The 57,671-nt window shown below is 34.6% G+C and carries 56 protein-coding genes and 1 other annotated feature (2 of these 57 running past the window's edge); of the genes, 47 read left to right on the top strand and 9 right to left on the bottom strand.

The annotated features are described in order from the left end of the window. The 21 genes from ACLTBU_RS02020 to ACLTBU_RS01920 all read left to right on the top strand — a co-directional run. A protein-coding gene (locus ACLTBU_RS02020) for a hypothetical protein (RefSeq protein ID WP_412217239.1) crosses the window boundary here: on the top strand, window positions 1-1,645 show its final stretch. 1,892 nt of this gene lie to the left of the window's left edge; 1,645 of the gene's 3,537 nt are visible here — the last part of the coding sequence; its start codon lies off the left edge, out of view; it ends in the stop codon at window positions 1,643-1,645. Further along, window positions 1,638-2,714 (top strand): hypothetical protein, encoded by a 1,077-nt coding sequence (locus tag ACLTBU_RS02015; RefSeq protein WP_412217238.1) that lies wholly within the window; start codon window positions 1,638-1,640, stop codon window positions 2,712-2,714. Before ACLTBU_RS02020 ends, ACLTBU_RS02015 begins: the two co-directional genes overlap by 8 nt. Further along, window positions 2,711-2,899 carry a hypothetical protein gene (locus ACLTBU_RS02010; protein ID WP_249333771.1) on the top strand — a complete coding sequence of 63 codons (189 nt, stop codon included), beginning with the start codon at window positions 2,711-2,713 and terminating at the stop codon, window positions 2,897-2,899. Before ACLTBU_RS02015 ends, ACLTBU_RS02010 begins: the two co-directional genes overlap by 4 nt. A gap of 19 nt (window positions 2,900-2,918) precedes the next feature. Then, window positions 2,919-5,390: a BppU family phage baseplate upper protein gene (locus tag ACLTBU_RS02005; RefSeq protein ID WP_412217236.1), complete on the top strand. Its 2,472-nt coding sequence runs from the start codon at window positions 2,919-2,921 to the stop codon at window positions 5,388-5,390. Further along, complete coding sequence (locus tag ACLTBU_RS02000) at window positions 5,390-5,623, top strand: hypothetical protein (protein ID WP_412217235.1); 234 nt, start codon at window positions 5,390-5,392, stop codon at window positions 5,621-5,623. The genes ACLTBU_RS02005 and ACLTBU_RS02000 overlap by 1 nt, the downstream gene beginning before the upstream one ends. Window positions 5,624-5,718: 95 nt before the next feature. Beyond that, window positions 5,719-6,006, top strand: a complete 288-nt coding sequence (locus ACLTBU_RS01995; RefSeq protein ID WP_412217234.1) for a hypothetical protein — start codon at window positions 5,719-5,721, stop codon at window positions 6,004-6,006. Beyond that, window positions 5,996-6,259, top strand: a complete 264-nt coding sequence (locus ACLTBU_RS01990) for a hypothetical protein (RefSeq protein WP_412217233.1) — start codon at window positions 5,996-5,998, stop codon at window positions 6,257-6,259. The genes ACLTBU_RS01995 and ACLTBU_RS01990 overlap by 11 nt, the downstream gene beginning before the upstream one ends. Then, window positions 6,253-6,669, top strand: coding sequence for a hypothetical protein (locus ACLTBU_RS01985; RefSeq protein WP_412217232.1), 417 nt, complete (start codon window positions 6,253-6,255; stop codon window positions 6,667-6,669). Before ACLTBU_RS01990 ends, ACLTBU_RS01985 begins: the two co-directional genes overlap by 7 nt. 1 nt (window position 6,670) lies before the next feature. Next, window positions 6,671-7,375 carry a M15 family metallopeptidase gene (locus ACLTBU_RS01980; RefSeq protein WP_412217230.1) on the top strand — a complete coding sequence of 235 codons (705 nt, stop codon included), beginning with the start codon at window positions 6,671-6,673 and terminating at the stop codon, window positions 7,373-7,375. Between the two features lie 233 nt (window positions 7,376-7,608). Continuing rightward, on the top strand, window positions 7,609-8,298 hold the full coding sequence (locus tag ACLTBU_RS01975; protein WP_412217229.1) for a DUF3800 domain-containing protein: 690 nt from the start codon (window positions 7,609-7,611) through the stop codon (window positions 8,296-8,298). 1,154 nt (window positions 8,299-9,452) lie between these two features. Then, window positions 9,453-9,917 (top strand): N-acetyltransferase family protein, encoded by a 465-nt coding sequence (locus tag ACLTBU_RS01970; protein WP_412217228.1) that lies wholly within the window; start codon window positions 9,453-9,455, stop codon window positions 9,915-9,917. A gap of 358 nt (window positions 9,918-10,275) precedes the next feature. Next, window positions 10,276-10,497, top strand: coding sequence for a hypothetical protein (locus ACLTBU_RS01965; protein WP_412217227.1), 222 nt, complete (start codon window positions 10,276-10,278; stop codon window positions 10,495-10,497). A 10-nt stretch (window positions 10,498-10,507) separates the two neighbouring features. Beyond that, window positions 10,508-11,014 carry a hypothetical protein gene (locus ACLTBU_RS01960; RefSeq protein WP_412217225.1) on the top strand — a complete coding sequence of 169 codons (507 nt, stop codon included), beginning with the start codon at window positions 10,508-10,510 and terminating at the stop codon, window positions 11,012-11,014. A gap of 803 nt (window positions 11,015-11,817) precedes the next feature. Further along, on the top strand, window positions 11,818-12,444 hold the full coding sequence (locus ACLTBU_RS01955; RefSeq protein WP_177669347.1) for a stage V sporulation protein AA: 627 nt from the start codon (window positions 11,818-11,820) through the stop codon (window positions 12,442-12,444). After that, window positions 12,441-12,866, top strand: a complete 426-nt coding sequence (locus ACLTBU_RS01950) for a stage V sporulation protein AB (protein WP_177669349.1) — start codon at window positions 12,441-12,443, stop codon at window positions 12,864-12,866. The genes ACLTBU_RS01955 and ACLTBU_RS01950 overlap by 4 nt, the downstream gene beginning before the upstream one ends. A 21-nt stretch (window positions 12,867-12,887) precedes the next feature. After that, on the top strand, window positions 12,888-13,331 hold the full coding sequence (spoVAC, locus tag ACLTBU_RS01945; protein WP_177669351.1) for a stage V sporulation protein AC: 444 nt from the start codon (window positions 12,888-12,890) through the stop codon (window positions 13,329-13,331). A gap of 10 nt (window positions 13,332-13,341) precedes the next feature. Next, window positions 13,342-14,349, top strand: coding sequence for a stage V sporulation protein AD (spoVAD, locus tag ACLTBU_RS01940; protein ID WP_177669353.1), 1,008 nt, complete (start codon window positions 13,342-13,344; stop codon window positions 14,347-14,349). Between the two features lie 26 nt (window positions 14,350-14,375). Then, window positions 14,376-14,729: a stage V sporulation protein AE gene (gene spoVAE, locus ACLTBU_RS01935; RefSeq protein ID WP_177669985.1), complete on the top strand. Its 354-nt coding sequence runs from the start codon at window positions 14,376-14,378 to the stop codon at window positions 14,727-14,729. 125 nt (window positions 14,730-14,854) lie between these two features. After that, window positions 14,855-16,498 (top strand): GGDEF domain-containing protein, encoded by a 1,644-nt coding sequence (locus ACLTBU_RS01930; RefSeq protein WP_412217224.1) that lies wholly within the window; start codon window positions 14,855-14,857, stop codon window positions 16,496-16,498. A gap of 1 nt (window position 16,499) precedes the next feature. Next, window positions 16,500-16,985 (top strand): Lrp/AsnC family transcriptional regulator, encoded by a 486-nt coding sequence (locus ACLTBU_RS01925; RefSeq protein ID WP_177669357.1) that lies wholly within the window; start codon window positions 16,500-16,502, stop codon window positions 16,983-16,985. 2 nt (window positions 16,986-16,987) lie between these two features. Further along, window positions 16,988-18,151 (top strand): pyridoxal phosphate-dependent aminotransferase, encoded by a 1,164-nt coding sequence (locus ACLTBU_RS01920; protein ID WP_412217344.1) that lies wholly within the window; start codon window positions 16,988-16,990, stop codon window positions 18,149-18,151. Window positions 18,152-18,205: 54 nt separating this feature from the next. Here the strand turns inward: ACLTBU_RS01920 and ACLTBU_RS01915 are convergent, their stop codons facing one another. Beyond that, complete coding sequence (locus ACLTBU_RS01915) at window positions 18,206-18,625, bottom strand: Fur family transcriptional regulator (protein WP_177669361.1); 420 nt, start codon at window positions 18,623-18,625, stop codon at window positions 18,206-18,208. A gap of 133 nt (window positions 18,626-18,758) precedes the next feature. Here ACLTBU_RS01915 and ACLTBU_RS01910 point away from each other — a divergent pair, with 133 nt between their 5' ends. Next, window positions 18,759-19,079 carry a hypothetical protein gene (locus ACLTBU_RS01910; protein WP_320649701.1) on the top strand — a complete coding sequence of 107 codons (321 nt, stop codon included), beginning with the start codon at window positions 18,759-18,761 and terminating at the stop codon, window positions 19,077-19,079. 7 nt (window positions 19,080-19,086) lie between these two features. Here ACLTBU_RS01910 and ACLTBU_RS01905 read toward each other — a convergent pair whose 3' ends face one another. After that, window positions 19,087-19,647, bottom strand: a complete 561-nt coding sequence (locus ACLTBU_RS01905) for a hypothetical protein (protein ID WP_249331306.1) — start codon at window positions 19,645-19,647, stop codon at window positions 19,087-19,089. Window positions 19,648-19,807: 160 nt separating this feature from the next. Between ACLTBU_RS01905 and ACLTBU_RS01900 the strand changes: the two genes are divergently transcribed. Then, window positions 19,808-21,130 carry a DUF4340 domain-containing protein gene (locus ACLTBU_RS01900; protein WP_412217222.1) on the top strand — a complete coding sequence of 441 codons (1,323 nt, stop codon included), beginning with the start codon at window positions 19,808-19,810 and terminating at the stop codon, window positions 21,128-21,130. 46 nt (window positions 21,131-21,176) lie between these two features. Here ACLTBU_RS01900 and ACLTBU_RS01895 read toward each other — a convergent pair whose 3' ends face one another. After that, window positions 21,177-22,262, bottom strand: a complete 1,086-nt coding sequence (locus ACLTBU_RS01895; RefSeq protein WP_177669369.1) for an ATPase — start codon at window positions 22,260-22,262, stop codon at window positions 21,177-21,179. Window positions 22,263-22,338: 76 nt separating this feature from the next. Here ACLTBU_RS01895 and ACLTBU_RS01890 point away from each other — a divergent pair, with 76 nt between their 5' ends. From ACLTBU_RS01890 to ACLTBU_RS01880, 3 genes are read left to right on the top strand one after another with little or no spacing between them, the layout of a single operon-like run. After that, window positions 22,339-22,611, top strand: a complete 273-nt coding sequence (locus ACLTBU_RS01890; protein ID WP_177669370.1) for a GIY-YIG nuclease family protein — start codon at window positions 22,339-22,341, stop codon at window positions 22,609-22,611. Next, window positions 22,583-23,440: a YitT family protein gene (locus ACLTBU_RS01885; RefSeq protein ID WP_177669372.1), complete on the top strand. Its 858-nt coding sequence runs from the start codon at window positions 22,583-22,585 to the stop codon at window positions 23,438-23,440. The genes ACLTBU_RS01890 and ACLTBU_RS01885 overlap by 29 nt, the downstream gene beginning before the upstream one ends. A 20-nt stretch (window positions 23,441-23,460) precedes the next feature. After that, entirely contained in the window at window positions 23,461-24,150 is a 690-nt protein-coding gene (locus ACLTBU_RS01880) for a uracil-DNA glycosylase (RefSeq protein ID WP_412217220.1), read from the top strand. Here the strand turns inward: ACLTBU_RS01880 and ACLTBU_RS01875 are convergent. Continuing rightward, window positions 24,147-24,755 carry a TetR/AcrR family transcriptional regulator gene (locus tag ACLTBU_RS01875; RefSeq protein WP_249331312.1) on the bottom strand — a complete coding sequence of 203 codons (609 nt, stop codon included), beginning with the start codon at window positions 24,753-24,755 and terminating at the stop codon, window positions 24,147-24,149. The two genes, ACLTBU_RS01880 and ACLTBU_RS01875, sit on opposite strands and share 4 nt — an antisense overlap. 77 nt (window positions 24,756-24,832) lie before the next feature. Here ACLTBU_RS01875 and ACLTBU_RS01870 point away from each other — a divergent pair, with 77 nt between their 5' ends. From ACLTBU_RS01870 to ACLTBU_RS01860, 3 genes are all read left to right on the top strand, one after another. Then, on the top strand, window positions 24,833-25,576 hold the full coding sequence (locus ACLTBU_RS01870; RefSeq protein ID WP_177669378.1) for a GntR family transcriptional regulator: 744 nt from the start codon (window positions 24,833-24,835) through the stop codon (window positions 25,574-25,576). A 39-nt stretch (window positions 25,577-25,615) separates the two neighbouring features. Beyond that, window positions 25,616-25,842 (top strand) — a binding site (T-box leader). A 63-nt stretch (window positions 25,843-25,905) separates the two neighbouring features. Then, the gene (asnA, locus tag ACLTBU_RS01865; RefSeq protein WP_177669380.1) at window positions 25,906-26,913 is read left to right on the top strand and encodes an aspartate--ammonia ligase; all 1,008 of its coding nucleotides are present in this window, start codon (window positions 25,906-25,908) and stop codon (window positions 26,911-26,913) included. 69 nt (window positions 26,914-26,982) lie between these two features. Then, complete coding sequence (locus tag ACLTBU_RS01860) at window positions 26,983-27,411, top strand: DMT family transporter (protein WP_249331315.1); 429 nt, start codon at window positions 26,983-26,985, stop codon at window positions 27,409-27,411. 24 nt (window positions 27,412-27,435) lie between these two features. On the opposite strand, the gene nrdG is transcribed toward ACLTBU_RS01860, so the two are convergent. Beyond that, complete coding sequence (gene nrdG, locus ACLTBU_RS01855; RefSeq protein ID WP_177669381.1) at window positions 27,436-27,927, bottom strand: anaerobic ribonucleoside-triphosphate reductase activating protein; 492 nt, start codon at window positions 27,925-27,927, stop codon at window positions 27,436-27,438. Next, complete coding sequence (gene nrdD / locus ACLTBU_RS01850; RefSeq protein ID WP_412217218.1) at window positions 27,924-30,038, bottom strand: anaerobic ribonucleoside-triphosphate reductase; 2,115 nt, start codon at window positions 30,036-30,038, stop codon at window positions 27,924-27,926. The genes nrdG and nrdD overlap by 4 nt, the downstream gene beginning before the upstream one ends. 245 nt (window positions 30,039-30,283) lie before the next feature. On the opposite strand from nrdD, the gene ACLTBU_RS01845 reads away from it, so the two are divergent. From ACLTBU_RS01845 to ACLTBU_RS01810, 8 genes are all read left to right on the top strand, one after another. Beyond that, a complete protein-coding gene (locus ACLTBU_RS01845) occupies window positions 30,284-30,988 on the top strand; it encodes a 3'-5' exonuclease (RefSeq protein ID WP_177669385.1) in 705 nt (234 codons plus the stop codon). Between the two features lie 11 nt (window positions 30,989-30,999). Continuing rightward, on the top strand, window positions 31,000-31,854 hold the full coding sequence (locus ACLTBU_RS01840; protein ID WP_177669387.1) for an alpha/beta hydrolase: 855 nt from the start codon (window positions 31,000-31,002) through the stop codon (window positions 31,852-31,854). Window positions 31,855-31,952: 98 nt separating this feature from the next. Next, window positions 31,953-33,617: a S8 family serine peptidase gene (locus tag ACLTBU_RS01835; protein ID WP_177669389.1), complete on the top strand. Its 1,665-nt coding sequence runs from the start codon at window positions 31,953-31,955 to the stop codon at window positions 33,615-33,617. 10 nt (window positions 33,618-33,627) lie between these two features. Further along, entirely contained in the window at window positions 33,628-35,412 is a 1,785-nt protein-coding gene (locus tag ACLTBU_RS01830; protein ID WP_412217215.1) for a S8 family serine peptidase, read from the top strand. A gap of 10 nt (window positions 35,413-35,422) precedes the next feature. After that, window positions 35,423-37,159 carry a S8 family peptidase gene (locus ACLTBU_RS01825; RefSeq protein WP_412217214.1) on the top strand — a complete coding sequence of 579 codons (1,737 nt, stop codon included), beginning with the start codon at window positions 35,423-35,425 and terminating at the stop codon, window positions 37,157-37,159. A 217-nt stretch (window positions 37,160-37,376) separates the two neighbouring features. Further along, window positions 37,377-38,057, top strand: coding sequence for an ABC transporter ATP-binding protein (locus tag ACLTBU_RS01820; RefSeq protein ID WP_177669988.1), 681 nt, complete (start codon window positions 37,377-37,379; stop codon window positions 38,055-38,057). Then, window positions 38,041-40,383, top strand: coding sequence for a COG1361 S-layer family protein (locus ACLTBU_RS01815; protein ID WP_412217212.1), 2,343 nt, complete (start codon window positions 38,041-38,043; stop codon window positions 40,381-40,383). Before ACLTBU_RS01820 ends, ACLTBU_RS01815 begins: the two co-directional genes overlap by 17 nt. Next, entirely contained in the window at window positions 40,373-41,722 is a 1,350-nt protein-coding gene (locus tag ACLTBU_RS01810) for an ABC transporter permease (RefSeq protein WP_412217211.1), read from the top strand. The genes ACLTBU_RS01815 and ACLTBU_RS01810 overlap by 11 nt, the downstream gene beginning before the upstream one ends. Before the next feature lie 95 nt (window positions 41,723-41,817). Here ACLTBU_RS01810 and ACLTBU_RS01805 read toward each other — a convergent pair whose 3' ends face one another. The 3 genes from ACLTBU_RS01805 to ACLTBU_RS01795 all read right to left on the bottom strand — a co-directional run bounded on the left by ACLTBU_RS01805 (window position 41,818) and on the right by ACLTBU_RS01795 (window position 45,911). Continuing rightward, entirely contained in the window at window positions 41,818-42,795 is a 978-nt protein-coding gene (locus ACLTBU_RS01805) for a nucleoid-associated protein (protein WP_177669399.1), read from the bottom strand. A gap of 843 nt (window positions 42,796-43,638) precedes the next feature. Further along, window positions 43,639-44,943 (bottom strand): peptidoglycan-binding protein, encoded by a 1,305-nt coding sequence (locus ACLTBU_RS01800; RefSeq protein WP_412217209.1) that lies wholly within the window; start codon window positions 44,941-44,943, stop codon window positions 43,639-43,641. 101 nt (window positions 44,944-45,044) lie between these two features. After that, entirely contained in the window at window positions 45,045-45,911 is an 867-nt protein-coding gene (locus ACLTBU_RS01795; protein ID WP_412217208.1) for an aldose 1-epimerase family protein, read from the bottom strand. Window positions 45,912-46,029: 118 nt separating this feature from the next. Between ACLTBU_RS01795 and ACLTBU_RS01790 the strand changes: the two genes are divergently transcribed. From ACLTBU_RS01790 to ACLTBU_RS01745, 10 genes are all read left to right on the top strand, one after another. Continuing rightward, entirely contained in the window at window positions 46,030-48,828 is a 2,799-nt protein-coding gene (locus ACLTBU_RS01790) for an insulinase family protein (RefSeq protein ID WP_412217207.1), read from the top strand. A 106-nt stretch (window positions 48,829-48,934) separates the two neighbouring features. Then, the gene (locus tag ACLTBU_RS01785) at window positions 48,935-49,939 is read left to right on the top strand and encodes a metal ABC transporter substrate-binding protein (RefSeq protein WP_177669406.1); all 1,005 of its coding nucleotides are present in this window, start codon (window positions 48,935-48,937) and stop codon (window positions 49,937-49,939) included. Further along, window positions 49,936-50,673, top strand: coding sequence for a metal ABC transporter ATP-binding protein (locus ACLTBU_RS01780; protein ID WP_320650639.1), 738 nt, complete (start codon window positions 49,936-49,938; stop codon window positions 50,671-50,673). The genes ACLTBU_RS01785 and ACLTBU_RS01780 overlap by 4 nt, the downstream gene beginning before the upstream one ends. Then, window positions 50,670-51,512 carry a metal ABC transporter permease gene (locus ACLTBU_RS01775; protein ID WP_337529787.1) on the top strand — a complete coding sequence of 281 codons (843 nt, stop codon included), beginning with the start codon at window positions 50,670-50,672 and terminating at the stop codon, window positions 51,510-51,512. The genes ACLTBU_RS01780 and ACLTBU_RS01775 overlap by 4 nt, the downstream gene beginning before the upstream one ends. A gap of 94 nt (window positions 51,513-51,606) precedes the next feature. Beyond that, window positions 51,607-52,299: an iron-sulfur cluster assembly scaffold protein gene (locus ACLTBU_RS01770; RefSeq protein WP_177669412.1), complete on the top strand. Its 693-nt coding sequence runs from the start codon at window positions 51,607-51,609 to the stop codon at window positions 52,297-52,299. 17 nt (window positions 52,300-52,316) lie between these two features. Further along, entirely contained in the window at window positions 52,317-53,318 is a 1,002-nt protein-coding gene (locus tag ACLTBU_RS01765) for a GGGtGRT protein (protein ID WP_177669413.1), read from the top strand. Window positions 53,319-53,620: 302 nt separating this feature from the next. Beyond that, entirely contained in the window at window positions 53,621-54,814 is a 1,194-nt protein-coding gene (locus ACLTBU_RS01760; protein ID WP_412217204.1) for a type II secretion system F family protein, read from the top strand. Between the two features lie 53 nt (window positions 54,815-54,867). Further along, entirely contained in the window at window positions 54,868-56,559 is a 1,692-nt protein-coding gene (locus tag ACLTBU_RS01755) for a GspE/PulE family protein (RefSeq protein WP_412217202.1), read from the top strand. Between the two features lie 102 nt (window positions 56,560-56,661). Further along, the gene (locus ACLTBU_RS01750) at window positions 56,662-57,123 is read left to right on the top strand and encodes a type II secretion system protein (protein ID WP_412217201.1); all 462 of its coding nucleotides are present in this window, start codon (window positions 56,662-56,664) and stop codon (window positions 57,121-57,123) included. Between the two features lie 8 nt (window positions 57,124-57,131). Next, window positions 57,132-57,671, top strand: partial view of a prepilin peptidase gene (locus tag ACLTBU_RS01745; protein ID WP_412217199.1) — the 5' portion only. 126 nt of this gene lie beyond the right edge of the window; only the first 540 of its 666 coding nucleotides appear in the window; its start codon is at window positions 57,132-57,134; its stop codon lies off the right edge, out of view.

Here is a 57,671-nt window from a genome sequence, read left to right as displayed (position 1 = left end):
TAAGGTAAGTTGGCAATCTAGCAATCAACAGCAATTTAAAGTAGAAGTTCTAAAATCTAATCAAGTGGTAAAAACATACACAGGAACTACAGCGACTAGCTATACTATTCCTGCAGAGCAACTGACCGAAGGACAGCAAGTTATTAAAGTTACGGTTGCCTATTCTAATAGATATGTTAACAGCGCAAGTAAAACAGTAACCTTAAAAAATATAGTAGCAACCTTAGATAATATTAATTTGAGTGGTAGCAATATAGACTTGGCTTTATCTCTTTCATGGAGTTCTACCAATCAGCAAAAATATGAGGTTGAAATTTATAAAGGTGATACCAAAGTAAAAAATTACAGCGGAACTACAGCTATAAGCGTATCTATCCCTAACAACTCACTCACTACTGGTCTTCACAGATTTAGAGTAAGAGTAGCATTTAAAGATAGATGGACCAACTGGGAAGAAATCACCTCAACGCTCACCGAAACATTACCAAGTATTGGGGTACTTGAACCCGACGGTGTTATTACTGAACGTGATAACCCTACTCGAGTATGGTGGACATCTCAAAATCAAAGTAAATGGAAGCTGGTTATAGACGAAAGTACAACTTATACAGGTACGACTGAAAAAGAAAAAATCTTAATAGCAGGTGCACTTCAAACAGGTAAGCATAGTATGGTACTTACTGTAACATACCGTACGAGCTCAGGCGTAGAAAAACATGTAACAAAAAAAGCTGAATGGATCGTACAAGGTAGACCACCTATCCCAACTATTACAAGTAGTAGTACTTTTACGACAAGTAGACCTACTATCACATGGGACACACAAGACCAACAAAGCTATATCCTTGAACTACTAAAAGGTAGTGAGATTATCCATAGTACAGATTGGAATAATGGGTTGTATGTAAGTCACAAAATTAATGACTACTTGGCTAATGGTAGCTACACTGTAAGAGTTAAGGTAATGAATCAATACAGCTTAGAGAGTGAGTGGGGCACGAAACAAATCACTATCAATGCTACAGAAAACACGGTTATCAAGCTATCAAGTATAAGCGTACAAAATACCGTAGAATTAAGATGGGATAACCCAAACAATAAATTTACGAAGTTTTATATTATACGAAACAATGAGGTTATCGCAAAGACTACTAACACATACTATACTGATTACACACCTCACAAAGATTGCATTTATGTTATCAGAGGTATAAATGCATCGGATGTCTACAAAGACAGTAATAGAAGCTATGAGTATGTAGAAATTAATAGGTCCGTATTAGCTACTGTAGATAAGTTAGACGACCAACTCAACTGTGCTTTCTTCACATCAAGTGATAGGTTCAATGCTAACTTAGGGTTAGAATGTACACTTATTGAAGTTAGTGGTAGACCTTATCCTATAGCAGTATTCGGCGAACATCAAAGTAAAAATATCAGTCTAAACTTGCTACAATGCGATAGCTTGGATAAACTGATTGAAATGTTCCACCGCAGGGAAGTATTTTGCTATAGAGATCATTCAGAAAAAGTATTTTTCGTCATACCATCTCTGCCATACAATCGTAACAGTATCTTGAGCGACCATGAGGGTACTATTAGTGCAATGGTAGTAGATTACAAGGAGCGTGTAGGCTATGAATAATTTAACTAAATCTGAATTAGATGCGCTCCTTTGTAGGTATGGAGCGAGAGAAGAATATTACAAATTGGAACTGCTCGATTATTATGGGAGTAAAAAATGTGACCTGTATCTTAAAAATGGTACGATTAACGTATATAACGATAAGGTGATTAAGCGTTATGCAACACTTGAATTTACAGAAGATGATAGAGTAGATTATCTAAATGATAAGCTACGAGTTTGTATGGGGATAAGAATTAATAAAGCACTTAAGTGGTATAGCTTAGGTGTTTTTTTAATGCTTACTCCAATTGTAGAAGATGGTATATGCTATGCGAATTGCTACGATGAAGTCATAAGTGTACAGCAGGATAAGCTAGATAGCCCTAAACTATTTCTAAAAGGTACTAACTATGGTGAGGTGCTTAGATACTTTTTAATTAGTTGTGGTATTACCAAAATCAATATTCAAGCTACTGACTTAGTACTTACTGCTGACGTGGTATGCGATTATACGAAAAATAAGGCTGAATGGTTTAACTATTTCGCAGAACAAATCAACTATACAAGCCTTATGACAGATGCTAACGGTTGGTTTGTCAGCAAGAAATACGTAGAACCTAGTCCATTGAATGTTACGAACACTTATAAAGACAATGAAATGTCTATTATCTTGGGGACACCTCGTAAAAAGATGGACTACTATAACATACCTAATGTGATAACTCGTATAGTAAGCCACCCACAATTAGGAATGCTTAGTAGTACTTACACCAACACGGACCCCACAAGTATCTTTTCGATACAGCGTAGACATGGTAAAAAAATTGTAGACGTTGATACCGTGGACAACATTGCAAATCAGACAGAGTTAGATAATCTCGTAAGAAAATTAGCTTTTAACGCGGTGCAGGTAGAGCAAGAGGTGACGTTTGAAACACTTAATATGCCTACGCATACCGTTAACGATATATTAGATTTAAGGCACAAAGACTTAAGAGGTATATTTGTAGAGCAAAGCTACAGCATCACATTAAAAGCAGGAGCAAAAATGCAACATGTATGTAAAAGGTTGGTGAGATTGGAATGAAACCAAGGTATGCAACAGTATTAGATGTAGCACCAGGTAAAGGCGTGAAAATAAAAATAGATGGGCCAGATGAGCAAGAAGTTGATATTTATTACAATAGCCTAGCACAAGTTAATAGAGGTGACAGGGTTTACATTGACTATAGCAGTGGTTCGATTATCATAATAGGAAAACTTTTATATTAGGAAGGAGGGCTGCTAGAATATGAAGCCTAAGAATTATGAAGTGTTGATGGACATTTATATGGGGGTACTTAATGCACCGGCTATACAGTTCACGACAGAAGATTTTGGAATGTGTCAAATAACATTCAGTTTACTAGAAGATAGAATAACACCTTATAATCTATCAAACTGCATTGTAAGAATGGTTATAAATGGACAACAGCAAGATTGTACGATATCTGATGCGAATAATGGTAAAGCAGAAATTGTATTGTTACAAAGTATGTTTACAGAAGTAGGGCATGTATTCGCAGAACTACAAATCTATGATGCTACAAATCAAACTATGAGACTTACTACTCCAACGTTTAAATATACTGTTCGCAAGAGTTTAATGGATGACAATACTGTTCAAGCTGATGCAAATTACTCTATACTTCAACAGATGATACTTAATGTCTCTAATGCGGACAAGGTTTCCAGTGAGGCACTTAAAATAGCTAATAATGCAAAAGCTATTTGTGACGATCTAGTTCCTAAAGCAAATACAGCAGCACAAAGTGCACAAGAGGCATTAGATAGAGCTGAAAGTGTTGTTACACAAGAAGAATTGGCTCAAAAAGTTACGCTAGATGGCAATGACACAAAATTTGATTTTATTGAGAATGAAGTGGTGAAAGATGGGTTGATTGATAGCGTACCTTACACTAAGTTAAATGGATCGGCCTTAAGCAAAGTGCTTACTATAAATGGCGACTTTACTTTAATTGCATCTTATGGGATAGATGACACCACAAACTATATAATCACAATAGATTCATACAGATTGCTTGTGCACTATAATGCTCATACTTCTAGTTATAGGGTGGGTTATAAGTTAACCCCATCTGGTGCAATACAATATATGGATACTCGTATATCATCAGATGTTAAGCAGCTTAATATAGCCATTAGACAGATAGGCTCTAGAATTGTATTGAGTATAAACAGTTGGAGTACATCGCTAGCTATGACCTTAGAAAACAAGAGCACTGTTATTAGATATAGTTCTGTTCAAGATGATAACATCACGACAGGAATCTTATATGGAGCGTTGTTTTATGAAAAGGTCTTAAGCGAGAATGAAATCCAACACACTTTCTCAGTCCTCAATAGCTCACCGTCTATCTCACAACTTCACACAATAGATTCTACAGGTAAAACAAGTATTTTAAGACTCACATCTAGTGAAGATTGCGTAGAGATGTCAACAGGCCGCACTTTACGTGAAGAGTATATGGGCGTGCTTAAAACGATGGGTAAAGAGTTTACGAGTGTAGACGGAGGTCGTTTAGAAGTTAACAATGGCATTGAAGCAAGGGTTGTTAATGCTCAAATTAAAGGTCAAACTGTTAAATGTATTGCCAATGTTGATGATAGATTTAGAACTGCTGTAGGTGATGGAACTATAAAAGTTGCGTTAGCTATAAGTGATATGGGTTTAGTTAAACCCTCTTCTGATTACACATTAGTAACCGAAGTTATTTCGAACACATTAAATGGAGATTTTAAATTAGTCAACATAAATACATCAAATATGATGATGGATACTAATGATTCAGTTCCTGCAGGTAAGACTGGAATTTTCATAGTTAAACTTAGAAGTAAGGCAAACTTATCTGGCGCTAGTCAAATAATAAGGCATGCTTTAACTGCGGATTCTACTAGTGGAAGTATAACATATAGGTCATGTGTCTTTGAAGGGGATTTAACTAAAGTAGTCAAAGGTTTTGCACCATTTGGGCTGGTGTCAACTGAAGCTATTATCTCAAACAATGGTCAGCAATACCCCATCTATGCCAGCGAAGAAGATAAGGCGAATAAAAAAGTTATTTCACTTGGCGTAGTTGGTGATGTGAAAAATACTTTAGAAATACTAGAAGATGGAAGCGTGGTTTATACGCAGAATGCAATTAAAGAAAAATTATCCGATAATTTAACATGGGCTACAGCTACAACAAATGGAACTATCACAAGGTTTTATAGTCTTGACTTTGCTAAGGGAACAAAAGGTGTTAAAACTAAGAAACTAGGGAACACAAATATTGTGTGTAATATGCTGCCGACTGACAAGAATTCAACTGAGTTCAATGTAAGTGTCAGTGGATATGACACAGATGGAAGAATTTATGTTAAATTGGAGAACTCAGTTGCTGATACAGTAGATAAATTAAAAGAGTATTTAACAAACAATGACGTGTATGTAATATATCAATTAGAAACTCCTATTGTAAATCACATTCCAAAAGAACTTGTACCTACTATCCTAACCCATAAAACTAATATTCTAGAAGTTGGGGGTAAAGTTAAAGCAAGTAGTTTTAAAGTGACTTTACCAGTTGATAGGATTGCAGAGTTAACAGCTAGATTAGAGGCAGTAGAAGCAAAAACGAATACACAGCCAGTTAACACGGCTTTTGTAGATGAAACATACGCTAAGAGCGTAAATAAAATTGAAGAGGTGATTAAGTAATGACAGGTAAACAATTAGCAGTATATGAAACAATGAAAGAGTTTATTACAGCAAAGTACTACCCAACAGAGGATGAGGCAGTTGAAATTTTAAAAGCATTTCAAGTGACCCAAGATGTTACACCTGAGCAATACACGGAGTTAACATTGTTGGCTAGAAGTGTATATGCACCACCAGTAGAAATGGCACCATTAGAACCAGAACTACCAAACGAAGAAGTACAAGTAGAATAAAATAAAAGACTGATTTGTTAAATTGAATAAGGCATAGAGAAGGCACTAGAAATAGTGTTATTTTTTATGCCTTTTTATTAAAAAGGAGCGAAAGTATGGAATTAGCGTTAATAGTTACAGTTATAAGTCTTATCCTTACTGTACTGAATATACTAGATAAGCTAATAAGCAATAGGGATAGGGTTAAAAGAGAAGGGGCTAAACAAGCTATTACAGAGACAGATGTCTCAACTATTAAGCAAGGAAATGCCTCTATATTAGTTCAACTAGACAAAATGGACAATAAGATGGATAACTTTGCAGAGAGGCTTGTACGTGTAGAAGAAAGCGCTAAAAGTGCTCATAAACGCATTGACAATTTGGAGGGAAGACATGGGGCTTAAATGGGTAAGCAATAAAAAGAAAAAAGAATACAGTAAAGTCGTTGTGGCTATAGTGCTTAGTTTTTGCATTATAGTCACTTTGTTTTCAATGGCCTTGATGTGGAAAACGGGAGATACAAGTGCGCTTGCTTATCTTATACCTGCGGTATTTGCGGAAACGGGTGTTGTAATAAGTTTCTATCTTAAGAAATCAGAGAAGGAAAACTTAAGTAAAAATCAAGTTAGACAAAGAGAGGACGATGTGGAATGTTAGAATTTATTAAAGCTAACTTATACGATATTTTAACAGTAATAGTTTTTGTAGTAGGTTGTGTTTTTCTTGTACGAAAAGGTTATGAGAGTAAAGTTAAAGAAATGCTCTTCTACCTTGTATGTAAAGCTGAAGAACTGTACGGCAGTGGCACTGGTGAATTGAAGTATAGCGCCGTAGTAACATGGATTTATGAGCAGTTACCACCTATCATGAAGTTATTGTTTACTACTAAACAGATAGATCAATATATAGAAGCTGCAGTTCTTCAAATGAAGGAATACTTATCTAAAAATAACCAGGCAAAGTTCCGTATTACAAATAGCATTTCGGTAGGTGCAGGTACGACTATAGTACCAGAAGAAGCGCTTGAAAATTTAACTGAAATACAGTCTATGAAAGTAGGTGAATAGGATGTCTATTGAAAGATGCGATGATATTAACCAATTACACCCAAAGGTAAAAGAATTAGCTGAGAAGCTACTACAAGAAGCTAAAAAGCAAGGTTTAAATGTTAAGATTATAGACACATATAGAAGTCCAGAAAGACAGGATTATTTATATGCACAGGGCAGAACAAGACCAGGTAAGATAGTGACTAATGCCACAGGTAGGGACATGACATCTTATCATAACTGGAGATTAGCTTTTGACTGTATTCAGAATAAGAAGGGGGCAGAGTATGATAGTGCATTTCTTAATAAACTCGGAAATATAGGGCAATCGATTGGTCTTGAATGGGGAGGTGGATGGAGCGGATTTAAAGATGCTCCTCACTTTCAGTATACGTTTGGGTTGTCTATTAAGGATTTAAAGAGTGGAAAGAAACCACCAGAATATAATCCTAAAGACACAGTCTATGAAAAAGCAGTTCAGAATCTAGTATTAGAAGGTATCATTGGCAGTCCTGCAGCATGGACAAGTATTAACCTTAAGAATGTGCCAGCACTTATTAGTAAGATAGGTGTTAGGTTATTTGATGTAAGCACTTATGATACTGTAATAGCTAAGATGGTAGAGGCTAAGATTATTAATAGCCCGAGTATTTGGAGAGATAAGAAGTATACAGAGCAGAATGTAAGAGATTTAATAGTTAAGGTTAGTGGTTATTTAGGCTAGGACTTCGGTTCTAGCCTTTATTTTTTTGCCTAAAGGCGGATTTGTATGCCTATATTTATTATTTTTGATTTGTTAATCAAAAAATGTTGCGTTTTTTCGCTAATTTGCATATAATATAAGTGCAGGTAGAAATACGCTGTATACTCGTGTAACCGAATTAACGTTTAAGCGACATGTAATGTCGTCGGGCATGAGGCCACCTTTGGGGTGGCTTTTTTACGTAGGAGAGATCTATGAATATATATATTTACTCGGATGAATCAGGCGTGCTTGATAAAGTACATAATAAATATTACGTTTTTGGTGGATTAATAATTTTAGGAAGTGAGTCAAAGGAAGAATGGTCTAGACGCTATTCAGCAGTAGAAAAAATATTACGTGCAAAGAAGAAGGTTCCTAAGCAATTTGAACTTAAAGCGACCAATATAACTAATGGAGAAAAAGGAAAGTTGTTTCGTTCATTGAATAATTGCTTTAAGTTTGGAGCAGTAGTTAGACAGGAAAAAGTTTTAGACAATATATTTCATAGCAAAAAGGATAAACAGAGATATTTAGATTTTGTATATAAATTAGCTGTAAAAAAGGCATTAGAAAAATTAATATTAGACAAACTAATCTCTCCAGATAAAGTAGAGAGAATTTATTTTTATGTTGACGAACATACTACAGCAACTAATGGTCTATATGAATTAAAAGAAGGACTAGAGCAAGAATTTAAAATTGGTACATATAATTATAATTATCGTATATTCTATCCACCAATATTTACGAAGTTAAAAGATGTGCAATTACAATACTGTAATTCTAACTCTAAATTACTAGTGCGAGCAGCAGATATAGTTGCAAATAAGATTTATTACATAGCTAATCAAGATAGTAACTACAATAATATTAGTAATTTACATATAACATATTTCCCATAAAAGAATAGTTTTAGATAGACCATGTGAAAACTTAGTTTTAAATAAAAATATCATTTGTTTAAAATGTAGAAGGATGAGGCCATACTCACATAAAGGAGCGTGGCCTATTTACAATAAAATTAAAAATAATAATAATTTGAGCAAGTATATCAATTAGGCTTCACTATAGGCCTACTATTTTATTTGTTTGTAGTGATTTACATATTGACATATGTGGTTTTTATTTGATATACTTCCAGTATCTCCTGACGTGATAAAGGAGGTGAAAAAGATGCAAGATGTTCTAGAGCTACTTAAGATGGTTTATTTAATACTATCTAGTATGATGAAGTACATTATTATTATACTTGTTATGGTATACATACTGTATAAATAACAGGTACGGGCAGTAATATTATGAATTATATTCATAATATTCTGCGGGTGGCTTAAGAGCCATCAGGTAGTTAAAGGTTAAATTAAAAACTACTCGCAGATTATGGATTTAATTGATGATATTACTGGAAATCTGAATAGAGAATAATGAAGTAGGGCTATGGTCCTACTTTTTTTATTTATAAACCTACATTATAAAATGCTTTTATTAATTAAAAATGAATTTAAGTATTGGGAATTTAATGAGGAGGATAACAATAAAATCAAATAGGATATTGAATTTTAATAATATGTACGCTATTTTAAGTTACTGTAGTAGATTTATACAAGTTAGTGATAAAAAGTAAAATTAAAAATGAGATAAACATAAATCACATAGGATATTTCAAATAAGGCTAAATAAAAAATTAAAAATTATAATACTGTATTAGAATAGTAAAAAATTATAAGATTTATAATACCACTAGGATGACTATATAGCTAATTGAAAGTAGTGAAAATCATAGTGATTGTAGCAATTTCATTTTTGTAATCACGATAATAGGTTCATTGATTCTTTAGCTCTTATAAAAATCCGAAATGGGTTCCGTATAGTACATAGTATGTGGATCAAGAAGATGATAAAGTTGCCGTCTAGTTTTAAGAATAAAATTAAAAAATCATTCGAGGATAAGTCCTAATGAGACCTATCCTTCTTTTTTTACTAACAATACTGACTTAATTATAAAAGTGTGATAATATTTAGAGTAAGAAAAAATAGATAATTTATAGAGGGAAATATGTTAAATAGAAAAATACAAGAACATGATTTTGAAGGAATTCATAAATTAGTTTGTCAAGTACATGAGTTACATGTAGCAAATCGTCCAGATATTTATAATGATATTGATGCATTTGATAGGGAGTATTTTGATTTTCTTAGGAAAGATCCTAATACTATTTCGTTGGTTACGGAGATAGAGGATAAAATTGTGGGATTTTGTATTGTAACTTTAAGGCAACCTTCCAAGAATCCATTATTAAAGGCGAGAAAAGTAGCTTATATGGAGGATTTATGTGTAGATAAGAGATATAGGAATTTAGGCATAGGGAGAACTTTGTTTAATGAGGTGAAACTAACAGCAAAAGAAAAAGGTTATGATGTTATGGAACTGATGGTCTGGTCTTTTAATGATGCAGCAATTAAATTCTATGAGAGTATGGGAATGAAGCCTCGTAGTATGTTCATGGAACAAAAACTTTAGTAGGTATATAAAAATTCTAATCAACAGAATAGTTATTTCAATAAAAATATCATCCGTTTAGAATATAAAACAAAAGGCCATATTCCTACAAAGGAGCGCGGTCTTTTCTTATGGAACAGTTAAGAGCAATAACGATAACAGGAGCAAGTATACTAATTAGCTTAACTATAGGATTTTATTTTTTAGATTTAGTATGCAGTTCTGTATAAGTAATCATTAGGTAGGTGCTACACCTACTTTTTTAGTGCAATAAAATAGATAGAGATTACTTGAAATTTTGGTAAACTCTATTTTACATAAAGAGATTGTATTATTTCGAAATTTATAATAATATATTTATAAAAAGGGGGAGATTAATATGAAAAGAATTCTTTTTATTCTAATAGGTTTGCTTCTGCTATTAGGAGGCCTAGTAGTAGAAGGTGGATTTATAGGCGGAATTATGTGGCTATTATTCAATCCATGGGTATTACTAGGATTATTAGTATTTGTATTTAGCTGTATAATAGGAGATAGAATTTACAGATATGGGTTTAGAGAAACTGTAAATATATATGAAGATAAAAATGTTTCTTTATAAAGGTGATGGTATGAAGTATTTACTTGATGAAATAAAAAAGAGCAAATGGTTAACAATAGTGCTTTTATGTATTATTTGTTTGATATCAGTCGGTGCAATAGGTAATCTTATTAAGAGTTCTAACAAGTATGCTTATGAAAATATGATGCCAGGTCAGTACGGTTTAGGATATCTTTTTGGAGACGGAACGCAAGCAACAAGTGCAATAGTAAACAATGCAACTAAGGAAGATAATAAAATAATGTTAGATTTAGAAATACCTTTTGATGGAGATAGTGATTTCTATTATTATTTATTTAGTGAGAACAAAGAGGTAGAATTCTGGGGGTATAATACAGATGGAAGTAAGATAAAAGACTTTAACGTGTTATATACTAGGAATAAGAATAAAGACTCTCTAAAAATAACTTTAGAATCCAACCATGATTTATCTAATGTAGAATGGGTCCGTATATTTGGTCTTAATACCGATAAAAACATGTATGAAAAGTCATCATTAAGCTTTAAGATTAAATGACCTCATCATTAGGTGAGGATTTTTTTAGAAGCACCTATTAAGTTTCTAAGCATTAATGAGTAAACGGGTAGAATTTCTGCAACTGAATACAAATTCTATTTTATAGAAGGTTGCCCTAGCTTTTATAGGCTAGGGCGTTTATTATATCATTTATGTTGGTAATCTATTAAGGATAGCAAGTAGTTTTTAGGTGTTCTATACTTTAATTATATAAGGTATATTTACCTCAAATTATCTAGGGTAAAATTGGGTAAAAAATGGGTAAATTACTTTCATATAATATCTAAAATAATACTTAATTTACTACTTATAAAAATTAAAAACCATTGTATATCAGTATGTTTATCGATTCTCCAACACTAGAACTATATAGAACGGATATCGGAAAGATAGAATAAGAGAGTTTTAAAATTTTTTATTTAGAAGGGTAGCTTAGCTACCCTTTTTTGGTTTAAAGAGAGTGATGAGATGGAATCTTTTTAGGCAAGGAAGAATTAGAAATGAGTTGTTTCAATAACGAAGAGCAACAAAGACACGTACATGAGGTACAAGGAAGTGTACAAAGAGCTAAAATTCCAGAAGAGCCCTCATAATCATCGTTTATCAACATTTATAAAGGATTTCATTGGTGAAGAAGAAATATAATCCTATTGAGTTATAAAAGTTCTTTTTAGCTGTAGTCTCCTCTATGAGGGGGTTACGGCTTTTTGTTGTGTCAAATAAGTATATTTTTGCAAAATAAAATCATAATAACTTTATACAAATCTCATGCTATAGGGCTTATAGAAGAAAGAGGTGAGTAAATGCAGGAGATTTATATCAAGCCTTATAAAAACAATAAAATTGAGGGGAAAAGGCAAATACAAATTAAAGATGTTGCTGATATAAGTGCACCTAAACATCTTAAATCTCAGATTGAGAGCATCTGTCTTTTTAAACCACAAGTTACGAAACTCACACATTTTGTAGTTAGTATTATTACCATTATAGATGCTATTCATAAGGAGTATCCAGATATATCTGTGCAAAATGTGGGGGAAATGGATGGGGTCATTGAATATAATCCTGTTAAGCCTAAGCCACATCCAGTATGGGAATGGGTAAAGCTTATTTTAGTTTGTATCATTGTTTTTGCAGGTGCTACAGTAGCTATTATGGCCTATCAAACAGACGTATCTATGGCTAAAACTTTTACGACTTTATACAAAGTTTTTACAGGAGAAATTAATGATAGCCCCGCATGGCTGACTGTTCCTTATGCCATTGGGATGCCTCTTGGGATTATTGTATTTTATAACCATATTGGTACAAAGAAACTTACAGAAGATCCTACCCCTATACAAGTTGAAATCAATGAATATGAAACCAAGGTAGAGGATACAATTATTGATACCTTAATAGCTGAAAAGAGAGGACAGTATGAAGAATGAGTGTACTTTATGCAGGAGTATGTATACTATGGGGTTTTGCAACAGGGATTATTATTTCAACGGGTATTCTATCTTTTATTAATGCTATTGGTATTATTCCAAGACTTGCCACAAAAGCAAAAGTAACATTGCATTACTTTGCCTTTGCAAATGTATCTTTATTAGGTGTTATAACAGGAACTATTTTATATATATGGGATATTTACCTCCCTATTCCTAAAATAATTATTGCTTTCTTTGGGTTAGCTTTTGGCGTATTTGTAGGCTGTTTATCTATTGCAATAGCAGAGATTTTAGATGTAATTCCTATTAGTAAAAGTAGATTAAAGCTTAAAAGAGGCGCTTACATGGCCGTTTTAGCCTTTGCATTCGGTAAAATGATAGGAACTTTATTTTATTACTTATATCCAGGATTTCATTAACTTATAAAGGAGCTGAATTATATGGCAGATGTTTCAACACTCAAAAAGGATTATCAAACTGTCGTAGATAAGCATTCACCTAAAAATGAAGTACTCAAAAATTCTTTTAAAGCTTTTTGGGTAGGTGGCACTATTTGTTTAATCGGACAGCTTATTACAGAAGGATTTATTTATATAGGGTTTTCAGAACCTGATGCAGGTACATTAAGCACTATAACGCTTATTTTACTTAGTACCATTTTAACAGCACTTAATCTTTATGATAAAATCGGTAACTATGCAGGTGCTGGTAGTATCATTCCTATTACAGGATTTGCAAATTCTATGGTAAGTGCTGCAATGGAATATAAAAAGGAGGGCTACATTTTTGGAATGGGTGCAAAACTCTTTACAGTAGCAGGACCTGTTATTGTATTTGGGACAATTTCAAGTGTAATTGTGGGCATCCTTTATTATTTCTTATAGGAGGATTCATATGGGACATCTAGGTAAACAAACAATTGTTTTTCAAAATAAACCTGTTATTTTAGAAACTTATAGTACAGTAGGTCCAAAAGAAGGGCAAGGGCCTATGGGAAGCGTATTTGATACAGTGCTAGAAGATGAGTTACTTGGAGAGAAAACCTGGGAAAAAGCAGAAGGTATGTTAATTAAGCAAACAGTACAAGGCCTTCTTACAAAGTCAGGCAAAAGGCAGGAAGATATTCAATATATTCTCTGTGGTGATTTGGAAAATCAAATTAATAGTACACAAGATGGTATTAAAGACTTTAATATTCCGTTTTTTGGCTTATACGGTGCTTGCTCTACAATGGGAGAATCTATGAGCCTTGGAAGTATTATTATTGGTGGTGGCTATGCGGATTATGTAATTGCAGGTGCAAGTAGTCATTACTGTACAGCTGAAAAGCAGTTCCGTTATCCACTTGAATATGGTGGGCAAAGACCACTTACACAGCAGTGGACTGTAACAGGTAGTGGTTTTGTACTTTTAGGTAAGACAGGTACAGGACCCAAAATTCATAGCATTACAACAGGCAAAATTGTAGATTTTAATACAACAGATGTATTTAATATGGGAGCTGTTATGGCACCAGCAGCAGCTGATACGATTTTGACTCATCTAAAAGATACGAATCAAAAACCAGAAGACTATGATGCTATTATTACAGGGGACTTAGGTCAATGTGGAACAGATATATTATTGGATCTTACAAAACAATTAGGAACAGATATATCTGCAGTACATCAAGACTGTGGTCTATTAATTTTTGATAATCAGGCTCAGGATACACACGCTGGAGGAAGTGGTTGCGGATGTAGCGCATCTTTATTTTCAGGATACTTCTATCAACAGTTAAAAGATAAAAAATTAAAGAAAATCTTACTTGTACCAACAGGTGCGTTAATGAGTCTATGTTCTACTCAGCAAGGTGACAACATTACAGGAATTGCACATGCTGTAAGCATCTGGTGTGAATAAGAGGAGGAAAGTACATGGATTTTGCAATAGATCTTATAAAAGCCTTTGTAGTAGGTGGTTTACTTTGTGTGATTGGCCAAATTCTTATGGATCGTACAAAGCTTATGACAGCACGTATTATGGTTATCTTCCTAGTAGCTGGTGCAATACTAACTGCATTAGGTATTTATGAACCTTTTGTAGACTGGGCAGGTTCAGGTGCGACTGTACCTATTATAGGATTTGGTTATGCACTAGCTAAAGGCGCCATGGATGAAGTAGCTAAAGAAGGATATATGGGTATTTTAACAGGAGGTCTTAAAGCTACAGCGGCAGGTATTACAGCTGCCATTGTATTTGGATATTTTGCGGCTCTTCTTTCTAACCCAAAAAGTAAATAAGAAAAAGGTGTCAATTGATAAAATTGACACCTTTTTCTGTAATTCTGGATTATTTTGGTATATAATTGTCTGAAAATATGTTATAATACACACAACTATAATGATTTATTAAATGGGGGTAGGGGATGTTACTTGAAAAGAAAGATTTTATAAAATTGGAACAATCACTCTGTCTATTTAGATATATTATTATTTTTTCTATAGTATTTAACTTAGAAACAGACATGTATTATAACGAATCATTATTTGAAAGTGTAAGTACTCTGAGTGTTATGACTTCAGTATGGACTGCGTCTATTTATCAATTATGCAAAAAATATGGGACAACCTATAGAAGGCAATATTATCTTGGGATTATAGAATGGCTAGTAGATTTAATAATACTTGACCTATTTGCTTATGTGATGAGTCAATATGGAAATGGATTTGTTTATTTCTTTATGATTTTACTTGGGATTATAGCTTTTATAAGATATGAGAGCAGTATAGTAACAGCCTTACTTATTATAGGTTTGTTAGGAAATACTTTTTTTGTTTATAAGAGCATTTATAAATACTTTTATGCTTTAAAAATACAGCGTTTTTATATGAGTGTTGCCATCATTATTTTAATAAGTTATTGGTTTTATTACATAGTTAGGAAGCACAAAAAGTCTAGGGAAAAGATAAGCCGATTACAAAGAGAAGTGCAACAGCTTAAAATAATTAATCAGAGTGTAACGAATCTCTATAGTATGAATACTGCTATTTATCAAGCCATTACATTAGAAGAAGTAGTAAGTGAGTTGCTTAAAAATATATATAAACTCATAGAAGAGACTGGAATAGGTATTATTTTATATGATGAAAATGGCATAGAAAGTAATTCTAAAATGTATACTTATGAAGAGGTATTACTCAATAGAGGTATAGGAGATAGTAGCATACCATTTAAAATGGTTTATGTGCAAAAAGAAATAGAGAATATTAGGGAATATAAAGCATATAAAAACTGTATTCTAAACTTTGAGCCTATTGTACTTAACGATAAACGAGATGGACTAGATTATACCTATACGATTTTGCCAGGAAACCATGAGAAGTATGTCTATATGTTTAACCTTATGAAAGATAATAAAGAATGTGGACTCATACTCATTAATGTACAAGATAGACTTGAAATAGATACGTGCAGACATATTAATGAGATTGTAAATCATGCAGGTATTGTATTATTTAAGCTTCAAAAGTTAGAGACAGCACATACAAGAGCTATTTATGACCAGTTAACAGGTGCTAAAACACGCCACTATATGGAGGAGGTCTTACCTCGTTATGAAAAAAAGATAAAGCATATAGGGGGATGTATAGGTGTGCTCTTTATAGATATTGATCATTTTAAAAGTCTTAACGATAGATATGGGCATGCTACCGGTGATTTAGTACTTAAAACAGTCTCTCATATTATACAAGCAACTTTCTCAAAAGAAAGTCTTGTTATAAGGTATGGAGGAGAGGAATTTGTAGTGATTATCCCTAGTATACAAAAAAACTGGTTAGAAGAAAAAACATATGATTTATGCAAGTATATTGAGCAGTATGATTTTAAAAAAATGATATCTGACGCTAGTAGAATTACGGTAAGTATTGGTGGGGCTTTTTATCCTGATGACGATGTGCATATAGAGGATGTTATAAAGAAGGCAGATGAAGCTATGTATCAAGTTAAAAAGAGTACACGTAACAATGTATGTTTTTACAATACAATAATGGGTGATGGAGGAGTTTAAAATGAAAACAAAAATATTAGAATTGCTTGAACAGAATAGCAGATATAGTGCAGCCGATATAGCACTTATGTTAGGTTTAGAAGAGCAGGAAGTAGTAGATTCTATTAAAGAGATGGAGAAGGACAAAATCATATGTGGTTATAAAACACTTATTAATTGGGATAAAGTAGAGCATAGGGAAGTAGTGACAGCCCTTATAGAGGTTAAAGTGACCCCTCAAAGAGGTGAAGGCTTTGATAAAATTGCCGAACGTATCTACCGTTTCAGTGAAGTGAAAGCTGTTTATCTCATGTCAGGTGGTTTTGATTTAACTGTTATTATAGAAGGCAAAACCATGAAAGAAGTAGCGCTTTTCGTAGGACAAAAGCTTGCACCATTAGATGCCGTATTAAGTACAGGGACACATTTTGTACTAAACAAATATAAAGATCATGGTGTCATCTTTGAAGAAATTAAAAAAGATGAAAGGATGATTGTATCACCATGAGAATAGAAGATATGATTGCTAAAAAGGTGGCACAGATGCCTCCTTCAGGGATAAGAAAATTTTTTGATGTAGCCAATGAAATAGGAGATGTTATTTCACTTGGGGTAGGAGAACCTGATTTTGATACACCTTGGCATGTGAGAGAAGAAGGAATTTATTCTTTAGAAAAAGGTAAGACAGTATATTCTGCTAATGCAGGGCTTCTTGATCTTAGACAAGAGATTTGCCGCTATATGCAAAGAAGATTTGATCTCATATACTCACCGACTAAACAGTGCCTTGTAACAGTAGGCGGAAGTGAGGGAATAGATTTAGCTATACGTACTCTTATTGAAACAGGGGAGGAAGTGCTTATTCCGGAGCCTTCATTTGTCTCTTACAAGCCTTGTGCAGTATTAGCAGGTGGAGTACCTGTACCTATACCAACTAGGGAAGAAGATGATTTTAAGCTTACAGCCCATGAACTTGAGAAGGCTATTACACCTAAAACTAAAATTCTTATTTTACCTTTTCCAAACAATCCTACAGGTGCCATTATGGAAAGAGAAGATTTAGAGGCTATTGCCAAGGTTTTAAGAGATAAAAATATTATCGTTGTATCAGATGAAATCTATGCAGAGCTTACCTATGGAGGAGAACATGTTTCCATTGCTCATATTGAAGGTATGTATGAGCGTACGGTGATACTTAGTGGTTTTTCAAAAGCTTATTCTATGACTGGATGGAGATTAGGGTATGCAGTAGGGCCTGCACCTATTATTAGTATGATGACAAAGGTACATCAATTTGCTATTATGTGTGCACCTACTACAAGTCAGTATGCAGGTATTGAGGCTATGCGAAGTGGAGATGAAGATGTAAGAAAAATGCGGGAGGCTTATGACCAGAGAAGACGTGTTATGTTAGATGGCTTTAGAAGTATGGGTTTATCCTGTTTCGAGCCTAAAGGTGCTTTTTATGTCTTTCCGTGTATTAAACGTATGGGGATGACTAGCGAAGAATTCTGTGAGAAGCTGCTTATGGACCAACGTGTTGTAGTGGTACCAGGTACAGCTTTTGGAGAAAGCGGAGAAGGCTTTGTAAGGGCATCTTATGCATATTCTATAGAAGTTATTAAAGAAGCACTTGCAAGAATAGAAGTATTTGTAAAAAAACACTTAAAGTGAGAAAAATAAAATAACCTCATCCGATATAGATATTGGATGAGGTTATTTTATTTTTTAATGTACGGATCCTTGACAATCAGGACAAACGCCATAGAAATAAAGTTGCTCATGAGAAAGTTTAAAGTGTGTTTTCTCTGAAACAAGTGCTTTTAAATTTGGTAATGCATCTTCTTCTAAATCAAATACTTGATGGCAACAAGTACAGATAATATGCGGATGTGAAGTTATATTTGCATCGTATCTAAAAGAATCTTCCCCTACATTGATTTGCTGAACAAGTTCAGCTTTTACAAGTGCATCTAAAGTCTTATAAACTGTTGCAAGACTCATAGTTGGATGTGTCTCACGTAAACTATTATAAATCATTTCAGCACTTGGGTGAATATTGGTATGCGAAAGCATATGAAAAATCGCAAGCCTCTGTGGCGTAACCTTTAAATGACGCTCACGTAGCAACCCTGCTGTAGAAAGCATAAAATCACTCCTAAATAATAATTAATATTATGTTTTTATTTTAGTACATATTAGATCAAAATGCAACTATAAAAAGGAATATTTAATAAATATCTATAATACATATACAGTAAAAGTGGTTGGAGGGGTAAGAATGTCAGATTTAGGAGAAATGTTAAACTTTGGTTTTGCTGAGGATATTGAAGCTGAATGGGATGTGTATATGGAAGAAGGGTATACCATTCAGGAGGCTACTACCCAAATTATTGATCAATATGAAGATATGCTAGATCAAGAGGAAAGTATAGCACTTTATGTGACACTAGGCATTATACAAATGGCGCTAGAGGAGATGGACCCACGTGTGAAACGGGAAATAAATGAAATAATAGGTACTAAAACTTTAGAAAAATGCTTTAATAAGGGAGTGACAATAAAGCCTATATTACAAATGTTAAAAAGACAATGTCGTTAAAAAGTGGCTACGCATGTGTAGCCACTTCTAATTGTGAAAGAATATTTTTGACTTCCGTAATAAAATCTTCCGTGTTTGAAATCTTAAAGAGAAGAGGAAGGTCGGCTTCTCTTTTAAAATAGGCATAAATAAGATTTCTATGTAAATGGATAAAAGACTGATTAAGGATGGAGATTTCTTCATAATGATGATTTTTCTTAAGCTTTAGGAATTGTTTTGAATAGTTTTTATAAAGTATTGGAAAACTGAGTTTATACTTGCATCCTATAAAATAACGAGCACCATTAGGTGAGTGCATTTGTTCAAGCTTATAGATCTGATTAATGGATATAGGTTTGAAGGGTGTATAGTTTGTAAAGAGCAGATTACTAAGTTTTTGCACATGAGAAGTATTATTTTGAGTGATAAAAATAAAAGACTGTAAAGATTGTATAAGTGAGCGGGATGGAGGAGCTATGGGTTTATTTTTACAATAAAATGCCCATTGTTCAAGTACGGTAAAATAGCTGTGGGTAAGAAAGTTTGAGCGTAAGTCAATAGGCTGTTCATAATGCTTATAGGTGTGCATAGATGGCCCCCTTACATAGATTAAAGTATAGGTATAGTTTATAATATTATGATAGGTTAAACAATATACAAAAAAATATTTGCAAAATAGATGAAATTTTTATATGATATAAAGGTTATAGAAGCATCAAAGAGGAACGAAGATAAAAGGAGGTAATAAGGTGAAGAAGAAAACATTAATAGGCATAGGCGTATGCGCTATTGTTATCCTCATAGGCTTATTTCTAACAAGATGGTATATAGATAGTCAAGTAGAGGCATTAGAAGTAGTGGAGACAGCACTTTGCGACTTTACAGTAGAAGAAATTGTGCAGATTGATTTTAATGACAAAACGACTCAAAGTTTTGTAAAACAAGGAGAAGATTGGATTAATAAGGCAAGAGAAGATGTGCACTATAATCAAGGGTTACTTAAAAATGTAGCTTATCAGATGAGTCATCTTACTTCTTATAAAATCCTTAAAAACCCAAAAGATATAGGCGCTTATGGCATTAATGAGCATTCAAAGGTTATTACGGTATACAATACCTTAAATGAAGTAAATACTTTCCGAATAGGAAATAAAGTTCCAGAAGAAAATGCCACTTATGTTTGGAACGATGAAAAAGAAGAGCTTGCTTTAGTGCTAGATATTAATCTTGCAAGTATTATGGTACCGACAGATGAAATGATTGATCCTAATTTTAAAGCACCAGCTTATGAAAGCGTTACAAAAATGAGCTTAAGTAAAAAAAATCAGCTTGTTATGGAAGTAACACGTGAAAGTGAAAGCTGGAGTGTAGGAGTACCTTTTATAACAACACATAAAGTATTAGATGGACAAGTTCAAGACTATATAACATTATTTGAAAATATTAAGAAAGAAAAAGTGGTGGAAGAAGTTGGTGACTTAGAAAGCTATGGGCTTGCATCACCAGAACTATTAATTGTATTAAATGATGAGTATAAGCTTGAATTTGGTAGTAGCCAAAATGGCTTGATTTACTTTAGAAGTAGTGAAGATTCAGGTATTTATCTAATTAAAGAAGCTGCTGTAAATACATTATTTGAAGTAGAACCATTTAGCTGGATTGATAAAACCTTATATACATTTGATCGTAAGGCTTTAAAAGAAGTCATAGTAACAAAAGGAGAAGAAGTCTATACACTTCAACTTAAAGAATCAGAAAACGTACCGAATTTAAATGGTCATGTATTAGATGGTACTACAAAAGAAATGCTTTTAAGTGTACTTGAAGGGCTAAGTGCTTACTCTTATTTAAGCAATACAAGTTTTGAAGAGAATAATCCACGCCCGGCAGAAGTGACTATTCAATATATTAATGTAGATCAGTCAGAAGTTACACTAGAATTTGTACCTTATGACCCAAGCTTTGATCTTTTCAGAATGGATAACCATATTGAGTTTTCTGTAGAAAAGAAAATGGTAGTCGACTTAATAGAACTTTTAAAAAATACTTTGCAGGCGCAAGTGGAGCAATAAAAAAGAGGCTGATTTAGCCTCTTTTTTCTATGATTATATAAAAATATTAGAAAAACTTTTGAATAAGTGTATCATAAAGATTATCAATAGCAGTAAAATCTATAGCATTAATATAATAGCTCTCAAGCTCATCATGCAGCTTTTTATTTGCACCAATCATATTACAAGCCTTATCAATAAGATCCATAAAAAGGCGTTTATCTTTATCTAACTCAAAATCTAAAGACTTTAGCATAGCACTGTCTAGTGCAGCTGTTAAATCAAAGATAAGAGTTGGGAAAATGCGAGGTTTATGAAGCGGATGGCTAATAGTAATAGCTATATCTAGTTCAGGAATTAGAATATCCTCAATTTTATCAGGATCCATAGGAGAATGATAGCATTCTATAGCATAACCTTTAGCGGTAGCTGTATCACAAATAGACTGCATAACTTTTTTACTGTTACAGCCGAAGCTTTCTTTAATAAAATAGATATTTTTAGTTGTACCAATAAGGGTATGGATATAATCTAGTACACCTTCGCCAGTAATAGCTGTGCTAAAAAGGTGACGTACATTCCCTATACCTTCTTTATCTTTCACATCTTTAAATACTTGATGAATAATATCTTTTTCAATTTTAAGCTTAGCAGTAGGATTAATAGCTTTCCTTTCTGTGAAAATATAAGCATCATAAATACTTTTGGCAGCAGCTAAGTAATAGTAAGCTTTAGAAAAACCATCATGAATACGGTTACTAACAGCTATAATGTTATCTTTATAAGGGGTAAGTTTATCCGCATCCCAAAAGGTGCCGAAATTTAGAATTTGATCCGTTACACCAGGTGAAGCAGGATCAACCACATGAGGTGCTGTGCCATCCAGAAAAGCAATTTTAAGACTTGGAATAATCATAGCATCTAGAGATCCGGGATCAGAAGAACAGTGTAAAAACTCTACATCTAGCCCTTGCTCTGTAGCATAGGTACCTATGCGTTTCATAAAGGAAGATTTGCCTGTACCTGGGCCACCTTTAATAATATACAGCTGATTAGCTTCTTTTTGTGGTAAAATATAGTTAAAAAATGAGTGGAATCCATTTGGGGTATTGCTACCGGGGAATGCATGCTTAATAGTGCCGAATTGAGTCATAAAAACCCTCCTTGCAGATTTCGTTCTACTTAAATAGTTTATGTATAAAAAAATCAAAATATGAAAAGAGGGGCTTATGTATTTTATTTATATAGTAAAATGTAGAGATGAAACTTATTATACAGGCTATACAACTGACATAGAAAGGCGTTTAAAAGCACATAATGAAGGAAAAGGAGCAAAATATACAAGATGTAGGTTACCGGTGGAACTTGTCTACTGGGAACAGTATGAAGAAAAAAGTCAAGCACTTAAAAGAGAGTATGCCATTAAGCAGCTTACAAGAAAACAAAAACAACAATTAATAGGGAGGTCAGTTCATGCAGAGAAAGAGCATGCCTTATCTTAAAATTGTATTAGGTTCTTTAGCAGTAGCAACAGGGATTTATTATTTCTGGGCACCTGCTCAGTTGGCAGCAGGGGGCATTAGTGGTTTAGCCATTGTCATTCAGTATCTTATTCCAAGAGTACCTATTAGCTTTATTGTGTTTGGGCTAGATATACTCATGTTTTTAATAGGTTTTATTGTACTAGGAGCAAGTTTTGGGGTGAAAAGTGTGACATCTAGCATTTCTATTGCCTTGTGTATGCGCTTATTTGAAAGGATTACACCTACTGTATCTGTACTTAGCCATGATACACTGGTTATTTTGATTTTTGGTTCTTTATTTATTTCTTTTGGGCAGGCTGTTATATTTAATCAGGAAGCTTCATCAGGCGGAACGGATATTATTGCTAAAATTATTTCAAAATATACACACCTTAATATTGCCACCAGCCTACTCCTTGCAGATATGGCTGTCGTACTTCTAGCTATGGGAACATTTGGTATAGAGAAGGGGCTTTATGCCGCACTTGGTGTACTTATGACCACTACGATGATTGATTACTTTATTTCTGGTTTTAGCGTAGAAAAGCATGTGATGATTATACCGTCTACTGAGGAAGGTGCATCTAAGTCAAGAACCTATATATTAGAAACTTTAGGACGAGGTGCTACCGTTTATGAAGCAAAAGGTGCTTATAGTGGAGAGTGTAAAGAAGTCCTTATGACAGTTGTAGACCGAAGGCAATTTGTATTACTTAAACAGTATGTAAGAGAGATCGATCCAGCAGCCTTTTTAACTGTACAAAATTTACATGAAGTTATGGGAGAAGGCTTTAGACTTAAAAATTGACAAAAGATAGGAGAAAAGACATGGTAAACTTAGGAAATGATTGGGATAAACTTTTAAAAGAGGAATTTAACAAACCTTATTATTTAGCACTAAGACAATTTTTAATTGAGGAGTATAGGACACAAGTCATTTATCCACCTAAAGAAGATTTATTCAATGCCTTAAAGGCAACATCTTATCAAGATACAAAAGTGGTTATATTAGGGCAAGATCCTTATCATGGACTAGGGCAAGCACATGGTATGGCATTTTCTGTTAATCCAGGGATAGCTATTCCACCTTCTTTAAGAAATATATATAAAGAATTGCAGGATTCATTAGGTTGCAGTATACCAGATAATGGCTACCTGATGCCTTGGGCAAAACAGGGTGTTCTTCTTATTAATACAGTACTTACTGTAAGAGCTGGGCAGCCACAGTCTCACCAAAATAAAGGTTGGGAAATCCTTACGGATGAGATTATTAAGCTACTTAATCAAAAAGATGAAACAGTTATTTTCCTTCTATGGGGAAGTCCGGCTAAGAAGAAAATGAATCTTATTACAAATCCTAAGCATGTGGTACTGACAGCAGTCCATCCAAGTCCACTTTCAGCCCATAGAGGATTTTTTGGTTGTAACCACTTTAAACAAGTCAATGAAATTCTTGAAAGACAAGGAAGAGAAACTATTGACTGGCAAATTTCTAATTTAAAAGAGCACACTATTTAAATAGTGTGCTCTTTTAAATAGTTCTTTTTAAGGCCTAGGTCAACGTGCATGGAGTTATAGAAAAAGTCCTGAATAAAGTGAAGGTTATCTTCTCTAGAATGAGGGTATGAGGAAACTGTATTTTGGATAATAGCAATGAGGGATTTAGCTAATCTAATATTAAGAGAGTCTTCAATGCAGGAGAAGCTTTTTTTCTCAAAATTCTCAAAAAGACGCTCAATTTGGAAGAAGATTTGATGGAATAGGTCTGTCATTTCAGCTTCCATTTCTTGATAAGCAAGTATTTTGTAAATGAGCTTCCCCATTCCTTTACGCCCATGAATGTCATCATAAAGAACTTCAATACTACGGGAGAGCTTTTCTTCTGGCAATAAGGCCATTTCATAAATCTCATCTAAAGAATGAGAAGTAGTAGACCAACTTTCCTCTAAGACATGAATGAAAAGTTGTTTTTTGTTGGGATAATAGTTGTATAAGGTTCCAACGGCAATATTACATTTTTTTGCAATCATTTTCATATCGACCTGATTATAGTCATAGGTATTAAAAAGTTCCATGGCAGCTTGTTCGATGCGGGCATTAAGATTATGTATGATTTTTGGCATAGAAGCCTCCTTTTAGCTTTCTGAAAAATTTATATAAATAATTATATTTTATTATAAAAGTTTGATATAATAAAAATATGAATACAAAGATATTTACACTGGGGAAAATTCAAAACTACAAAAACATGCCGGATCTTATTACAGAAGCTTTGAAAGATGCTATTTTACAAGGTGAGTATAAAGGAGGTGTACAGCTTAAGCAAGATGAAATTGCAAAGCAATTTGATGTCAGTTTAATTCCTGTACGAGAAGCACTAATTCAATTAGAAGGTAAGGGGTTAGTGAATTGTATTCGCAATAAGGGAGCTATTGTAACCCGTCTTAGTTTAAAAGAAATGCATGAGCTTTTTGAACTGCGGCGTGTACTAGAAGTAGGGAGCGCATATCTTATTAAACAGCAAGTAGAAGGTGAACATCTTAATAAGCTTAAGTATATACTAGAAAAGATGAATAAACCGGCCCATCCACTTATTTATTGTAGGTACTACAGATTGTTTTATCAAGTACTTTGTGATACTGCGGCTAATGCAGAACTTAGTAAAATGTACGAAAATTTATTTGTGCGTGTAGAAAGATATTTGATGTACATCTATCATCTCGTTCCAGAACTGATGAATGAACGTTCTCACCAAGAAAAAATAGTAGCACTACTTGAAAATGGGCAGTATGATGCATTAATAACACACATGACAAGTCATATTGAGATGCTAGAAACAAGTTTATTTAAGGCATTAGAAGCAAGAAATTTAAGGGATGCCTTTGACTGGAATTGCTTGTTGCCTTTTAGAACACTTGAAGAAATGAGTGAAATAGAGTATTGACAATAAATTTAAAGTTATATATAATTCAACCATATTATATGAAAAGCAATGATAAGAAGAGTAAGCTAAGAGTGATGCATACAGAGAGCTGGGGTAGGTGAAAGCCAGTAGCTAATTTTTAGAAGAAGAACATCTTGGAGCTGCTAACCAAACGCTTCGGCAAGTAGGCTTAGTCGGGTTTAGACCGTTATATCTAAAACGTATCGAGATTTTTCTGTACGTCTAAATCCATAAGGGTGGCACGAGATTATTCCTTCGTCCCTTTCACATGTTGAGAGGTGCGAAGGTTTTTTTATTGCATTTTTTAATTTAAAATAAGAGGTGATTCCATGAAATTATTTATGAAAGAAAGTTATACTTCTACACTTGACCTTAGAGAAACAGAAGTGGCTATAAAAAAAATAAAAGATTATTTTGAAAGTGCACTGGCTTATGAACTATCTTTAACACGTGTCTCTGCACCTTTATTTGTAAAACCAGAAAGTGGCCTTAACGATAACTTAAATGGTACAGAGCGTGCCGTAAGTTTTGATCTTTTAGATGATAATGGCGCACAAGCAGAAATCGTTCATTCATTAGCAAAGTGGAAACGTATGGCATTAGCGCGTTATAAATTTGAAGTAGAAGAAGGGCTTTACACGGATATGAATGCCATAAGACGTGATGAAGAACTAGACAATCTCCATTCTATCTATGTGGATCAATGGGATTGGGAAAAAGTTATTACAAAAGAAATGCGTACAGAAGATTATCTTAAAGAAACAGTTAAAAAAATCTATAATGCTTTTGTAAAAACAGAAAACTTTATTATTCATGAATACCCATCTCTTGAAAGATGGTTACCACAAGAGATTACTTTTATCACATCAGAAGAATTACTTCAGATGTATCCAGATCTTACAGCAAAAGAAAGAGAAAATGCTATTTGTAAGGAAAAGAAAGCTGTCTTTATTATGCAAATTGGTGATGTACTTTCTAATGGAGAAAGACATGATGGTAGAGCACCAGACTATGATGATTGGCATTTAAATGGAGATATTATGTTTTGGAATCCTATTTTAGAATGTGGATTCGAGCTTTCTTCTATGGGCATTCGTGTAGATGAAGAGGCACTTATTAGACAGTTAGATGTAGCAGGATGTAATGAACGTAAATCTTTAGAGTTCCACAGCTTACTTCTTAACAAAGAACTTCCTTACACAATTGGAGGAGGAATTGGACAATCACGTATTTGTATGTTCTTCTTACATAAGATTCATATAGGAGAAGTTCAAGCTTCTATCTGGCAAAAAGAAATGATTGAGATGTGTGAAAAGCACGGTGTACATTTACTTTAAAGCATAAAAAAACAGAAATTATCCGAAACTAATTCAAGTGAAAAAATAAGAATTAGAGGAGGAGATGATTTGGCTAGCATAGTCGCTATTATTTCTGGTATTTTAATGAGTATTCAAGGTGTATGGAATACACGTATTACAGAAAAGTCCGGATTATGGTTTACAAATACTTTTGTTCATGGTATAGGCCTTATAACAAGTTTAATCATCTTATTTTTTGCAAAGGATTTTAATCCAGATGGATTTAAGACAGTAAATAAGTTTTATTTATTCAGTGGAGCAGTAAGTATTGGCATTTTTTACTGCGTGATTTTAGCTATTTCTAAATTAGGTCCTGCAGGAGCTACCATGCTTATTTTGATCGCTCAGATGTTAGGTGCGTATCTTATAGAATTATTTGGATTATTTGGTACAGAAAAAGTATCTTTTCAATGGATGAAATGCTTAGGTATTGGTATTATTATAGCAGGTATTGTAATTTATCAATGTAAAAAATAGAGCATCAGGAAGATGCTCTATTTTTTATGAGAAGAAAAGTTCTTTTTCAATTTGGCCATTTAGAAGTTTAAAAATACGTTGATTTGATGAACCTACGTATTTTTTTGTATCTGTTTTGAGAGCCTTTATAAAAGGACCATCTACAAGAACATCAGTGAGCTCAAGCATAGGCTTAAATTTAGGTTCTTGTAAAAGCTGCTCATAAGTATAGCCTGTATAAGCCCATATAGAAAGTCCTAGTGCTTTAACTTCTTTTAGAAGAAGTATAAGAGAAGTAGCCTGTTCAAAGGGATCACCACCAGAGAGGGTAATACCATCTATAAGTGGTAGATTTTTTTTGATTTTAGCTAGAATTACGTTTATAGGTACATCATCGCCATATTCGAAAGACTGCATCTCAGGATTGTGGCATCCTGGGCAGTGGTGGAGGCAACCGGATAAAAAGAGTACACTACGAAAGCCCTCACCATTTACAGTAGAGTGTTCCAGAAAGCCTGCAACTTTTAGGGTACTCATAGAGTATAAGTATGCTTCTGGCTACCATCATGAGCGATGCGGTCGTCTCTTTCAGCACTTTTGCCAGAGCCGAAGCGTTCATCTAAACTTAGATAGCCTGTTACACGGCTAATGCCTTGTATATCCATGCTGCCACAAGATGGACAGGCTTTAACACCATCGTTAATCGTTTCACCACAGTTTTTACAGTAGCGGAGGTGGAAGTTGATACCCATATAGCTGATATTAGATTCGCTATAAGCATAACGTATGATATGTTCAATGGTTTCAGCAGAAGGGTAGCCATCTACTTCAATATAACTAATGTGACCAGCATTACACATTTTGTGGAAAGGTGCTTCAATCTGGATTTTATCAATAATCGATACAGGATAATTTACAGGCACATGGAAGCTATTTGTATAGTATTCTTTATCTGTTACACCTGGAATAATGCCAAAGCGTTGACGGTCTTGACTAATAAATTTGCCACTTAGTCCTTCAGCAGGTGTAGCATAGCAACTCCAGTTAAGGCCTGTATCTTTAGTTGTTTTATCTGTAAAGTCACGCATACGTTGAATCATACTATAGCCTAATTCACGTGCTTCATCACTTTCACCATGGTGTTTACCTGTAAGGGCAATAAGTGTTTCGGCAAGGCCAATGAAGCCTATAGACCAGGTGCCGTTCTTTAAGATTGGGTCAATAGAGTCCTCAGAAGAAAGATCTTCTGATCCTAACATAAGTCCTTGACCAGCAACAAAGGGCAAATCTTTTACTTTAAGGTGTTTAAGAACTTCATAGCGATGCATTAACGAATCTTTAGCTTGATGAAGTCTTTCATCAAGTAACTGCCAGAAACGTTCTAAATCACCTTCTGCTAAAATACCAATACGAGGCAGGTTAATCGTAGTAGGGGCATTGTTACCACGTCTATTAGGACCCTCAGGGCCATTAATGTTAGAGCATACATAAGTTCTGCAGCCCATAGTTGCAGGAAGAATACCTTTATTGTAGTAATAAGCGTTAAAGTCTGCATCAATATTCATAAAGGTTGGGTTCATACGAGAAGCAGCAACGCGTGTAGCTAATTTAAATAAATAATAGTAAGGATCATTTGGTTCACGATTAACACCTTTTTTGACACGGAAAATAATATTAGGGAAAATAGGTTGTTCCTTTTTGCCAAGGCCTTTCTCATATTCAAGGAGGAAAGCTTCACAGACAAGGGCAGCATCTTCACTCATAGGAAGCCCAATATTTAAGCTACTGAAAGGTACTTGTGAGCCCGCACGTGAATGCATAGTATTAAGGTTGTACACGATGCCTTGCATAGCTTGATGAATACGTGTAGAAAGCTTCTCTTGTACGAAAGTGTTAAAAGGAGTATCTCCCATAACTTCTTTAAGAGGAGCATATTCTTCTTCAATTTCTTCGCGAGTATAACCTACATAAGGAGCCATATCGTTATCAAAGTTTACATGAGATTGACCACCAAACATATCATTTTGAGATGATTGAAGTAAAATACAGCTTAATTCTGCAGCTGTTTCAATACGCTTTGGTTTTTTTATGGTGCCATAACCTGTATTAAAGCCTTTTTCAAATATAGCACCTGTATCAATATGTAAACAATTAGTAGTTAGGTTGTAACTATCTAAATCATGATAATAAAGGTCGCCTAACTCATGTAATTTAGCTAGGTGCTTAGGCATAGTAGAAAGGTTGTGCCATTTATTTGTCTCACTTGCAATACGTAAGAGTTTAGAAGAGAAGTTATTGCCTACATTAGCATTGTCCCTATCTGTTTCAATACCAATAGCGTGGACTGTATCCATAAGCTCTGATTTTAAGTCACGAATACGTGTACGTTCTTTGCGATAATTAGCATAGGTGTTTTTAATAGAATTTAATTCAAAGTCGTCTAGAGTTTGCTCAATTAAATCTTGAATCTGCTCTACATTAATTTCATAACAACTACAGTCCTGTATACGTCTTTCAACTTCTTCTGTAATTTCATCTACATTCACAAGAAGATGAAGGTCACTTGCTGAACGTTTAATAGCATTTTTTATTTTGCAAGATTCGTAAGCTACCTTTCTACCATCTCGTTTAATCACGTAATAATCCATGATAATCCCCCTTGAAAAGTTCAATTAAGGTCTTCTTCTGTACTATATATATGACCTCTGCATTCTTTATATACTATATATTGCATGGTGATTTTTTACAAGCCAGTCCAAAAAAATTTTTTTGTCAATCGTTTTAAGCATAAAAAAATAAAAAATTTGGTAGAAATTAAAGAATAAATTTTGGTAGTAAATGACGATGACATCATGTAAAATAAGTACTAAAGAATGGACGTAAGGAGAACAACATGGAAAAATACATTGTTTTAGATATAGAGACAACGGGTACAAAGCCTCTTGAAAGTGATATTATTGAAATTGGTGCAGTTTATATAGAAAATAATCAGGTTAAGGATCAGTTTAATGAACTTGTAAAACCTAATGAAATCATCTCTGAATACATTACAGGTATAACGGGTATTACTAATGAAATGGTGAAAGATGCAGCGCCTATAGAAGTTGTTTTACCTCGATTTATAGATTTTTGCAGAGGACTTCCACTTATTGGACATAATATAGAAGTATTTGATTATCGTATGCTTCGTGTTAAAGCAACACGTCTTGGACTTAAGTTAGAAAATGATACATTAGATACACTGATTATTGCGCGTAAGATGTTATGGAATTTGCCAAGTCGAAAGCTTGGAGATTTATGTAATCATTATGGCATAGATTTATTAAATGCACACCGTGCTTATGATGATGCTTATGCAACTTCTGAGCTTTTTAGATTTTTAAGGGATGAATTTGAAACTAAAGACCCAGAACTTTTTAAGCCACACCCTTTAGCATGGCAGATGCCTAAGCAATCACCTATTACAGCAAAACAAAAAAAATATTTATTAAATTTATGTAATACACATAAAATAACATTAGAAAAAGAAATTGAAAGTTTATCTAAGTCAGAAGCAAGTAAGGCAATTGATACCATTTTAAGAGAATATGGTAGATAGAGGGTGAAAGTATGAACCTAATGGAGCAGTATTTTTATGGGAAAGATGGTGTAAAACTTTTTTGCCGCAAAGATATTCCTTCAAAATGTAAATGTATCGTAGTCATTGCGCATGGTTTTATGGAGCATTCAGGGCGTTATATTGATTTTGCTAAAATACTTATAGCACAAAATATAGGGGTATGCATTATTGACCATAGGGGTAATGGCTTTTCAGAGGGACCTAAGGGGGATATTGAAGACTTTTTTGATTTTGTAGAAGATTTACATTATCTCATTCAGGATTTAAAGAGCAGGTACAAGAAGCCTATTGTGACTTATGGTCACTCCATGGGGGGACTGATTACTTTTATATACGGACTTAAGTATAAAGAAGACTTAATGGGACAAATTTTAGCATCACCAGCACTTGGGGTACCTATAGGTATGAAAAATCTCCCACCTGCTTTTTATGAAAGTTTAGGTTTTATGGCGGGTGATTTGAAAATACACCGAGTAGGTGAAGGCCTTGCTACACGTAATGAAGTCTATATTGAAGCTTTTAAAGAAGATAAAGTAGGTAATACTTTTGCGACTATGCGCTTTATGGACCAGTTTTTAAGAATAGGTGTAGAGTATGCTATAGAACATGCTAAGGAATATGCAGTGCCTTCTCTTTTCCTACTAGGAACAAAAGATTTAGTGATTCCTATTAGTCGTAATAGAAGTCTTGTAAGAAAGATTCCATTTGAAGATAAACAAATTATAGAATATGAATCTTGTATGCATGATCTTTTACATGATTTGGACACAGAAATTCAGAAAATACAGGAAGATGTACTAAGTTGGATTGAAAAGTTAATCAAAAAGCATACTAAAACGAACTAATCTTTCATATGAATAATAAGAGATGAGCATTTGAGACTGCCTGAAAAGTTTTTACATAAAGCTTTCAGGCAGTTTTTGCTTGAATTGGGAGGGAGTATATGGATGAGATAAGGAGTTATTTAATAGAAACACCTATTGGCATTAGCGAATATATACAAAGATTTCCTAATTTAATTTTTAGTCCTATTAGTTCGAGGTTGACTGTGTTAGAAGTGCCTGAAGGGGCCGAAGGTGAATTTGCAGAGCTTCAGAAAGAAATAGCGTCCATTTATGAGCCTATGCTCTTTGGACTTAATGCAATACAGGCTGTAGAGCAAAGCAATATATCTATTTTTCATAACTATCCATTTGGGGAACTGCGTGGAACAGGAGTTATTGTTGGGTTTGTTGATACAGGTATTCAATATACGAATTCACTTTTTACATATGAGGATAATACAACACGTATTATAAATATTTGGGATCAGAGTATACCAGGAAGTGGTACAGGGCTTTATAACTATGGTACGGTATATACAGAGGAACAGATTAATGAAGCTTTAAGATCTCCAGATCCTTTAAGTGTTGTGCCAAGTACAGATGTGGATGGTCATGGAACAGCTTTGGCAGGTATAGCAACTGGAAATGAGCGAGGTGTGCCAGGAGGCTATGTAGGAGGGGCACCTGATGCTGACATTGCTGTTGTAAAATTGAGACCTGCTAGTAAGTATTTAAGAGATGCAAATCTTATTAAGACAGGTGCTATAGCTTATCAAGAAAATGATTATTTAACAGGAATTAATCATTTGTTACAATTGGCTAGCATTCAAAGAAAGCCTTTAGTTATCTGTACAGCTATTGGTACAAATCAAGGTGGTCATGATGGGAGAACTATTGTAGAACGTTACCTAGAGGAAGCGAGTACATTTGAAGATATTATTTTTGTATTATCTGGAGGAAATGAAGCCAATCAAGGGCATCACTACAGTGGAACGGTTACTCAAAATAGCACGAGTTTATTTGAGTTAAATGTAGGAGCAGATGAAAGAGGTTTTGTCATGCACTTATGGAGTAATGCACCTGATAAGTTGTCTGTATCTATTAGAACACCTTTAGGTGGAACTACTGGAAAAGTTCCCATTAATGCCATACAGGTGCAGGAATACACCTTTCCACTAGAAAATGCCAAGGTTGAAGTACAATATATAAGTTCAGCAACTACTTCAGGTGATCAAAGTATTCGGTTTAGATTTACAACACCTACACTTGGAATATGGGCTATTACTGTTTATGGTGAAACGGTAGTTAGTGGGAGCTATAATGTATGGTTACCTAAACAAGGTTTTGTAGGAGACGATACGAGATTTTTACAGCCAGATGTTAATATGACAATCACAACGCCAGGAAATGCTTTAGATAATATTACAATTGGGGCTTATAATGGAGTAGATCAGAGTATCTATGCAGGGTCTAGTAGAGGTCCCACACGAACGATGGTTATTGAGCCGTCAATAATCGCACCAGGTGTAAATGTAGAAGTGCCTAATTTAACAGGTGGTTTTACAACTTATAGTGGCACAGGGGTAGCTACAGCAGTTACAGCTTCAGCATGTGCATTGCTACTTGAATGGGCTGTTCTAAAAGGAAATTTCGAACCTATGAATACAAGAGTAGCAAGAACTATCTTAATTAGAGGAGCAAGGCGTAGTATCAATATGACTTACCCTAATAATATTGAAGGTTATGGCAAATTAGATTTCCAGAATAGCCTAATACTTGTATAGGGAGGAAATGATGAATCTTAATAAAATGAGTCCTTTATTGCAACTTGCATTAATTTTTCCCACATATATATCTGTAGAAGCTTTTTATCAAATTACAAGTCAAAATATTTTACAAGAAGAATGGAAGCTGATTGTTCAGTACCATAGGGATTTAGAGGAACTTAGTAACAGGGTGCCTTTTTCTTATGAGACAATTAATGGCCATTCTGCTTTTATTACAATTAATAAAGATTTAATTGCAGATTTATCTAATGAAAGGAGTGTTTTCTATATAGAACTTCCTAGAGTTATGCAGTATATTGCTGTTGAAAATGCTCTCACTATATGTGCACCACAAGCGATCTACACACCTCAAAGTTATAATGTATCAGGAGAAGGTGTCATTGTTGCTATAATGGACTCAGGAATAGACTATTCACATTTTGATTTTCGTAATGAGGATGGTACTACTCGTGTTTTAGCAATATGGGATCAAAATTTAGAAGGGACGCCGCCACCAGGCTTTTCAAGTGGTGCTTATTTTACAAAAGAACAAATTGATGAAGCTTTAAGTCAGCCTACCCAGGAGGAACGTTTAACGGTTGTACCAAGTACAGACATACTGGGACATGGTACAGCTGTTACAGGTGTAGTAGCTGGAAATGGAAGGGCTTCTGGTGGACAGAATCAAGGAGTGGCGCCTAAGAGTGATATTTTAGTGGTTAAAATGAGTGAACAGTTTTACCCGGATGGTACTTTGATAGGGCCTACTAATGCAGATGTAATGAGGGGGATTACTTTTGCTATTTCACAAGCGAGTATGTTTAACAAACCTGTTAGCCTTATGATAGGAACAGGTCTGAATGAAGGAGCACATGCGGGATATAGCAACTTAGAAATTTTTATTGATCAAATGAGTATTGTATGGCCTATTAATATGTCAGTAGGTACAGGAAATGAGGCGAATAAAGAAAGGCATACAAGTGGAACAGTGGTAGTGGGGGAAGTGAGAGATATACAAATTTCTATAGAACCAGGAGAAAAATTTTATATAGCTAACTTGTATAAGAATTTTGTAGATGATATGTCCTTTGTTATTATTGCACCTAATGGTGAAAAAACAGATATATTGCAGGATAATATTAATAACGTAGCCTATGTCTTTGGCAACACATCTGTACTTATTAACATATCCTCAGCCCCTTTTAGTGCAAGAAGCCAGGAGTTAATCATTTTATTAGAAGGCTTTGGAACAGAATTTGTAGATCCAGGTATATGGAGGATACAAATTATAGGAAATGCCATAGTAGATGGTAGATATAATGTATGGGCAACGGTAACGGATCAATATAGGCGAGGAAGTAGATTTTTAGAACCTGATCCTTTTACTACACTGACTATTCCTTCTACCGCACATTTGATTACGAGTATAGCCTCTATAAATGGACGAACGTCTCAGGTTTTAACTACATCCGGGAGAGGTTATACAGTAGATGACCGTGTTAAACCAGATGTATCTGCACCAGGGCTCAATGTGACTGTACCACAGGCTGGAACAGAAGCTTTATATACAACGATGTCAGGAAGTAGTATTGCAACAGCTTTCATGTGCGGGGCTTATGCACTCTTTATACAGTATGGACTGCGGATTAGACCAGATAGCTATCTTTATGGGGAAGCTTTAAAGGGGCTAGTTATGAGATATGCAAGGAAACCTAGTCAGTTTGGGACTTTCCCTAATCAAGCTTATGGATATGGTATTTTATGTATATCAGATGTACTTGACGAATTAGAACGTATTTATGGTCAGCAGTAAGGAGGAGAAGATGGGACCGAAAACCGATGCCGAACTTAATATCATATTGAATATGACCCAAGAAGAAAGAGATGAGCTTTTAGCAGACCGTGATCAAAGGCTTATCGTGAAATATCATGGAGACATTGAAAGAATTGCACAGGCTGAAGGGGCACTGGTAGAGCGTATTAATAATCAGATTGCTGTTTTTGTCATTCCCTTAGAACGTGCAAGGAACTTACTTCAATATCCTGAAATTGAATATATGGAAGCACCAAAAGACTTTTTCTACAACTTAACACAGAGTTTGGTTGCAAGCTGCATTAATACAGTTCAAAATAACTTGCCTTATCAGCTTAAAGGGACAGGGGTACTATTAGGGATTATAGATTCAGGCATTAATTATGCTCATCCTGATTTTAGGAATCCAGATGGAACCACTAGAATTGTAAGTATATGGGATCAAACTATCATGGGAAATCCTCCAGTAGGCTATCTAGAAGGAACGGAATATTCAAGAGAGCAGATTAATGAAGCCTTAAGAGCGCCAAATCAATTTGAAAGATTACGCATTGTCCCAAGTCAGGATACACTCGGACATGGCACACATGTGGCAGGTATTGCAGGAGGAAATGGCAGAAGCTCTGCGGGAAGGATAGTAGGTGTAGCACCAGAAGCTGAATTTGTTATTGTCAAATTAGGAAATCCTGCTGTTAGCAATCTTGTAAGAACAGCCGATATTATGCTAGCTGTACGTTATGTGATAGAAAAAGCAAGGGCGGAGAATAAACCTATTGCTATTAATTTAAGTTTAGGTATGAATGAGGGGCCCCATAATGGAACAGCACTGATTGAATTTTACTTAAATAGTGCTGCACAAGAATGGAAAAATAATATTATGGTAGGGGCAGGGAATGAAGGAATATCTCGTAATCATGTAGAGGAAAGTGTGGAGCAGGATGGTGTAACAACAGTAGAATTACAAATAGGATCTAATAAGCGTACTTATAGTTTTTTTGTCTGGCAAAATTCTGTTGATCAGTTATCTTTTCAACTTATTGCACCAAATGGGCAAAGTACACCTCGTATTTCCTATACGACGCCTGTAAGGAGATATGTAATAGGGGGAAGTGTAGTTTATCCAGCCTTTGCAGGGCCTTCTCCTCTTAATGGAAATATTGAATTTGGTGTATTTATGACAGGGCTACAGGGTGGACCTATAGATTCTGGATTATGGAGAATGCGTATATTTGGAGACAATGTGGTAGATGGAACTTTTAATATCTGGGGAGAGAATATTGCTACAGCAGGTAACGAGACATATTTTTTAGATAACACCCCTGATTTAACATTAACTACACCATCTACATCGTCCTTTGTTATTTCAGTAGGAGCCTATAACAGTGTGACAAATCAAATTGCTCCTTTTTCTGGGAGAGGTTATACAAGACCACCTGTTCAAATTAAGCCGGACCTTGTAGCCCCAGGGGTTGATATTATGGCCGCCAACTATGCTGGGGGATATCAAACTTTATCAGGCACAAGTATGGCAACGCCCCATGTAACAGGTTCAGTAGCACTCATGATGCAGTGGGGAATTGTACAAAATAATAATCCTTTTTTATATGGAGAAAGCATCAGAACCTACTTATTAAGAGGAGCTAATAGGAACGTGCCAGGAGTCATCTTTCCAGACCCCAGTTGGGGATATGGTAAGTTATGTTTAAAGAATAGTTTAGATATGGCTAGACGAGCAAGTTTTGTTTAAAAAATAAATAAATATTGAAACTTAAAAGAAGGGTTATGCGTCTAATAAAGAGGTATAACCTTTTTGTATAGTATAAATGTAATAAAATAAAAAGTTTAATTTGTAGAAAAGATAAAAAGTTTATACTATACTAAACTTATTGGTTGAATAAAGACAAAGAAGGAGGGATAACTTGAGTAAAATTATACAAGTAGAGGGCCTTAGAAAAGTTTATCGTATGGGTCAAGAGAAAATTGTAGCACTTGACAATATCAATCTTGAAATAGAAGAAGGCGAAATTTGCTGTTTATTTGGGACATCAGGATCAGGGAAATCTACTTTGCTTAATATGTTAGCTGGCCTTGAAAAACCAACTAAAGGAACAATAAAAATAAAAAATAAGCGTGTTGATTTGCTAAATGAATCACAGCTTGCAACCTTTAGACAGAAGCATATAGGATTTGTGTTTCAATCTTATAACTTAATACCGTCTTTAACGGCACTTGAAAATGTTTCTTTACCACTTATTTTTCAAGGAATGCCAAAAGCCAAAAGAGAAATAAGGGCAAAAGAAATGTTAAAGGCAGTAGGCTTAAGTAAACGTATGCACCATAAACCAAAGGAAATGAGTGGTGGGCAGCAGCAGAGAGTAAGTATTGCAAGAGCCTTTGTCAATCGTCCTAAAATTCTATTTGCAGACGAGCCTACAGGAAACTTAGACACCCATACAACCATCGAAGTTATGGATATGATTCGTGATATAGCTAGGAAATATAATCAGACATTAATTATTGTATCTCATGACCCAGAAATTGCAGATTATGCGAATCGTATTATTACGATTATAGATGGGAACATTCATAAGATTGAAGTAAAAAATGGAGAAGAAAGGGAGATCATTTATGAAAGGAAAGAATAGGGCAATGGGACTGCTTATGGCAGGAATTATTGCGGCATCATGTACATATCCGACAGGAGGGAGCTTGTATGCTACAGAGCTACAACAAGATGAAAAGTCTATATTAGTTTTAGAAGCAGATGCAGTTGAAGCAAAATTAGAAAAAGGGGATACATTTAATGTGTTTGTTAAGGCTACATATACGCCAGCTCAGGGTGATAAACGTAGTCTTAGTGATATTATTCAATATATTGAGCTTTCAGGAAGTACTTCTAAAAGTTTAACTGCAAAAGACGTTCAAATTAATGGAGATAATACCATCATTATTATGGATTTAGTCTATAATGGTACTGGAAATTCTGTAGAACTAGAAATAGGTTATGAAGGTATGAAAGAACCAGCTACTGTACAAATTCCTTTGAAAAATGCAACAGCGGCTATTAGTGCAGGAGAAGGTCTTACTTTGTCACAAAGTGTGATTAATGTCGTTGCAGGAGAAATGCAACAGATTACATTGACGGTAAAAAATGATAGTAAAGCATATGTAGAATCTGGAAAGATGAAATTGAAAATGAAAGACACTACTTCTGCAAAAGGCATTGCACTAAAGAAAAAGGAAATCAGCCTTTCATCCATGAATAAAGGTGAACAAAAAGATTACTATGTGACACTTGATGTTGATAAAGATGTGACACGTGGTATTCATGACATGGTTGTAGAAATTGAAGGAAAAGAACATATCGTTAAACTTAAAGTAGATAGTAACTTTATGCCCCCAGCCCTTGAAGTCAATGTAACCAATACAACAGCATTTGAGACAAATGTAGCCAAAGCGATCCAAGTAAACATTAAAAACGTTGGTCATGTAGCAGCTAAAAATGTAAAACTTGAAATTGTACCAAATGAAAAAGTCTTTGTAGCAGATGGCAGCAATGTGCGTTATGTAGAAAATATTGAAAGTGGTAAGGTGCAGACTGTACCTGTGAGTCTTATTGTAAATGATACAAGTACATATAATTTGCCAGTAGAAATGAAATTAAGTTATATTGATGATTTAGGTGAAACGCAGACAAGCAGTCAATTTATTTATTTAAGTACAAAAGGCAGTGTAGCGCAAAAAGAGCTTGAGATTACAACAACAGCAGAGCCTACAGGGCTTAAGAAAATAGGTGAAGAGTTCAATATTGGATTTAAAGTAACAACGCCAGATGAAGCTAAAAATGTTAAAATTAGTGTTAAAAGTTCAGAAGGCATTGTTTCTAAATCAAAAAGTATCTTTATTGAGCCAAAGCTTACAAAAGGACAAACTAAATCTTACAATGTAACTTTTGTAGCGACGCAACCAGTTACAACAGGAACTTATCCAATTGAAATTGTAGCTGAATATAGTCTTAATGGCCAAGAAGTAGCTATTAAACAATATGCAACTGTTTCAGTAGAAAATGAAGAAGCTGAAGAGGGTGAAGGCAAAGGAAAAAGTAAGCCTAAAGTAATTGTAGGAACATATAGTTCTAATCCAGTTGTTGTAAAAGCTGGTGAAGAGTTTGACCTTGAAATTGGTTTCCTTAATACAAACAAGTCAAAAACTGTAAATAACTTAAAAGCTAACTTAACGGTTAAAGAACAAGGTGAGAATGATACAGGCAGTGTGTTTACACCAGTAAATGCAAGTAATACATTCTTTATTGATACCCTTGCACCAGGTCAAATGGAAGTAAAGAATATTAGACTTTATACGATTCCAAGTGCAAAACCAAAGACTTATGAAATTACTCTGGAAATGGAGTATGAAGATGAAAACGGTGAGGCTATTACAGCAACAGAGCATTTTGGTATTCCAGTTGAGCAGGTAACTAAGCTTGAAGTAGCTGAAGTACAGGTAGAGTATGCTGAATTAGGTATGCCCGCTGAAATGACAGCTAACATTTACAATACAGGTAAAACAAGTATCAGTAATATTAGAATTTCAACAACTGGTGAAGGGTTTGAGGTACAAGATAATACACTCATTATTGGGGCATTAGAAAAAGGTAGTTCTAAAACTTATATGCCAACGATTATTCCAAATCAATCAGGAACGCTTACTGGACAAATTCAAATAGAGTATGAAGATGTTACAGGTAAAATGCAGTCTTTAACGCATGATTTCCAAGTAGAGGTTATGGAAAGTGCACCACCAATGGAAGAAGTTCCAATGGAAGAAGTTCCAATGGAAGAAGAAAAGCCTGCAAAATGGCCAATTCTTTTAGGTGTTGCAGTAGGTATAGGTATTGCCGCAGGTATTACTGCATTTATTATGAAAAAACGTAAAGATAAATTAGCTGAGATAGATATCGATGAAGATTAGTGATCTCATTATGATGAGTGTACGAAGCTTATGGCGGCGAAAGCTTCGTACTTTCCTCACCATTTTAGGTGTTGTCATTGGGGCAAGCTCTATTATCTTAATGCTTTCCCTAGGAATTGCTATGGACAGTAACTTCAAAGAACAACTTGCAGGTATGCAGTCTCTTACTATAGTAGAAGTTTATCCAAATAATTGGGATGATCCTAAGGCGCCCAAACTAAATGATAAGGCAGTAGAAACTATCAGCAAATTGCCAGGGGTGCAGATGGTCGTACCAAACCGTTCTCTTCAAGCTTATTTAAGATTTGGTAAATATGCAACAAGCTGGCAGGTAGAAATACGTGGGTTATCAGCGCAGGAAATGGAAGCATTAGGTTATAAAGTAGAGCAAGGTAGGTTATTTACAGATCAAGATAAGAATAGCATTTTGTTAGGCCAAGAACTTTGTCGTGAATTTGTAAAGGCAGGGCAAGAGATTAACTGGCGTAATCCACCTCCACCTATGGAATTTAAAGTAGGAGAAGATGTACTTAAACTAGATGTAGGTCGGTATACAGGAGATACTAATGAGCCACAGACAGATAGCCAGGGCAATCGTGTAGAGGTACCTAAACAACCTAAGGTAACTGTATTAGGGATGTTTGGACCAGAAGACTGGGGGAATAGCTATTCAGCAGTTATTCCATTAGAGATTTTTAATAAGCTGAAAGAAGACCAGGAGCGCTATAATAAACAGCTTTATGGTGAAGAAAATAATCGTAATCAAGATGATAACCAATATGGTAATTTACGAGTTAAAGTAATAGATGAAGATAGTGTAATCAGTGTACAAGAGGCAATTAATGAAGCAGGCTATAGAGCATCAAGTCCTATGGAATACTTAAATGAAATGAAGAAAGCTTCTAATAGCATTCAAATTATGTTAGGAGGTATTGGCGCTATTTCACTTGTGGTAGCAGCAATAGGCATTACCAATACTATGATGATGTCTATCTATGAACGTACAAAAGAGATTGGTGTTATGAAGGTAATTGGTGCAAAGCTTACAGATATTAAGAAAATGTTTCTTGTAGAGGCACTTGTTATTGGTGCTTTAGGGGGTACAGTGGGGGTATTGTTCTCCTATTTATTATCTTATGCTCTTAATAAGTTTGGGCCACAGATTGCAGGTGAGATGTTTGCTATGCTAGGAAGTGGTGGTAGTAATGTATCTATTATTCCACCATGGCTAGCACTTGCAGCACTCCTATTCTCTACTGTTATAGGACTTATATCAGGTTATTTCCCAGCAAGACGTGCTATGGGATTATCTGCACTTTCTGCTATTAAGACAGAATAGGATTTATAAAAATCATTATTAAAAGTAATCAGTAATATAAAGGCTGTAGTAGCTTTATTACCTACTAAGGTAGATAAAGCTACTACAGCCTTATTTTATTTATTAATAACAGAGCCTATATTTTTAAGCAAAATAGAGAGTGTCCCATCTGGATTATTAATAAATTCGATAGTATCTGGGTCATTAAGAAGCTGAGTTGGTAGTTTAAGTTCAATACCTGTATTCGTTTTAATCTTATGAGAAGTGTATTTTCTACCTACTTTTTCAGCTTGTGGAAGCTCAATCACAGGGTCTGTAATCCCTTTTTCTTCAAAAGAATTCATACAAGAAGTAATAAGTTCTTCATGGTCACCAAAGGTGTCATGGAGTACATCATCTAGCATAATACTGCTTGTACTTTCTATACTTTTAGCCAAATTGCTCTTTGCAAATGAAAGAGCTTCTACTTTGTTCTCAAAGTTTTCCTCAATGGCTTCTGTAATAACTTTTTCTACTACCTTAATTTTTTGTTTAGTAGAAAGAGGTGCTGTGCAGCCAAGAAGGGTATGTACATACTTTTCTTTATGAATGTCAAGTAGAAGGAGATTAAAGGTCTCTAAATTAATAATAGCAGCTTCTTGGATTTTGCTTACTGTATCATGGAAGATGGTTTTATGCTTAATAAGCTGATTGATAGGGCCGTGAATATCTTGATCTACAGTATGAGTGTAAGCTTCCTTATAGTTAAGCTTGAAGAAGGCTAAATATGGAATGGTATCACGTTCAAAATGGGTAATAATAAGGTCCCCACTCGAGATGGTCTCAAAAGTTTGCATATAAGCATAAAACTGATGTGCTAAATCACAGGAAAATGCATAAAAATCTTGTAGACCATTTTGAAGTAGTTCGTACCACATAGAAGTATCTTCAAAAACAGCCTTGCATACACTGTGGTTGTCAAAAAGGTCTGCTAAGTAACTCGTAATATAAGCCTCAGTATCATCTGTTAAGGTGATAGGACTTGCAGATAATATAGGCATATCATGTGAAAGATCTAAAATATGAATAATAGTTTGCTTAAAGACGATACTCATTTTCTTTACCTCGTTTAATATAATAATCTTTATTATGCAAAATAAAAGTAAAAAAGTAAACCCTCTTCCTAAGGAATAAGGCCTAACTTATTTTTCTATAGACTATATTATAAGCTATACTAGCATCTAGAAGCCCCAGAAAAGAAACGAGCACCTAAATAGTGTACGATAGCCAGCGTAAAGCCTATGCCTAAGCCCTCACTTAGCGTGTAGAATTTAAGAGCATGAAGAAGATAGATTGTACAAAGAACTAAGAAGCTAAGAAGAATAGGCAGTCCTTGATTAATCCAGATTTTAAGATAAGTATTGTGAGGTTTGTCTACGCAGGTAAAAGTCATATAAATACTACAGAAGGTAACAAGCCAGTAGCCCATACGTTTCTTGAAGTTTTCCGTAGCAAGTGTAACGGTAAGGAAAGAGGGACATATAATCTTATAAAACTTCCTGTATAGTTTCAGTTCCGTAGAAGAGCAGTCCATTACTTAGTTTTTCAAAATACTATAACAATAAAACATGACTATGACATAGCAAAGTACCACACCTAATCCCCAAAAACGTTTAGGATCACCTAAAATAGAAAGGTCTTTATAGGGTGATAAAAAGATTGAAAACATATTTCCTAGAATAAAGACAAGACCATTTATACTATAAGTCTTAAAAGCTAAATCTTGGTGTGACTCTACTTGTTTGCGTAGTATAAGAAGTCCTATAAGCATAAAGCGTGTTAAAAAGATAAAAGTATTCCTTATAAAACAGATAATATGTCGAGATTAGGAGGATAGATCAACTTAATTTTTAGAGTAAAAAACAACAAGCACTAAACTTGTTGTTTTTTTTGTTTGTTTAAGGCATGAGCTCAGCAATACGTGATACAGCTACATAGATTTCAGAGATTTTATACCAAGTATCTCTGCCTACGACGCCGTCTGGTGTAAGATGGAAAATATTTTGAAAAGTTCTAACAGATTCTTGAGTAGCCTCGTCAAAACTGCCTGAGGTACGTACTTTTGGAATAAGTGGATAATTATTAGAAATACGGTTAAGCTGCTCTTGAATAGTACGTACAGCAGGGCCACTATCACCAAGGCGAAGTGGTGTGCCAGGATAGGACTCAGGGACACCAGCTACAACAGGTGCATTAGGGAAGGTAAGATCTTCACCATAATAGAATCTAAGAATCTCATCATAGGAGCGTCCCTCATCTCCTAAAGCCTTACTTCCCCACTGTGTCATCCAATTTGGACAAGATACTTTAGCACCATCACAGTATTGAGTAAGAAGTGGTTGTTCTACGCCAGGACGTTTACAGTAGATATCAAAAATCTGGTCAACTTGCTCGGAGATCGTATCAAAAATATCCCTACCAAAGAAGAAGGCATGATCGAAGGCTGTAGAGTTGGTGATTGTAAAGTTCTTGCCTTTGTTACGGTACCATTCGGTATAGACACGATTAAGTGTAAAAGAAATAATCGCTATAACATTGGCGCGAATAGTTTCTGTAGGCCATGTAGGATAAATTTCAGAAGAGGCAACATTTTTAATATAATCTCTATAAGTTACGGTATAATTAGAGGCGCTATTGTTATTAGGAGAACCCGCGTGAACAATAATAAATTCTGGAACTACAACTTCAGGAAGTACAATAAAACCTGGAGTAGCAGTATTTTTGATAGAGGTTTCAGGAATTTTAGGGGGATAATCTCCATACAAAGTAGGTGGACCAATAATAATATTTTCTTCTACGTCTTGTCTTGAGGCCACAACGGGTATAGGTGCTTCACTGGGAGTAAGCCGAATGGGCTGAATAGAGCGAATAGTAGAAAAAATTTGGGTACCATTAATTTGTGTAGGAATAACATTCTCACCCTGTGCCTCAATAATGTAAGGTGAAAAAGGGGTTTCAGTTGTTTGGGGTTCCTCAGTTAATTCACTAGGTGGTGCTGGAAGCTGAATAACAGGAGTTTGCCCGTTTGCATTGGTAACAAGCTGTGCAACGATACGCTCACCAGTAGCTTGACGTTCTTTAACAGTAATTTGTATGCCAGGTAAGGGCCTAAGTGGGCCAATAGCAGGGTCAGTTGTAGTTTCTACAATAAGTGAACCAGTAGATTGACGGGAAAGAACAGGGGGATAAATAGGTGGATACATTATATACCTCCTTTAAAATAAATGATTACTACCTATAATATATGCCCTGCCTTAGAGTAGCTATGAATAAACAAGAAAATAAGGACTACTAAAAGTAGTCCTTATTTAATCGTAATAGTATGAGTACATGTAAAGCTTTCATGTGGCATAAGACGGTTAAGGTCTGTTTTCGTCATAAAGTTAGGTGCTTCATCTTCATAATCTGCATGACCATACCATGGCTCAATACATACAAATGGGGATGGACTAGCAGGTGACCATATACCTAAAAATGGGAAGTTTTCAAAGCCAACTTCTACAGCTTTATTATGGTTTTTGCTAGAAAGGGTAACTGATTTACTTGTAAAGTCTGCAAATACAAGGGCATCTTTAGCAAAAAGCTCAGGGCTTATAGTAAGAGGTCTTGTAACCATAGTACTTTCTGTGCGGGTGAAGTAACCTGCTGGTGTAAGTGGCATAAAGCGTACTTCTTCTTCTTTTTCAAAAGTAAGGGTATAGTCTTCCATTTTTTCATCTTCAAAAAGAGGACATCTAAAGCCTGGATGTGCACCAATTTTGAATGCCATTTCTTTATCATCTTCATTAATGACTTCATAGCCAATAGCAAGTGTATTTTCTACTAAGCTATAAGTTACTTTTAGAGTAAAATTAAAAGGGTAAAGGCTTCTAGTTTCTTCGTTGCTATGTAGGATAAAGGTAATACTTGTTTCAGCTTGATGTGCAACTTCAAAAGTATAGTCGCGTGCAAAACCATGTTGACCAAGATTAAAAGTTTCATCTTCTACAGTATAACTATTGCCTGTTACTTTTCCAACAAGAGGAAAGAGAATAGGTGTATGTCTGCCCCAATAAGCTTTATCAGCAGTCCAAATATATTGCACTTGATCTTGGTCTAGAAGCTCACAAAGTTCTGCTCCCTCATCTTTGATGATGGCAGTTAAATAATCATTTTGTATACGAAAATTCATTTTCTCACATCCTTAAAAAGTCTTCATAAGCATTATAGTATAGATTAAACAGATTCGCTACACATAAATGAGAAGAGAATGCATAAGCTATGTCCATAGATTAAAAGGAGATGGCGCCATGCAAAAGAGAAAATTAAATATTTTATTGGGGTTAATAGGACTTATTTTTTTCATCTACTTCTTGCCTGTAGGAGCAAAATCTACAGCTTTTGTAGAAACGAGTAAGAGAAACTGTGGTCAGGATATATTGCATGAGTATAGGCATAAGGATACGGGACTTAGATTAGTATGGGTAGAGAATGAAGATCCTAATATGAGTTTTACCTTAGGTGTCAAAACGCCTACTACAGATAATACGGGGGTAAATCATATTATTGAACATACCCTTTTTACAGGTTCTAAGTCTTATCCGTCTTCTACACTTTTTTTTGATGCAAGTAGTAAATATCCTAATTTATTTATGAATGCTATGACGAGTTCAGATATGACCATGTTTCCTTTTGCAACCTCACATAAAGCTTGTTTTAAAACACTAATGTCTATTTATCTAGATAGTATCTTAAATCCTAAAATGCTTGAGAATCCCTATAGTTTTTATGAAGAATCTTTCCATTATAATCCTACTACCAATCAATATGGAGGCGTGGTATATAATGAAATGAAGGGTGCAAGTACTGATTCAGGTAGACAGATTTTTAGAGCTATTAGACAAAGTTTATATGAAGGAACTCATTATGAGCATGATAGTGGTGGTGATCCAGCATTTATTCCAGAGTTAACATATGAAAATTTTGTAGAGACTTATAAAAACTTTTATTATCCTGGGAATATGATGATTGTACTTTATGGAGACTTAAATATAGGAGAAGTATTAGAAGAGATAGATGAGAGTTTTAAATCTTTTGTCTTAACGGATAAAGTGATTGATGTTAATGTAATGCCTACTCTAGATGTGCCTAAGAAAATATGTTATTTTAACAGTCAAGGAAGCAGTGGGTATCTGATTAAAAGTTTTGTGATTGAAAGAGATTTAACAAGTAAAGAAATGTTAGAGATGGATCTATGGGTAAGTAGTTATCTCGTAGATGAACAGTCCTATTTCATGAAGACCATGAAAGCCAGAGGTGTTCCAAAAGTTCAAATTGTAAAAGATAATGATTTAAAATATCCATCCTACTCTATTGTCATGCTGGATATACCTCAAGCACATATGGAAGAGTATGAACAAATATTAGAAGAGACTTTAGAGGGAGTTTGTAAAGCTCCTAAAAATCTTGAAATAGAAAAAGATATTATTGCAAAAAATAAACTGATTGCGTGCAGGGAAGATGAATCCACTATCAGAGGTATAGAGATTTCACAAACTTTTTTAGATGCATGGGCACATGATAAATCTAGTGATTACTACTTTACAGATAGAGCGTATATTAATGAAATAGAAACTATTTCAGATAGTTATAAAACAGAAATTTTAGAAAGCCCCACAATGACCATCTATTTGCTTCCTAAATCCATAGATGTGGCAGGACTTAAGACACCTTCTCAAGAAGAAAAGGAAGATTGGCAGGAACTTATTGGTAAAATAGGAACTTGGCAGCAAGAGACTAAGCACTTACCATTACCGGATATATCCCTTAAATCATTAATGGTAGAAGAAGTGCTTCCTTATAAGATTTATGAGAAAGAGCACATTAAATATATTGTAACGGAAAGTAACGGAGCTTTAAAACGTACAACGCTTTATTTACCTACAGATTCTGTGCCGCAAGAAGAGTTACCTGCTTTGTTTTTATACAGTGAATTTTTAGGGAAGGCGGCTAGTGAAAGAACACCTTTTGAAGAAGTGATGGATATTGATGTGATGGCAGTGGAAAGGGAAAAACTTTGCCCTTATTTGAAGATAAGTGTCATTAGCAATCAAGATCAAGATATTATGAAAACCTTTAATGAGGTGAATGAAGCACTTTTAGAGAAAGATGCAGTGTGGTATGAGGCGCAACTTCAAGGTTTTATGAACCGTTTTAAAGAGCAGTTTTCTAGTGATGTGTTAGGTACACTTAAATGGCTTAATACTTCTAGTCAAAGCGGATATAAACGTTATTTGTTTGAAACCCACTATCCTCTTTATACCTATTGTGCATACATGAAGAATAGTCATTCAACAGCTTATATAGAGGCTATTAAAGAGATTGCTGGTAAAACAAAACCTGTAGAAGGCAGTGTAATAGGTATACAGGGGGATAAGAGCTTTAATCAAGAACAGCTTAAAAAATATGAGAACTATTTTAAAGCCAATCCTGTAGAAAAAAATGTAGAAATGGAATATAGTTTCATAAAATCGGCGAACCTTAACATATATTATAAAAATACACCTGTAGATTATTTACTCTTTAGCTACGATAAAGGGCAGGATCAATTAGATGGCAAAGATTATGTGATGGCTTCTTACATTACGAATCAATATTTACGTCCACATATCCGCCTAGAGCAAGGCGCTTATGGTAGTACCATGATTGCAAGCTATCCTAACAATCTTATTCTTTACACCTATCGTGATCCAGATATTCTAGCTTCTATTAAGCATATTACAGTTTTATCCTCTGTGTTAAGGAAAGAGCTAGATGAAGAAGCGCTAAATATAGCACGTATTGATGCCCTTTCTCAGGTTCAGAATCAACTTAATTTTATTGGTAATCCTTTAGAAAAAGGAATTCAAATTGAAAAAATGATTTTATTAGGGATAAAGCCAGAAAAGCTTTTAAAACTGCAAAAAGAAATTGTAAAATGTAATTTAAAAGATTTAGATGAAAAATTAAGTTTATTACCTTACCTTTTTGATAGTGGTCAAATGAGTGTTTGTACAGGTAGAAGTCATATTAAGAGCACCAAGGAAGCTAACATCTATAGAGTGAAGTAAAGCATAAAAAGTTCAGAGTTTTTACATTCTGAACTTTTTATATTGATTTTTATTCTCAATTAACTATAATAAGATTAAGTACGATACGAAAGGAGTAGTTTAAGAGATGAAGAAAAAAAACGTTATAATAACAATATGTATACTTATATACATACTTTTTATTGGTTATAAATATCAGGTAAGACATGGGAATGTTGTAGAAGATTCAGGCGAATCGCTAACCGTCGTTACATCCTTTTATCCTATGTATATGCATACAAAAGAAATTATGAAAAACACGCCTCATACACTTGTGAATATGGCGAGTCAGACAGTAGGATGTCTTCATGATTATCAGCTTACAGTACAAGATGCTAAAAAATTATATGATGCAGATGTACTGGTGACGAATGGCCTTGGCAGTGAGAATTTTATTGAAAAGGCCTATAAACAAAATCAAGATTTGAAAATTATAGAGGCGAGTCATGAGATTGAACAAAAGCTCCTAGCAGGTGAAGATGTACATACATCGGAGGAAGATTTACATGAGGAAGAAGCACATAGTCATCATAATCATGACCATGACCATGGCACAGTGAATGACCACATATGGTTAAGTATAGAAGGATCTATTATGCAGATTGAAGAAATTACTAAAGAACTTATGGCCATTGACCCTGCTTATGCCAAAGTTTATCAAGAGAATGCTACAGCTTATATGAATGCCTTAAGAGAACTAGAGCAGACTGTTAAAGAGGATTTTAAGGGAGAGGGGGAAAACTTAAAAGTAGTTAGCGTACATGACGCATTTACTTACATGCTAGAGGATTTAGGTATAGATGTGGTAGAGACTATTCCAGAAGGCAGTTATGAAAATGCTTCAGCTAAACAAATTGAACATTTAGTGGAGCATATGCAAGAAGAAAATGTACAGGTGATCGTGACAGAGGCTAAAAATCAGGATTTAGCCATACTAAAAATGCTTCAAAACGAAATGCCTTGTCAAATCTATGTAATAGATGCACTTGTAAATGGACAGGAGTCAGGTATACAAAGTAGTATAGAAGAGTTTGAATACGTAGTACGTATGAAAAAAAATATAGAGATATTGAAAGAGGCGTTTAATGAATGAATGAGTGTAAATTTTGCTGTACAGAACTTAGAGATGTAACAGTTTGCAAAGAAGGTATGACTTTATTGGACCATATTAATCTTCATCTGCATTGTAATGAGATTACGGCTATTGTAGGACCTAACGGCGCGGGTAAAACAACACTTTTTAGGACTTTGCTTGGTGAGATGCATTATACAGGAGAGATTAAACAGCACATCCATAAGAATGAGAAAAAAACACATGGACCTATTATTGGGTATGTGCCACAGCATCTGAACTTTGACCGCACGACACCTCTTACAACTTTAGATTTATTTACTGCCTGTATGCAGAAAAGACCTATATGGGCTAAAATGAATACATCTTTTAGAGAAGAAGTACTTAAAGCTTTAAAAGAAGTGAAGTTAGATTATGCTATTGACCGTAAAATAGGTTTACTTTCAGGTGGAGAGCTACAACGTGTACTTTTAGCCCTTGCCCTTCAGCCAAAGCCAGATTTGCTTCTCTTAGATGAACCTATTTCTGGAGTAGATGTGAATGGTCAGAAGCTCTTTTATGAGACAGTACATGATTTAAAATCTAAATATCATATGGCTATTGTACTGATTACTCACGAAATTGAAGCTTTAGAACACATTTGTGATCAAGCGGTGCTGCTGAATAAAAAGGTGTTAGCTATTGGGAAGCCTGAAGAAGTAAGAGAAGAAGCAGTTAATCAGAAACAACTTTATGTAGGAGGCCGTATAAGATGACAGAAATTCTTTATAATCTTATAGATTTTTTATTTCCCTTTGACTTCTTAAGTATGGAGTTTATGAAAAATGCTTTTTTAGGGATTTTGATTGCAGCACCAATGCTAGGATTACTGAGTACAATGGTTGTTAATCAAAAAATGGCTTTTTTCTCAGATGCTATAGGGCATAGTGCTTTAACAGGAATAGGTATTGGCGTTTTATTAGGTTTTTCTAGTCATACTTTATCCATGCTTATTTTAGCAGTTATACTAGGTATGCTTATTGCTTACTTTAGTTATAAGCATCAAGAAACAACAGATACGATTATCGGTATTTTTTCTGCTGGAACAGTAGCATTAGGTACTATGTTGCTTTCAAGAAATGGTAACTTCAATCAGTATACACATTATCTCATAGGAGATTTATTAAGTATTCAGCTTGAAGATTTAAGGATACTTATTTTAGTAAGTATAGTGGTTCTTGTATTTTGGTATTTTATTTTTAATGATTTGGTTCTTACAAGTCTGAATGTATCTTTAGCTAATAGCAGAGCTATTCATACCCTTAGACTTCAAATGTTTTTTACTTGTATTGTAGCAGTTGTAGTTGTTTTATGTATTCCTTGGATCGGTGTCATGCTCATTAATGCTTTTCTTATTTTACCAGGGGCTATCAGCCGCAATGTAGCACGTAATATGAGACAGTATCATCTTTATTCTATCTTTTTCGCGCTTTTCAGTGGACTTGTAGGCCTATGGCTTGCCTATGTATTAGGAACCTCCGCAGGTGCAACCATTGTAGTTGTTATGACTATTTGCTATATTGCGACCTCTCTTGTAAAAAGACTAACATATTGACATCTTTCTTATACGATTATACAATAGGGATGGTTGTTAAAAATTTGATTTAAAGCAAGTCTTTAAATCGTTTGAGTAGAAAGGAGTCATAGCGATGATGTACTCACATGAAGTAGAACAAATGTGTCCTCTTGCAAAAGGACCTAATCACGGACCAGCTCCAATTCCACAAGAAGGAAGATGGGTTCAGTCTAAAGAAGTTACAGATATTAGTGGTCTTACACACGGTGTAGGCTGGTGTGCTCCACAACAAGGTGCATGTAAATTAACATTAAACGTTAAAAACGGTATCATTGAAGAAGCATTAGTTGAAACTATTGGTTGTTCAGGTATGACACACTCTGCAGCGATGGCAGCAGAAATCTTAACTGGTAAAACAATCTTAGAAGCATTAAATACTGACTTAGTATGTGATGCAATCAATACAGCAATGAGAGAATTATTCCTTCAAATCGTATACGGAAGAACTCAAACAGCTTTCTCTGAAGGTGGTCTTCCAATCGGTGCTGGTCTTGAAGACTTAGGAAAAGGACTTCGTAGCCAAGTTGGTACAATGTACGCAACAACAGCTAAAGGACCAAGATACCTTGAAATGGCTGAAGGTTATGTAACAAAAATCGGTGTTGATGAAAACAACGAAATCATCGGTTACCAATTCATCCACTTTGGTAAAATGATGGATATGATCAAAAAAGGTATGGAACCAGCAGAAGCAATGCAAAAAGCTACAGGTCAATACGGAAGATTCGATGACGCAGCTCGTCAAATCGACCCAAGACACGAGTAAGAAGGAGGTGCAGTAATATGCCATTATTTGAATCTTATGATAGAAGAATTAACCAAATCAATGCTGTATTAAACCAATACGGTATTAAAGACTTAGATGAAGCAAAAGCTATTTGTGATGAAAAAGGTGTAGATGCTTACAACCTTGTAAAAGAAATCCAACCAATCGCTTTCGAAAATGCATGTTGGGCTTACGTAGTAGGTGCAGCTATCGCAATTAAAAAAGGTTGTACTTTAGCAGCTGACGCAGCTGAAGCAATCGGTGAAGGTCTTCAAGCTTTCTGTATCCCAGGTTCAGTAGCTGATGATCGTAAAGTAGGTCTTGGTCATGGTAACTTAGGAGCTATGCTTCTTAGAGAAGAAACTAAATGTTTCGCATTCTTAGCAGGTCACGAATCTTTCGCTGCTGCAGAAGGTGCTATTGGTATCGCTCGTTCAGCAAACAAAGTTCGTAGCGAAGATTTAAGAGTTATCTTAAATGGTCTTGGAAAAGATGCTGCTCATATTATTTCTCGTATTAACGGATTTACATATGTTCAAACACAATTCGACTACGCTACAGGTAAAGTAAGTATCGTTAAAGAAACAGCTTACTCAACTGGTGAAAGAGCTAAAGTACGTTGCTATGGTTCTGACGATGTTCGTGAAGGTGTTGCAATCATGCACTTAGAAGGTGTAGACGTATCTATCACAGGTAACTCTACTAACCCAACACGTTTCCAACATCCAGTAGCTGGAACATATAAAAAAGAATGTATTGAACAAGGTAAAAAATACTTCTCAGTAGCTTCAGGCGGTGGTACAGGACGTACACTTCACCCAGATAACATGGGCGCAGGTCCTGCTTCATACGGTATGACAGATACAATGGGAAGAATGCACTCAGATGCACAATTTGCAGGTTCTTCTTCAGTACCAGCTCACGTAGAGATGATGGGACTTATCGGTATGGGTAACAACCCAATGGTAGGTGCTACAGTAGCAGTAGCTGTTGCAATCCAAGAAGCAATGCAAAAATAAGAATTGTATTAAATCTAAAAAAACATGTGAGATTCACATGAAATAGAGATAGTACACATATAGTATACAAAAGAGAGGTAGTACCCTTAAGGTATTACCTCTCTTTTGTATACTAGGTAAGGGATATTAGGAGAGCATTATAATACATAAACTGAAAAATACCGCTGATAAATTTAAGATCAGTGGTATTTTTACTTAATGATAAAAATTATTTTTATTTTTATGAATGATTTGAATAATATTGTTAGAATTATGTAATAATTAAATTAAATATGAATTTTAAGAGAAGAGAAGGGAGAAAAGTGAAGCTATTCACATATAAGGCAAAAGATAGTAAGGGGAATATGTATAAGGGGAGTCTGCAGGCAGAAGACAGCGAAGCCTTTTTTAATTACTTGCAACAAAAACAAATTTATTGTCTTTCTTACCGAGAAACTAATCATAAAACATTTATAAAAGAATATAGGATTTCTGTAAAACAATTAACGATATTCTGTAGACAGTTAGCTATTATGCTAGGATCAGATATACCATTAATTAAGTGCATATATATTTTGTATCAGCAGGAAAAAGAGTTTAAATTTAAAAACATTTTACAAAATGTATATGAAGATCTGCAAAAAGGAATTGAATTTTCTCGGAGTTTAAAACTTCAAAAAAGGGCATTTCCTAATTTACTAATTAGTATGATTAGGTGTGGAGAAGAAAGTGGTACATTAGACTTAATACTAGAAAGAATGGCTAAACATTATGAGAGTGAGAATAAGCTTCAAAATAAGGTGAAAAATGCTATGGCTTATCCGATTATTTTAGGAGTTATCTCTTTTTTAGTAATATTAATACTACTGCTTTTAGTAGTGCCTACTTTTGTAGAGATGTTTGCAGATTATGGGGAATTACCTTTTAGTACACAGCTACTCATGGCTATAAGCAATGGAATAGAAAATTACTGGGGCGTTATCCTTTTAATCAATGTCATTTTACTAGGAACTTTTAGTCTACTTTTTAAAATGAAAAGTTTTAAGCAATGGATTGATCAAATGAAGTTAACTCTGCCTATTATAGGGAGGTTAAATATCATTATACTAAGTGCTAGATTTGCAGAGACAACTGCTACACTTTATGCATCAGGAATGTCCTTAATCAGTATTTTAGATACTGTACAAGGGATTATGAATAATATGTATATTCATAGTAAGTTAAATCATGTAAAACAAGAGGTAACTAAAGGTGTTGCTTTATCGAATGCCATAAGGCAAGTAGATGTTTTTCCACTTATGCTATCGAGTGTGATTTTGATAGGAGAAGAGTCTGGAAGTTTAGAAAAGGCGCTTTATAAGGCAGCTGCTTTTTATCATGAGGAGGCAGAGTCTGCAGTACAGAAGATGGTTACTCTATTAGAACCTAGTATGATTATGATTCTAGGGATTATAGTGGCTACTATTATAAGTGCTATTTTACCACCAATGTATGAAATGATGGGGAGTATTGGATAATAGCAGATTAAAAACTATATAAGGAATTTGCAGTAATGATTAAGGAGTAGAGAATGAATCAAGATTTGAGGATAGAGGAAATACTTGTAGCAGATAAACTTATTACAAGAAATCAATTAGAAGAAGCCATAAAGTTACAGCAAAAGTTTGATTTGAATAGACCTATAAAAGATTGGCTTGTTAGTCTTGATTATGTTACTGATAAAGAGATTACTCAGTCTTTAGCAAGATATTTTAGAATACCATATAAGAGTCTAAAAAGGTGTCCCATAGATCAAGAGGTTATTAACTTACTAGATGAAAAAGTCGTTAGGAAATATGAGGTAGTACCTATTGAAAGAAATGCACATATACTCACTGTAGGCATGACTAATCCTCTTAATCTTTATGCCCTTGAAGAGATTCGCTTATTAACACATTTAGAAGTTAAGGCAGTAATGTGTACAAAGGCAGATATTGAGGATGTTATAAAATATTATTATAGTGGCAGACAAGCTTTTATGGCAGTGGAACAACTAAAACAGGAGAGTAGCATAAATAAACTTCCTAAAGTAGATGTATATAATAAGACTGACGAAGAAATTAAGAATGCCCCTATTATTAAAGTAGTTAATGGCATTGTTGAGCAAGGCTTGAAATTAGGAGCAAGTGATATTCATATTGAACCAGGAAGAGAGCAGACGCGTGTACGTATGCGTATAGATGGAGTACTTTATGAAAAGATAACTATTCATAAAAGTTCTCACAGTGACCTTATAACTCGAATTAAAATTATGGCAAATATAAATATTGCAGAAAAAAGAATTCCTCAAGATGGACGTTTTGAATTCATAAAAAATGGAGAAAAGGTCGATGTACGTGTATCTGTACTTCCTACCATACATGGTGAAAAAGCTGTTCTAAGAATTTTGAATGTACAAGATAACACAATAACTACAATAGATCAGTTAGGATTATCTGTGTCTGATAAAAAGCTTTTTAATCAAATTATACAAAGTCCTAATGGCATTATTTTAGTAACAGGCCCTACAGGTAGTGGAAAATCTACAACGCTATATACTGTTTTAAGTGAGCGTAATCAAGGTGTAGATAATATTATTACACTCGAAGATCCAGTAGAAAAAGAAATAGTGGGTATTAATCAGGTGCAAATTAATCCTAAAGCAGGTCTTACCTTTGCTAGTGGTTTGCGTTCTGTTTTAAGGCAAGACCCAGATGTCATTATGTTAGGGGAAATTCGTGATGCAGAGACAGCTGCTATTGCTACACGTGCAGCTATTACAGGGCATTTAGTATTTAGTACACTTCATACAAACGATGCAGCAAGTACAATTGTTCGTTTAATAGATATGGGTGTTGAACCTTATATGGTTTCAGCTTCTCTTATGGGAGTTATTGCACAAAGGCTTGTTAGAAAAATATGTCCCTATTGTAAAACAGCCTACATGAGTACAGTAGAAGAAATGAAAAAATTAAATTTAGTAGAGCCCAAAAGACTCTACAGAGCAGAGGGGTGCCAAACTTGTGGTTTTACAGGTTATAAAGGTAGGACAGCTCTATATGAAATTATTCATGTGAATAGTCATGTGAAACAAATGATTAATGAAGGTAAAAAAGTTGAGCAAATAAGAGAATATGCAAGAACGCAGGGAACGACTTTGTTACATGATAATATGAAACAACTGGTATTAGAAGGAAGTACAACTATGGAGGAATTGATGAAAATTTCATATAGTATGGATTAAGTATAAGGGGAGGATGTAAAGCAAGAATCTTACTATAGGTATGTAGCCATAGTTAGAATAAATAAGCATTTACTATTTTAATAAAAAAGAGAGGTACAATGAATGAAAAAAAATGTAAAAAAGCAAGAGCAGAACGAGAAGGGATTTACTTTGGTTGAAATGATTGTTGTTATTGCAATTATTGGTATACTGGTTGCTATGATGGCACCATCGTTAGTAGGCTATATCAATAAAGCAAAGATATCTAATAACCGTGTTGCAGCTGCAACGATAGGTAGGGCAGCCACAGCTATGTATGCAGAAAATCCTACATTTTTTACTGAAATTAAAGATGAAGGATTTAGAAGTGATGGCTTAGAGGAGATGTTAGAAGGACTAAAAGGTGCCTATGCTGTATGGCAAGATGTTTCATCAAAGCAAATAAAAGCTATATATGCACCTGATGAAGCAGACCTACCAGATAGTATAAAAGGATGGACTGGTAAGAGTACTGAAACATTAGGAATGTATCCAGAAGAGAGTGAAAGTACAGGCAAAGATGAGAATACACCGAAAGTAGAATAAGTATAAAAATGAATGGAATAATGGGCATTTTTATTTGGATTATAGGATTCATTATAGGGAGTTTGGTAGGTGTATATATGCCAAATGATGAAAGTACCTCTTTTAAACTTTATCAATATACCTTTCTCAATGGACTTCTTGCGTGTGCTTATGTGTATAGTTTTTGGTGTTTTGGATGGAGTATAGAAGTTGTATTAAGTTATGTTTTTATAACGGTGGTATTTATTTTAACTTTAATGGATTGGAAATACATGATTTTACCGACATGTATTATTGTAGTGGGTAGTATTGTGGCCATTGTTGGAAAAGGTGCCTTAGCGTATTTGCATCAAGATTGGAGCATTCTCATTCGGAGTCTATTAGGTGGAATGGTAGGTTATGGTGTCGTAGCCTTAGTGTTTTATCTATGTTTATGGATTTTGAAGAAAGAAGGTATGGGGTATGGAGATGTAAGATATCTAGGGATGATTGGACTCTTTACATCTCCAAGTTTAGTATTCTTAACACTTTTAATTGGTTCCGTAGTAGGTTCTATTTATGGTTTCGTG

It is taken from the genome of Zhenhengia sp., assembly GCF_046966505.1.
Classification (GTDB): Bacteria; Bacillota; Clostridia; order Lachnospirales; family Cellulosilyticaceae; genus Zhenhengia; species Zhenhengia yiwuensis.
Note: the sequence above shows the minus strand (reverse complement) of the source record. Positions and strands in the feature narration are given on the sequence as shown.

What these genes read in the sequence shown, in the direction of transcription:
- ACLTBU_RS02015 (WP_412217238.1), top strand. Translation starts at nt 1,638, where the DNA reads ATGAATAATTTAACTAAATCTGAATTAGATGCGCTCCTTTGTAGGTAT.
- ACLTBU_RS02010 (WP_249333771.1), top strand. Translation starts at nt 2,711, where the DNA reads ATGAAACCAAGGTATGCAACAGTATTAGATGTAGCACCAGGTAAAGGC.
- ACLTBU_RS02005 (WP_412217236.1), top strand. Translation starts at nt 2,919, where the DNA reads ATGAAGCCTAAGAATTATGAAGTGTTGATGGACATTTATATGGGGGTA.
- ACLTBU_RS02000 (WP_412217235.1), top strand. Translation starts at nt 5,390, where the DNA reads ATGACAGGTAAACAATTAGCAGTATATGAAACAATGAAAGAGTTTATT.
- ACLTBU_RS01995 (WP_412217234.1), top strand. Translation starts at nt 5,719, where the DNA reads ATGGAATTAGCGTTAATAGTTACAGTTATAAGTCTTATCCTTACTGTA.
- ACLTBU_RS01990 (WP_412217233.1), top strand. Translation starts at nt 5,996, where the DNA reads ATGGGGCTTAAATGGGTAAGCAATAAAAAGAAAAAAGAATACAGTAAA.
- ACLTBU_RS01985 (WP_412217232.1), top strand. Translation starts at nt 6,253, where the DNA reads ATGTTAGAATTTATTAAAGCTAACTTATACGATATTTTAACAGTAATA.
- ACLTBU_RS01980 (WP_412217230.1), top strand. Translation starts at nt 6,671, where the DNA reads ATGTCTATTGAAAGATGCGATGATATTAACCAATTACACCCAAAGGTA.
- ACLTBU_RS01975 (WP_412217229.1), top strand. Translation starts at nt 7,609, where the DNA reads ATGAATATATATATTTACTCGGATGAATCAGGCGTGCTTGATAAAGTA.
- ACLTBU_RS01970 (WP_412217228.1), top strand. Translation starts at nt 9,453, where the DNA reads ATGTTAAATAGAAAAATACAAGAACATGATTTTGAAGGAATTCATAAA.
- ACLTBU_RS01965 (WP_412217227.1), top strand. Translation starts at nt 10,276, where the DNA reads ATGAAAAGAATTCTTTTTATTCTAATAGGTTTGCTTCTGCTATTAGGA.
- ACLTBU_RS01960 (WP_412217225.1), top strand. Translation starts at nt 10,508, where the DNA reads ATGAAGTATTTACTTGATGAAATAAAAAAGAGCAAATGGTTAACAATA.
- ACLTBU_RS01955 (WP_177669347.1), top strand. Translation starts at nt 11,818, where the DNA reads ATGCAGGAGATTTATATCAAGCCTTATAAAAACAATAAAATTGAGGGG.
- ACLTBU_RS01950 (WP_177669349.1), top strand. Translation starts at nt 12,441, where the DNA reads ATGAGTGTACTTTATGCAGGAGTATGTATACTATGGGGTTTTGCAACA.
- spoVAC (WP_177669351.1), top strand. Translation starts at nt 12,888, where the DNA reads ATGGCAGATGTTTCAACACTCAAAAAGGATTATCAAACTGTCGTAGAT.
- spoVAD (WP_177669353.1), top strand. Translation starts at nt 13,342, where the DNA reads ATGGGACATCTAGGTAAACAAACAATTGTTTTTCAAAATAAACCTGTT.
- ACLTBU_RS01930 (WP_412217224.1), top strand. Translation starts at nt 14,855, where the DNA reads ATGTTACTTGAAAAGAAAGATTTTATAAAATTGGAACAATCACTCTGT.
- ACLTBU_RS01925 (WP_177669357.1), top strand. Translation starts at nt 16,500, where the DNA reads ATGAAAACAAAAATATTAGAATTGCTTGAACAGAATAGCAGATATAGT.
- ACLTBU_RS01915 (WP_177669361.1), bottom strand. Translation starts at nt 18,625, where the DNA reads ATGCTTTCTACAGCAGGGTTGCTACGTGAGCGTCATTTAAAGGTTACG.
- ACLTBU_RS01910 (WP_320649701.1), top strand. Translation starts at nt 18,759, where the DNA reads ATGTCAGATTTAGGAGAAATGTTAAACTTTGGTTTTGCTGAGGATATT.
- ACLTBU_RS01905 (WP_249331306.1), bottom strand. Translation starts at nt 19,647, where the DNA reads ATGCACACCTATAAGCATTATGAACAGCCTATTGACTTACGCTCAAAC.
- ACLTBU_RS01895 (WP_177669369.1), bottom strand. Translation starts at nt 22,262, where the DNA reads ATGACTCAATTCGGCACTATTAAGCATGCATTCCCCGGTAGCAATACC.
- ACLTBU_RS01890 (WP_177669370.1), top strand. Translation starts at nt 22,339, where the DNA reads ATGTATTTTATTTATATAGTAAAATGTAGAGATGAAACTTATTATACA.
- ACLTBU_RS01885 (WP_177669372.1), top strand. Translation starts at nt 22,583, where the DNA reads ATGCAGAGAAAGAGCATGCCTTATCTTAAAATTGTATTAGGTTCTTTA.
- ACLTBU_RS01880 (WP_412217220.1), top strand. Translation starts at nt 23,461, where the DNA reads ATGGTAAACTTAGGAAATGATTGGGATAAACTTTTAAAAGAGGAATTT.
- ACLTBU_RS01875 (WP_249331312.1), bottom strand. Translation starts at nt 24,755, where the DNA reads ATGCCAAAAATCATACATAATCTTAATGCCCGCATCGAACAAGCTGCC.
- ACLTBU_RS01870 (WP_177669378.1), top strand. Translation starts at nt 24,833, where the DNA reads ATGAATACAAAGATATTTACACTGGGGAAAATTCAAAACTACAAAAAC.
- asnA (WP_177669380.1), top strand. Translation starts at nt 25,906, where the DNA reads ATGAAATTATTTATGAAAGAAAGTTATACTTCTACACTTGACCTTAGA.
- nrdG (WP_177669381.1), bottom strand. Translation starts at nt 27,927, where the DNA reads ATGAGTACCCTAAAAGTTGCAGGCTTTCTGGAACACTCTACTGTAAAT.
- nrdD (WP_412217218.1), bottom strand. Translation starts at nt 30,038, where the DNA reads ATGGATTATTACGTGATTAAACGAGATGGTAGAAAGGTAGCTTACGAA.
- ACLTBU_RS01845 (WP_177669385.1), top strand. Translation starts at nt 30,284, where the DNA reads ATGGAAAAATACATTGTTTTAGATATAGAGACAACGGGTACAAAGCCT.
- ACLTBU_RS01840 (WP_177669387.1), top strand. Translation starts at nt 31,000, where the DNA reads ATGAACCTAATGGAGCAGTATTTTTATGGGAAAGATGGTGTAAAACTT.
- ACLTBU_RS01835 (WP_177669389.1), top strand. Translation starts at nt 31,953, where the DNA reads ATGGATGAGATAAGGAGTTATTTAATAGAAACACCTATTGGCATTAGC.
- ACLTBU_RS01830 (WP_412217215.1), top strand. Translation starts at nt 33,628, where the DNA reads ATGAATCTTAATAAAATGAGTCCTTTATTGCAACTTGCATTAATTTTT.
- ACLTBU_RS01825 (WP_412217214.1), top strand. Translation starts at nt 35,423, where the DNA reads ATGGGACCGAAAACCGATGCCGAACTTAATATCATATTGAATATGACC.
- ACLTBU_RS01820 (WP_177669988.1), top strand. Translation starts at nt 37,377, where the DNA reads ATGGGTCAAGAGAAAATTGTAGCACTTGACAATATCAATCTTGAAATA.
- ACLTBU_RS01815 (WP_412217212.1), top strand. Translation starts at nt 38,041, where the DNA reads ATGAAAGGAAAGAATAGGGCAATGGGACTGCTTATGGCAGGAATTATT.
- ACLTBU_RS01810 (WP_412217211.1), top strand. Translation starts at nt 40,373, where the DNA reads ATGAAGATTAGTGATCTCATTATGATGAGTGTACGAAGCTTATGGCGG.
- ACLTBU_RS01805 (WP_177669399.1), bottom strand. Translation starts at nt 42,795, where the DNA reads ATGAGTATCGTCTTTAAGCAAACTATTATTCATATTTTAGATCTTTCA.
- ACLTBU_RS01800 (WP_412217209.1), bottom strand. Translation starts at nt 44,943, where the DNA reads ATGTATCCACCTATTTATCCCCCTGTTCTTTCCCGTCAATCTACTGGT.
- ACLTBU_RS01795 (WP_412217208.1), bottom strand. Translation starts at nt 45,911, where the DNA reads ATGAATTTTCGTATACAAAATGATTATTTAACTGCCATCATCAAAGAT.
- ACLTBU_RS01790 (WP_412217207.1), top strand. Translation starts at nt 46,030, where the DNA reads ATGCAAAAGAGAAAATTAAATATTTTATTGGGGTTAATAGGACTTATT.
- ACLTBU_RS01785 (WP_177669406.1), top strand. Translation starts at nt 48,935, where the DNA reads ATGAAGAAAAAAAACGTTATAATAACAATATGTATACTTATATACATA.
- ACLTBU_RS01780 (WP_320650639.1), top strand. Translation starts at nt 49,936, where the DNA reads ATGAATGAGTGTAAATTTTGCTGTACAGAACTTAGAGATGTAACAGTT.
- ACLTBU_RS01775 (WP_337529787.1), top strand. Translation starts at nt 50,670, where the DNA reads ATGACAGAAATTCTTTATAATCTTATAGATTTTTTATTTCCCTTTGAC.
- ACLTBU_RS01770 (WP_177669412.1), top strand. Translation starts at nt 51,607, where the DNA reads ATGATGTACTCACATGAAGTAGAACAAATGTGTCCTCTTGCAAAAGGA.
- ACLTBU_RS01765 (WP_177669413.1), top strand. Translation starts at nt 52,317, where the DNA reads ATGCCATTATTTGAATCTTATGATAGAAGAATTAACCAAATCAATGCT.
- ACLTBU_RS01755 (WP_412217202.1), top strand. Translation starts at nt 54,868, where the DNA reads ATGAATCAAGATTTGAGGATAGAGGAAATACTTGTAGCAGATAAACTT.
- ACLTBU_RS01750 (WP_412217201.1), top strand. Translation starts at nt 56,662, where the DNA reads ATGAAAAAAAATGTAAAAAAGCAAGAGCAGAACGAGAAGGGATTTACT.